Annotated in this window: 59 protein-coding genes, 1 other RNA gene and 2 pseudogenes; 41 read left to right on the forward strand and 21 right to left on the reverse strand. The window is 74.6% G+C overall.

The features are described 5' to 3' along the window. Nucleotides 1-627, forward strand: a 627-nt coding sequence (locus tag HL189_RS07490) for an HNH endonuclease signature motif containing protein (RefSeq protein ID WP_369133068.1), incomplete at its 5' end; no start/stop codon positions are given. Between the two features lie 126 nt (nucleotides 628-753). Beyond that, nucleotides 754-1278 (forward strand): GNAT family N-acetyltransferase, encoded by a 525-nt coding sequence (locus HL189_RS07495; RefSeq protein WP_369133069.1) that lies wholly within the window; start codon nucleotides 754-756, stop codon nucleotides 1276-1278. Between the two features lie 3 nt (nucleotides 1279-1281). Here HL189_RS07495 and HL189_RS07500 read toward each other — a convergent pair. After that, nucleotides 1282-1491: pseudogene (locus tag HL189_RS07500) on the reverse strand (WhiB family transcriptional regulator); the annotation flags it as partial. Between the two features lie 618 nt (nucleotides 1492-2109). On the opposite strand from HL189_RS07500, the gene HL189_RS07505 reads away from it, so the two are divergent. The 3 genes from HL189_RS07505 to HL189_RS07515 are packed head-to-tail and all read left to right on the forward strand — an operon-like array spanning nucleotide 2110 to nucleotide 4901. Then, nucleotides 2110-3021: a Nif3-like dinuclear metal center hexameric protein gene (locus HL189_RS07505; protein WP_369133070.1), complete on the forward strand. Its 912-nt coding sequence runs from the start codon at nucleotides 2110-2112 to the stop codon at nucleotides 3019-3021. Between the two features lie 4 nt (nucleotides 3022-3025). Further along, nucleotides 3026-3766 carry a zinc ribbon domain-containing protein gene (locus HL189_RS07510; RefSeq protein ID WP_369133071.1) on the forward strand — a complete coding sequence of 247 codons (741 nt, stop codon included), beginning with the start codon at nucleotides 3026-3028 and terminating at the stop codon, nucleotides 3764-3766. Between the two features lie 37 nt (nucleotides 3767-3803). After that, nucleotides 3804-4901, forward strand: a complete 1098-nt coding sequence (locus HL189_RS07515; RefSeq protein WP_369133072.1) for a bifunctional RNase H/acid phosphatase — start codon at nucleotides 3804-3806, stop codon at nucleotides 4899-4901. A gap of 9 nt (nucleotides 4902-4910) precedes the next feature. Here HL189_RS07515 and HL189_RS07520 read toward each other — a convergent pair whose 3' ends face one another. The 4 genes from HL189_RS07520 to HL189_RS07535 form a co-directional block, all read right to left on the reverse strand. After that, nucleotides 4911-5657, reverse strand: a complete 747-nt coding sequence (locus HL189_RS07520) for an amino acid ABC transporter ATP-binding protein (RefSeq protein WP_369133073.1) — start codon at nucleotides 5655-5657, stop codon at nucleotides 4911-4913. Next, nucleotides 5654-6559, reverse strand: a complete 906-nt coding sequence (locus HL189_RS07525) for an amino acid ABC transporter permease (protein ID WP_369133074.1) — start codon at nucleotides 6557-6559, stop codon at nucleotides 5654-5656. Before HL189_RS07525 ends, HL189_RS07520 begins: the two co-directional genes overlap by 4 nt. Continuing rightward, nucleotides 6520-7389 carry a transporter substrate-binding domain-containing protein gene (locus tag HL189_RS07530; RefSeq protein WP_369133075.1) on the reverse strand — a complete coding sequence of 290 codons (870 nt, stop codon included), beginning with the start codon at nucleotides 7387-7389 and terminating at the stop codon, nucleotides 6520-6522. Before HL189_RS07530 ends, HL189_RS07525 begins: the two co-directional genes overlap by 40 nt. A 106-nt stretch (nucleotides 7390-7495) precedes the next feature. Next, nucleotides 7496-8251, reverse strand: coding sequence for a sulfite exporter TauE/SafE family protein (locus tag HL189_RS07535; protein ID WP_369133076.1), 756 nt, complete (start codon nucleotides 8249-8251; stop codon nucleotides 7496-7498). An 87-nt stretch (nucleotides 8252-8338) separates the two neighbouring features. Here HL189_RS07535 and HL189_RS07540 point away from each other — a divergent pair, with 87 nt between their 5' ends. The 3 genes from HL189_RS07540 to rnpB all read left to right on the forward strand — a co-directional run bounded on the left by HL189_RS07540 (nucleotide 8339) and on the right by rnpB (nucleotide 11030). Next, entirely contained in the window at nucleotides 8339-9859 is a 1521-nt protein-coding gene (locus HL189_RS07540; protein WP_369133077.1) for an MFS transporter, read from the forward strand. 20 nt (nucleotides 9860-9879) lie between these two features. Then, complete coding sequence (locus tag HL189_RS07545; protein ID WP_369133078.1) at nucleotides 9880-10599, forward strand: PIG-L deacetylase family protein; 720 nt, start codon at nucleotides 9880-9882, stop codon at nucleotides 10597-10599. A gap of 30 nt (nucleotides 10600-10629) precedes the next feature. Beyond that, nucleotides 10630-11030: RNase P RNA component class A (gene rnpB, locus HL189_RS07550), an RNA gene on the forward strand. Nucleotides 11031-11092: 62 nt separating this feature from the next. Here the strand turns inward: rnpB and HL189_RS07555 are convergent. Further along, nucleotides 11093-11488, reverse strand: a complete 396-nt coding sequence (locus tag HL189_RS07555) for a RidA family protein (RefSeq protein WP_369133079.1) — start codon at nucleotides 11486-11488, stop codon at nucleotides 11093-11095. A gap of 134 nt (nucleotides 11489-11622) precedes the next feature. Here HL189_RS07555 and HL189_RS07560 point away from each other — a divergent pair, with 134 nt between their 5' ends. From HL189_RS07560 to HL189_RS07570, 3 genes are all read left to right on the forward strand, one after another. Next, nucleotides 11623-12597, forward strand: coding sequence for a helix-turn-helix transcriptional regulator (locus tag HL189_RS07560; RefSeq protein WP_369133080.1), 975 nt, complete (start codon nucleotides 11623-11625; stop codon nucleotides 12595-12597). Then, complete coding sequence (locus tag HL189_RS07565) at nucleotides 12531-12890, forward strand: response regulator transcription factor (RefSeq protein ID WP_369133081.1); 360 nt, start codon at nucleotides 12531-12533, stop codon at nucleotides 12888-12890. The genes HL189_RS07560 and HL189_RS07565 overlap by 67 nt, the downstream gene beginning before the upstream one ends. Nucleotides 12891-13172: 282 nt before the next feature. Beyond that, nucleotides 13173-14528 (forward strand): dicarboxylate/amino acid:cation symporter, encoded by a 1356-nt coding sequence (locus HL189_RS07570; protein WP_369133082.1) that lies wholly within the window; start codon nucleotides 13173-13175, stop codon nucleotides 14526-14528. Between the two features lie 63 nt (nucleotides 14529-14591). Here HL189_RS07570 and HL189_RS07575 read toward each other — a convergent pair whose 3' ends face one another. Then, nucleotides 14592-16844 carry a putative bifunctional diguanylate cyclase/phosphodiesterase gene (locus HL189_RS07575; RefSeq protein WP_369133083.1) on the reverse strand — a complete coding sequence of 751 codons (2253 nt, stop codon included), beginning with the start codon at nucleotides 16842-16844 and terminating at the stop codon, nucleotides 14592-14594. A gap of 99 nt (nucleotides 16845-16943) precedes the next feature. On the opposite strand from HL189_RS07575, the gene HL189_RS07580 reads away from it, so the two are divergent. The 10 genes from HL189_RS07580 to HL189_RS07625 all read left to right on the forward strand — a co-directional run bounded on the left by HL189_RS07580 (nucleotide 16944) and on the right by HL189_RS07625 (nucleotide 25046). Continuing rightward, on the forward strand, nucleotides 16944-17348 hold the full coding sequence (locus HL189_RS07580) for a YkvA family protein (RefSeq protein WP_369133084.1): 405 nt from the start codon (nucleotides 16944-16946) through the stop codon (nucleotides 17346-17348). 52 nt (nucleotides 17349-17400) lie between these two features. Beyond that, on the forward strand, nucleotides 17401-18066 hold the full coding sequence (locus tag HL189_RS07585) for an A24 family peptidase (RefSeq protein ID WP_369133085.1): 666 nt from the start codon (nucleotides 17401-17403) through the stop codon (nucleotides 18064-18066). 175 nt (nucleotides 18067-18241) lie between these two features. Next, a complete protein-coding gene (locus HL189_RS07590) occupies nucleotides 18242-18460 on the forward strand; it encodes a Flp family type IVb pilin (RefSeq protein WP_369133086.1) in 219 nt (72 codons plus the stop codon). 88 nt (nucleotides 18461-18548) lie between these two features. Next, complete coding sequence (locus tag HL189_RS07595; protein ID WP_369133087.1) at nucleotides 18549-18938, forward strand: TadE/TadG family type IV pilus assembly protein; 390 nt, start codon at nucleotides 18549-18551, stop codon at nucleotides 18936-18938. Continuing rightward, nucleotides 18926-19867: a pilus assembly protein TadG-related protein gene (locus tag HL189_RS07600; RefSeq protein WP_369133088.1), complete on the forward strand. Its 942-nt coding sequence runs from the start codon at nucleotides 18926-18928 to the stop codon at nucleotides 19865-19867. Before HL189_RS07595 ends, HL189_RS07600 begins: the two co-directional genes overlap by 13 nt. 11 nt (nucleotides 19868-19878) lie before the next feature. Continuing rightward, nucleotides 19879-20625, forward strand: a complete 747-nt coding sequence (locus HL189_RS07605) for a Flp pilus assembly protein CpaB (RefSeq protein WP_369133089.1) — start codon at nucleotides 19879-19881, stop codon at nucleotides 20623-20625. Then, nucleotides 20622-21812, forward strand: coding sequence for a CpaE family protein (locus HL189_RS07610; protein WP_369133090.1), 1191 nt, complete (start codon nucleotides 20622-20624; stop codon nucleotides 21810-21812). Before HL189_RS07605 ends, HL189_RS07610 begins: the two co-directional genes overlap by 4 nt. Continuing rightward, entirely contained in the window at nucleotides 21812-23218 is a 1407-nt protein-coding gene (locus HL189_RS07615) for a CpaF family protein (RefSeq protein ID WP_369133091.1), read from the forward strand. The genes HL189_RS07610 and HL189_RS07615 overlap by 1 nt, the downstream gene beginning before the upstream one ends. Next, nucleotides 23218-24159, forward strand: coding sequence for a type II secretion system F family protein (locus HL189_RS07620; RefSeq protein WP_369133092.1), 942 nt, complete (start codon nucleotides 23218-23220; stop codon nucleotides 24157-24159). Before HL189_RS07615 ends, HL189_RS07620 begins: the two co-directional genes overlap by 1 nt. Then, the gene (locus HL189_RS07625) at nucleotides 24159-25046 is read left to right on the forward strand and encodes a type II secretion system F family protein (RefSeq protein WP_369133093.1); all 888 of its coding nucleotides are present in this window, start codon (nucleotides 24159-24161) and stop codon (nucleotides 25044-25046) included. The genes HL189_RS07620 and HL189_RS07625 overlap by 1 nt, the downstream gene beginning before the upstream one ends. A 42-nt stretch (nucleotides 25047-25088) precedes the next feature. On the opposite strand, the gene HL189_RS07630 is transcribed toward HL189_RS07625, so the two are convergent. Then, nucleotides 25089-25433, reverse strand: a complete 345-nt coding sequence (locus HL189_RS07630; RefSeq protein ID WP_369133094.1) for a hypothetical protein — start codon at nucleotides 25431-25433, stop codon at nucleotides 25089-25091. A gap of 169 nt (nucleotides 25434-25602) precedes the next feature. Between HL189_RS07630 and HL189_RS07635 the strand changes: the two genes are divergently transcribed. The 4 genes from HL189_RS07635 to HL189_RS07650 all read left to right on the forward strand — a co-directional run bounded on the left by HL189_RS07635 (nucleotide 25603) and on the right by HL189_RS07650 (nucleotide 27743). Continuing rightward, nucleotides 25603-26730: a Vms1/Ankzf1 family peptidyl-tRNA hydrolase gene (locus HL189_RS07635; protein WP_369133095.1), complete on the forward strand. Its 1128-nt coding sequence runs from the start codon at nucleotides 25603-25605 to the stop codon at nucleotides 26728-26730. 31 nt (nucleotides 26731-26761) lie between these two features. After that, on the forward strand, nucleotides 26762-27019 hold the full coding sequence (locus tag HL189_RS07640; RefSeq protein WP_369133096.1) for a DUF2795 domain-containing protein: 258 nt from the start codon (nucleotides 26762-26764) through the stop codon (nucleotides 27017-27019). Between the two features lie 44 nt (nucleotides 27020-27063). Beyond that, nucleotides 27064-27294, forward strand: a complete 231-nt coding sequence (locus HL189_RS07645) for a hypothetical protein (protein ID WP_369133097.1) — start codon at nucleotides 27064-27066, stop codon at nucleotides 27292-27294. 68 nt (nucleotides 27295-27362) lie between these two features. Further along, on the forward strand, nucleotides 27363-27743 hold the full coding sequence (locus HL189_RS07650; RefSeq protein ID WP_369133442.1) for a ChaB family protein: 381 nt from the start codon (nucleotides 27363-27365) through the stop codon (nucleotides 27741-27743). 5 nt (nucleotides 27744-27748) lie between these two features. Here HL189_RS07650 and HL189_RS07655 read toward each other — a convergent pair whose 3' ends face one another. Next, on the reverse strand, nucleotides 27749-28156 hold the full coding sequence (locus HL189_RS07655; protein WP_369133098.1) for an ester cyclase: 408 nt from the start codon (nucleotides 28154-28156) through the stop codon (nucleotides 27749-27751). Nucleotides 28157-28365: 209 nt separating this feature from the next. Here HL189_RS07655 and HL189_RS07660 point away from each other — a divergent pair, with 209 nt between their 5' ends. Continuing rightward, on the forward strand, nucleotides 28366-28632 hold the full coding sequence (locus tag HL189_RS07660) for a hypothetical protein (RefSeq protein ID WP_369133099.1): 267 nt from the start codon (nucleotides 28366-28368) through the stop codon (nucleotides 28630-28632). On the opposite strand, the gene HL189_RS07665 is transcribed toward HL189_RS07660, so the two are convergent. After that, nucleotides 28616-29953, reverse strand: coding sequence for a M24 family metallopeptidase (locus HL189_RS07665; RefSeq protein WP_369133100.1), 1338 nt, complete (start codon nucleotides 29951-29953; stop codon nucleotides 28616-28618). The two genes, HL189_RS07660 and HL189_RS07665, sit on opposite strands and share 17 nt — an antisense overlap. 49 nt (nucleotides 29954-30002) lie before the next feature. Beyond that, the gene (locus HL189_RS07670; protein ID WP_369133101.1) at nucleotides 30003-31172 is read right to left on the reverse strand and encodes a diguanylate cyclase; all 1170 of its coding nucleotides are present in this window, start codon (nucleotides 31170-31172) and stop codon (nucleotides 30003-30005) included. A 165-nt stretch (nucleotides 31173-31337) separates the two neighbouring features. Here HL189_RS07670 and HL189_RS07675 point away from each other — a divergent pair, with 165 nt between their 5' ends. The 3 genes and pseudogenes from HL189_RS07675 to HL189_RS07685 form a co-directional block, all read left to right on the forward strand. Further along, nucleotides 31338-31526 (forward strand): hypothetical protein, encoded by a 189-nt coding sequence (locus HL189_RS07675; RefSeq protein WP_369133102.1) that lies wholly within the window; start codon nucleotides 31338-31340, stop codon nucleotides 31524-31526. 91 nt (nucleotides 31527-31617) lie between these two features. Continuing rightward, nucleotides 31618-32313: an NADPH-dependent F420 reductase gene (gene npdG / locus HL189_RS07680; RefSeq protein WP_369133103.1), complete on the forward strand. Its 696-nt coding sequence runs from the start codon at nucleotides 31618-31620 to the stop codon at nucleotides 32311-32313. Nucleotides 32314-32537: 224 nt separating this feature from the next. Beyond that, nucleotides 32538-32747 (forward strand): annotated as a pseudogene (locus HL189_RS07685) (DUF2784 domain-containing protein); the annotation flags it as partial. A 132-nt stretch (nucleotides 32748-32879) separates the two neighbouring features. On the opposite strand, the gene panB reads toward HL189_RS07685, so the two are convergent. Both panB and HL189_RS07695 read right to left on the reverse strand, forming a co-directional pair. Beyond that, nucleotides 32880-33710, reverse strand: coding sequence for a 3-methyl-2-oxobutanoate hydroxymethyltransferase (gene panB, locus HL189_RS07690; protein ID WP_369133104.1), 831 nt, complete (start codon nucleotides 33708-33710; stop codon nucleotides 32880-32882). 92 nt (nucleotides 33711-33802) lie between these two features. Next, nucleotides 33803-34633, reverse strand: a complete 831-nt coding sequence (locus tag HL189_RS07695; protein WP_369133105.1) for a slipin family protein — start codon at nucleotides 34631-34633, stop codon at nucleotides 33803-33805. A 220-nt stretch (nucleotides 34634-34853) separates the two neighbouring features. On the opposite strand from HL189_RS07695, the gene glnA reads away from it, so the two are divergent. From glnA to HL189_RS07715, 4 genes are all read left to right on the forward strand, one after another. Beyond that, entirely contained in the window at nucleotides 34854-36194 is a 1341-nt protein-coding gene (gene glnA, locus HL189_RS07700) for a type I glutamate--ammonia ligase (RefSeq protein ID WP_369133106.1), read from the forward strand. Nucleotides 36195-36294: 100 nt separating this feature from the next. Continuing rightward, nucleotides 36295-37041, forward strand: a complete 747-nt coding sequence (locus HL189_RS07705; RefSeq protein ID WP_369133107.1) for a type 1 glutamine amidotransferase — start codon at nucleotides 36295-36297, stop codon at nucleotides 37039-37041. Between the two features lie 2 nt (nucleotides 37042-37043). After that, the gene (locus HL189_RS07710) at nucleotides 37044-40166 is read left to right on the forward strand and encodes a bifunctional [glutamine synthetase] adenylyltransferase/[glutamine synthetase]-adenylyl-L-tyrosine phosphorylase (protein ID WP_369133108.1); all 3123 of its coding nucleotides are present in this window, start codon (nucleotides 37044-37046) and stop codon (nucleotides 40164-40166) included. 5 nt (nucleotides 40167-40171) lie between these two features. Next, entirely contained in the window at nucleotides 40172-40495 is a 324-nt protein-coding gene (locus tag HL189_RS07715) for a CDGSH iron-sulfur domain-containing protein (protein ID WP_369133109.1), read from the forward strand. Here HL189_RS07715 and HL189_RS07720 read toward each other — a convergent pair whose 3' ends face one another. Together HL189_RS07720 and HL189_RS07725 are read right to left on the reverse strand one after the other, a co-directional pair. Then, nucleotides 40496-41509, reverse strand: coding sequence for an iron-containing redox enzyme family protein (locus HL189_RS07720; protein ID WP_369133110.1), 1014 nt, complete (start codon nucleotides 41507-41509; stop codon nucleotides 40496-40498). A 74-nt stretch (nucleotides 41510-41583) separates the two neighbouring features. Further along, nucleotides 41584-43140, reverse strand: a complete 1557-nt coding sequence (locus HL189_RS07725) for a methyl-accepting chemotaxis protein (RefSeq protein WP_369133111.1) — start codon at nucleotides 43138-43140, stop codon at nucleotides 41584-41586. Nucleotides 43141-43398: 258 nt separating this feature from the next. Here HL189_RS07725 and HL189_RS07730 point away from each other — a divergent pair, with 258 nt between their 5' ends. From HL189_RS07730 to HL189_RS07750, 5 genes are read left to right on the forward strand one after another with little or no spacing between them, the layout of a single operon-like run. Next, on the forward strand, nucleotides 43399-43686 hold the full coding sequence (locus HL189_RS07730; RefSeq protein ID WP_369133112.1) for a hypothetical protein: 288 nt from the start codon (nucleotides 43399-43401) through the stop codon (nucleotides 43684-43686). Between the two features lie 59 nt (nucleotides 43687-43745). After that, entirely contained in the window at nucleotides 43746-44825 is a 1080-nt protein-coding gene (locus HL189_RS07735) for a sigma-70 family RNA polymerase sigma factor (RefSeq protein ID WP_369133113.1), read from the forward strand. Further along, nucleotides 44822-45739 carry an STAS domain-containing protein gene (locus HL189_RS07740; protein ID WP_369133114.1) on the forward strand — a complete coding sequence of 306 codons (918 nt, stop codon included), beginning with the start codon at nucleotides 44822-44824 and terminating at the stop codon, nucleotides 45737-45739. The genes HL189_RS07735 and HL189_RS07740 overlap by 4 nt, the downstream gene beginning before the upstream one ends. Then, complete coding sequence (locus HL189_RS07745; RefSeq protein ID WP_369133115.1) at nucleotides 45736-46125, forward strand: STAS domain-containing protein; 390 nt, start codon at nucleotides 45736-45738, stop codon at nucleotides 46123-46125. The genes HL189_RS07740 and HL189_RS07745 overlap by 4 nt, the downstream gene beginning before the upstream one ends. Further along, nucleotides 46122-46409 (forward strand): phosphatase RsbU N-terminal domain-containing protein, encoded by a 288-nt coding sequence (locus tag HL189_RS07750; RefSeq protein ID WP_369133116.1) that lies wholly within the window; start codon nucleotides 46122-46124, stop codon nucleotides 46407-46409. Before HL189_RS07745 ends, HL189_RS07750 begins: the two co-directional genes overlap by 4 nt. A 365-nt stretch (nucleotides 46410-46774) precedes the next feature. On the opposite strand, the gene HL189_RS07755 is transcribed toward HL189_RS07750, so the two are convergent. Then, nucleotides 46775-47113, reverse strand: coding sequence for a PspC domain-containing protein (locus HL189_RS07755; protein WP_369133117.1), 339 nt, complete (start codon nucleotides 47111-47113; stop codon nucleotides 46775-46777). Nucleotides 47114-47225: 112 nt separating this feature from the next. Here HL189_RS07755 and HL189_RS07760 point away from each other — a divergent pair, with 112 nt between their 5' ends. Next, on the forward strand, nucleotides 47226-47750 hold the full coding sequence (locus HL189_RS07760) for a GNAT family N-acetyltransferase (RefSeq protein WP_369133118.1): 525 nt from the start codon (nucleotides 47226-47228) through the stop codon (nucleotides 47748-47750). On the opposite strand, the gene HL189_RS07765 is transcribed toward HL189_RS07760, so the two are convergent. The 5 genes from HL189_RS07765 to HL189_RS07785 all read right to left on the reverse strand — a co-directional run bounded on the left by HL189_RS07765 (nucleotide 47734) and on the right by HL189_RS07785 (nucleotide 52476). Beyond that, nucleotides 47734-48549 (reverse strand): SRPBCC domain-containing protein, encoded by an 816-nt coding sequence (locus HL189_RS07765; protein WP_369133119.1) that lies wholly within the window; start codon nucleotides 48547-48549, stop codon nucleotides 47734-47736. The two genes, HL189_RS07760 and HL189_RS07765, sit on opposite strands and share 17 nt — an antisense overlap. Next, complete coding sequence (locus HL189_RS07770; RefSeq protein WP_369133120.1) at nucleotides 48546-49160, reverse strand: ArsR/SmtB family transcription factor; 615 nt, start codon at nucleotides 49158-49160, stop codon at nucleotides 48546-48548. The genes HL189_RS07765 and HL189_RS07770 overlap by 4 nt, the downstream gene beginning before the upstream one ends. Before the next feature lie 129 nt (nucleotides 49161-49289). Further along, entirely contained in the window at nucleotides 49290-50957 is a 1668-nt protein-coding gene (locus tag HL189_RS07775; protein ID WP_369133121.1) for a tripartite tricarboxylate transporter permease, read from the reverse strand. Continuing rightward, entirely contained in the window at nucleotides 50957-51472 is a 516-nt protein-coding gene (locus HL189_RS07780) for a tripartite tricarboxylate transporter TctB family protein (protein ID WP_369133122.1), read from the reverse strand. The genes HL189_RS07775 and HL189_RS07780 overlap by 1 nt, the downstream gene beginning before the upstream one ends. After that, nucleotides 51469-52476: a Bug family tripartite tricarboxylate transporter substrate binding protein gene (locus HL189_RS07785; protein ID WP_369133123.1), complete on the reverse strand. Its 1008-nt coding sequence runs from the start codon at nucleotides 52474-52476 to the stop codon at nucleotides 51469-51471. Before HL189_RS07785 ends, HL189_RS07780 begins: the two co-directional genes overlap by 4 nt. Before the next feature lie 175 nt (nucleotides 52477-52651). Here HL189_RS07785 and HL189_RS07790 point away from each other — a divergent pair, with 175 nt between their 5' ends. Further along, complete coding sequence (locus HL189_RS07790) at nucleotides 52652-54253, forward strand: ATP-binding protein (RefSeq protein ID WP_369133124.1); 1602 nt, start codon at nucleotides 52652-52654, stop codon at nucleotides 54251-54253. Then, nucleotides 54250-54957, forward strand: a complete 708-nt coding sequence (locus HL189_RS07795) for a response regulator (protein ID WP_369133125.1) — start codon at nucleotides 54250-54252, stop codon at nucleotides 54955-54957. The genes HL189_RS07790 and HL189_RS07795 overlap by 4 nt, the downstream gene beginning before the upstream one ends. Nucleotides 54958-54972: the final 15 nt, after the last annotated feature.

Below are 54972 nucleotides of genomic sequence, written 5' to 3' on the forward strand. Positions count from 1 at the left end.
GAGGGCGGCAGCAGCGCCCCGGGTGAGCTGGGTGGGCTGCCGATCACCGCCGCCCACCTGCGCGACCTGCTGGCCCGGGTCGGCGCGCTGGGCCTGACCGCCCCCGAGGGCGGCACGCTGCGCTACGCGGTCACCGGCCCGGACGGGCAGCTGCTCGCCACCCTCACCCCCGCCGAGCTCACCCGGCTGGCCCGCCGCGGCTGCCGGGCACACCCCGACAGCGAGTGCGGCTGCCGCGTGGCCGGCCCACCTCCGCCGACCGACGCCTACACCCCCACCGACCGGCAGCGGGCGTTCGTGACCAGCCGGGACCGGCGCTGCCGGTTCCCCAACTGCGGGCAGCGGGTCGGCTGGGCCGACCTGGACCACGTGACCGCCCACGCCTGCGGCGGCCCGACGGACTGCACCAACCTGTGCTGCCTGTGCCGCTCCCATCACCGGCTGAAGACATTCGCCCCCGGCTGGCAGTTCCGGATGGACCCCGACGGGACCCTGCACGTCACCACCCCCTCCGGGGTCACCCGCACCACCCGGCCACCAGGTCTGCTGGCCCGACCATCCGAGCCCGCATCGCCGCCGGCCGAACCAGGACCGGCGGAGCCCGCCGACGCCCGGCCGCCCTTCTGACGCAGCTTCGACGGAGCGACAGGGCGACGAGTGGTCTCGTCGGCATGAATCTGAGTCGGCATGGATCTGAGTCGGCATGCCGACGAGTCGACAAGTCCTCATGCAGACACGGGGGAGGAGGTGGCCATGGGGATCGACGAGGTGCCGGCGGTCCGGGTCGCCGACGCGGACGACCTCGCCCAGCTGGCCGCGGTCGAGGCGGTGGCCGATGAGCTGTTCCGGCCGCTCGGCATCGTCGACCTGCCTCCGCCGGCGAGTGCAGCGGAGCGGGCGCGGGCCTGGCGGGTGCTGGTGGCCGGGCGGCCGGTGCAGGGCTTCGCCGTCCTGGAGCTCGTCGACGGCGCCGTTCACCTCGAGCAGTTGTCCGTGCACCCCGCGGCCGGCCGGCGGGGGATCGGGGGAGCGCTGCTGGCCGCCGTCGTCACGGCGGCCCGGGAGTCGGGCGCGGACAGGGTCACCCTGCTGACTTACGCCGACGTCCCGTGGAACGCCCCGTTCTACGCCCGGCACGGCTGGCGCGTGAGCACCCGGCTGACGCCGGGACTGCGCGCGCTGCGGGCCCGCGAGGTGGAGCTGGGGCTGGACCGGCACGGCGAGCGCGTCGCCATGGTGCGTCCGGTCGCACCCGGGGACGGTCCGCCCCCGGGGTAGTCGTCAGGCGGCGCGACGACGCAGCCGGCGACGCTCCCGCTCGGAGAGCCCGCCCCAGATGCCGAAGCGCTCGTCGTTGGCCAGCGCGTACTCCAGGCACTCGGCCCGGACCTCGCACCCGGTGCACACCTTCTTCGCCTCGCGGGTGGATCCGCCCTTCTCCGGGAAGAACGCCTCGGGGTCGGTCTCGGCGCACAGCGCCCGCTCGCGCCAGGTCTGCTCGCCGGCCTCCGGGTCGCCGTAGCCGGCACCGGCGAGGCCGGAGAAGCCGGTGGCGCCGTACCCGGCCTCAGCGAAGCCGGCATCGAACGCGGCCCCGGCGGAGCGCACCCCGAGCACGTCCTGCTCGTACGCCGCAGGCGTGGCCGCCACGGCAGCGGCGCGGTACTCGTCGAGCCACGAGATCTCAGCCATCACGAATCGTCCCCCTGCGTCTTCGATCCGGCCGCCGCTCGAACGGTTGCCGTGCCGTCACCCGCCGTGACGACGAGGGAATTACAAGGGTGGGGTTCCGACCGGGTCAAATGTCCGCGACGTTACGTGGAGTCCCACCGGTCCCAGCCGTCCCGCGTGCTCCTGCCGTACCCGGACACGCCGCCCTGGGTGGCAGCTTCTGCCGTCGATCGGCGAACTGCTTCGTCCAGATCGACTTCGGCTCCGGAGGCCTCTTGGCGGCTCCTGACGACGCCGAGCGGGCCGTCCAGAGATCATCGGCGGCCTCGGGCGCCGGGCGGACGTGACCTGGGTCTCGATCGAGGGGGTCCGGACGGGTGGACGGCCCGTCCACCGGCCGCCACCCGACGGCCCGACTGCTCACCTACAGTCCGGACCGTGGCACCGCCGATGCACCCGGGATCGACGACGGCCCCGCCCCCACCGCTCGCCGAGGTGGTCACCGCCCTGGAGGCGCGCTACGACCCCGCGCTCGCCGAGGGCTGGGACGCCGTCGGCCTCGTGTGCGGCGACCCGGCGGCGACCGTGCGCTCGGTGCTGTTCGCCGTCGACCCCACCGCGGCCGTCGTCGGCGAGGCCATCGCCGCGGAGGTCGACCTCCTCGTCACCCACCACCCCCTGCTGCTCACGCCCGTGCACGGAGTTCCGGCCACCGATCCCAAGGGCCGCCTGGTCCACCGCCTCATCCGCGCGGGCACCGGTCTGTTCGTCGCGCACACGAACGCCGACCGGGCGGCCGGCCACGGGGTCAGCGACGCGCTGGCCGCGGCTCTCGGCCTGGTCGACACCGCGCCGCTGGAGCCCGTCGCCCCGGGCGCCGGCCTGGGGCGGGTCGGGAGGCTGCCGGAGGCCGTCAGCCTGCGCGAGTTCAGCGAGCGCGTGGCCGCCGCGCTCCCCGGCACCCCGGGGGGCGTGCGGGTCGCCGGCGATCCCGGCCGGCTCGTCCGGACCGTCGCGGTCTGCGGCGGCAGCGGCGGATCGCTGCTCCCGACGGCGGCGTCGGCGGGTGCCGACGTCCTCGTGACCAGCGATCTCAAGCACCACCTGGTCTCCGAGGCGCTCGAGGAGCCCGGCCCCGCGCTGTGCGACGTGGCTCACTACGCGAGCGAGTGGCCCTGGCTGCCGGTGGCCGCGGACCTGCTCCGCGACGATCTCGGGAACCGGGTCCGGGTGACCGTCTCCGCCGAGCGCACCGACCCCTGGGCATGGCAGGTCCCTGGCCGCGACGCGAGCGGGCCCGACGTACCGCCCCCGGCCGGCCGAGCCGGGCCGGCGGCCCCGGTAGGTTGAGCCGGTGCAGGCCGACCACTTCGAGCAGCAGAAGCTGCTGGCCCTCGCCGCCGAGGACGTCGCTCTCGCGCAGCTGGCCCACCGCAAGCGCACGCTCCCCGAGCTGGCCGCCGTCCAGGCCGCCCAGGAGGCGCAGCGCACGCTCGCCGACGACGTCGTGCGCGCCGAGACGGAGGTGCGCGACCTCGACCGCGAGCAGAAGCGGCTGGAGGGCGACGTCGACACGGTCACCCAGCGCGCCGCCCGGGACCAGTCGCGGATCGACTCCGGGTCCGCGACGCCCAAGGAGATCACCGGGCTGCAGCACGAGCTCGAGTCGCTCAAGCGGCGCCAGTCGGACCTGGAGGACCAGGTGCTCGAGCTGATGGAGCGCCGGGAGGCCGCCGACGCCGCGCTCGCCGCCGCGCAGGAGGGGCTCGCCGCGGCCACGGCCGAGGAGGAGCGGGCCACCCAGCTCCGCGACGACGCGCTGGCCCAGATCGCCGACCAGACGAAGGTCCACCAGGCCAAGCGCGACGAGATCGCCGCCTCGGTGACGCCTCCGCTGCTGGTGCTGTACGACCGGATCGCCAAGCAGACCGGCGGCACCGGCGCTGCGCACCTGCACGCCCGGCGCTGCGAGGGCTGCCGGATCGAGCTGTACGGCACCGAGCTGTCCGCCGCGCGCAACACCGACCCGCACACCGTGATCCGCTGCGAGAACTGCGGCCGGATCCTGGTGCGCACGGCGGACTCCGGCCTGTGAGGGCACTAGTGGCCACTCCTGCCCTCGGGGGCGAGGCGTGAGCCGCAGGCTCATCGTCGAGGCGGACGGCGGGTCGCGGGGCAATCCCGGCCCCGCGGGCTACGGCGCCCTCGTCCGCGACGCGGAGACCGGGCGGCTGCTCGCCGAGCGGGCCGAGTCCGTGGGGCGGGCGACCAACAACGTCGCCGAGTACGGCGGCCTGGTCGCCGGGCTGCAGGCAGCTCTCGACCTCGACCCCACCGCCGCCGTCGAGGTGCGGATGGACTCCAAGCTCGTCGTCGAGCAGATGTCGGGTCGCTGGAAGATCAAGCACCCGGACATGCAGAAGCTCGCCGTCCAGGCCCGGGACCTCGCCCGGCAGCTCGGCTCCGTGCGCTACACCTGGGTGCCCCGCGCGCAGAACGGCGCCGCCGACGCGCTGGCCAACAGCGCGATGGATGGCAAGCCGGTGCGCCGGGACGTCGCCGCCGAGCCGGTGGTGGTCGAGGACGACGTCCAGCCCACCGCCGCGCCGGCCCCCGTGGTCGCGACGGTCACCCACCTGCTGCGGCACGGGCGCACCGAGCACACGCCCGAGCGTCGTTACAGCGGCAGCAGCGACCTGCCGTTGTCGCAGCTCGGGCGGGCGGACGCCGAGGCGGCGGCCCGGCACCTGGCCAGCCGGGGCATCGACGTCATCGTCAGCTCCCCGCTGCAACGCACCCGGCAGACCGCCGAGGCCGCCGCGGCGGTGCTCGGTGTGCCGGTCGAGGTCGACGCCGACCTGCGCGAGCTCGACTTCGGTGCCTGGGAGGGGCTGACCGCCGACGAGGCGCGGCAGAAGAGCCCGCTGGCGTTCCGCCGGTGGTCCGGCGCGACCGACGTCCGCCCGCCCGGCGGTGAGTCGGTCGCCGACGTGTCCGCCCGGGTCGCCCGGGCCCGCGACCGGGTCCTCCAGCGGCACGCGGGGAAGACCGTCCTGGTGGTCAGCCACGTCACCCCGATCAAGCTGCTGCTCGCGGCCGGGCTCGGGGTGGGCGACGAGATCGTGCACCGCATCTTCCTGGAGGCGGCGTCGCTGTCGACGGTCACCTGGTCCTCGGACGGGCGTGCCTCGGTCCGGCTGGTCAACGACACCAGCCACCTGGGGGCGTAGCGACCCCGGTCACAGCCGGCCGGCGTCGATGACCCGGGACAGGAACTTCCGGGTGCGGGGGTGCCGGGGTTCACCGAGCAGCTGCGCGGGCGGGCCGGACTCCAGCAGGACGCCGCCGTCCAGGAAGGCGACCGTGTCGGCCACCTGGCGGGCGAACCCCATCTCGTGGGTCGCCATCAGGATCGTCATCCCCCCGGCGGCGACCTCGCGGACCACGGCCAGCACCTCGCCGACCAGCTCGGGGTCCAGCGCGCTGGTGATCTCGTCGAGCAGCAGCACCCGGGGGTGGACGGCGAGCGCCCGGACGATCGCCACCCGCTGCTGCTGGCCGCCGGAGAGCCGGTCGGGGTACTCGCCGGCCTTGTCGGCCAGCCCCACCCGGGACAGCAGCGCGTGCGCCTCGTCCCGGGCCTCGGCCGGCGGGCGGCCGTGCACCACCGTGGGCGCGAGGACGACGTTGTCCAGCACCGACAGGTGCGGGAACAGGTTGTAGGCCTGGAAGACCACGCCCATCCGGCGGCGGACCCGATCGGCGTCCACCCGGGGGTCGGTGACGTCCTCCCCGTCGAGCAGGACCTGCCCGTCGTCGACCGTCTCCAGCAGGCTCGCGCAGCGCAGCAGGGTCGACTTGCCCGAGCCCGAGGCGCCGATCAGCGCCACCACCCGGTGCTCCTCCACCGCGAGGTCGATCCCGCGGAGCACCACGTGGCTGCCGAAGGCCTTCACGATCCCGCGGAGCTCCAGCACCGCCTTCACAGCAACGAACCGGCCTGCTGGCGGCTTCGGGCGCGGGCGGTCACCGCGTCGGCCAGCCGGGCGGAGGGGACGGCGAGCGCCACGAACAGCAGGCCGGCGACCACGTAGGGGGTGAAGTTGAACGTCTGCCCGACCACGATCTGCGCCGAGCGGACCGCGTCGATCGCGCCCAGCACCGAGATCAGCCCGACGTCCTTCTGCAGCGCGACGAAGTCGTTCAGCAGCGCTGGGGTGACCGTGCGCAGCGCCTGGGGCAGCACGACGATCCGCATGGTCTGCCGGTGGGTGAGCCCTAGGGACCGCGCCGCGGCCCGCTGGCTGGGGTGCACCGACTCGATGCCGGCCCGGAAGACCTCGGCGACGTAGGCGGAGTAGACCAGCACGATCGCCGTCGTCCCCAGCACGAACGGCGACGTCGGGACCCCCTGCAGGCCCAGCGCCGGGAAGCCGAACCCGACCAGGTACAGCACGATGATCAGCGGCATGCCGCGGAACAGGTCGACGTAGACCGTCGCCACGATCCGCAGCGGCGCGAGCGCCGGCCCGCGCAGCGTGCGCACCGAGGCGACCAGCAGGCCGGTGACCAGGACGAGCGCGCCACCGACGACCAGCACCTGCAGGTTCAGCCACAGGCCACGCAGGATCTCGGGCAAGGCGTCGACCGCCACCGACCAGGAGAAGAAGGTCGCCCGCACCCGCGGCCACCCCGGCGCGCGGGTCACCGCCAGGTACGCGGCGACCGCGAACAGCAGGGTGGACAGCAGGGCGACCAGGGTCGACCGCCGGGCCCGGCTCCGGCGCCAGGCGCGGCGGGACAGCTCCAGCTCGCTGGGCGCCCACCCGGCGCCCGCGGTCCCGGCGGTCAGCTGAGCACGGGCGCGTCGGCGACGTCGGACAGCCACTGCTGCTCGAGCTCGCCGAGCGTGCCGTCCTCGCGCAGCGCGTCGACGGCCTCGCTGACGCAGTCGGTCAGCGGGCTGTCCTTCTCCAGCAGCAGCCCGAACTCGTCGCCGGAGTCGCCCGAGGGCTCGAGCTGGCCGACGATCACGCCGTCGTCCAGCTCGGCGGCGGTGATGTAGAAGGCCGTGGGCAGGTCGACGACGATGGCGTCCACCTGGCCGTTCTGCAGGGCGAGCTTGGCGTCGTCGTTGGTGTTGAACACGACCGGGTCGCTGTCCGGGGCGATGATGCCGGTCAGCACGTCGAGGCTGGTGGTCGCCACCTGGGCCCCCAGTCGCAGGCCGCGCAGGTCGGCGAGGCCGGTCGCGCCGTCGGCAGGTGAGCCCGCGGTGGTGATCACCGCCTGGGCGACCCGGTAGTACGGCGAGGAGAAGTCGACCGCCTGCTCCCGCTCCGGGGTGATCGAGAACTGGTTGATGTCGAAGTCGAAGGGCCGCTCGCCGGGCTGGATGGCGGCGTTGAACGGCACCCGGGTCCAGGTCACGTCGTCCTTGCCGTAGCCCAGCTGGTCGGCGACGGCGTAGGCGACCGCCGACTCGAAGCCCTGCCCGTTCTCCGGGGTGTCGTCGACCATCCACGGCTCGTAGACGGGCTGGTCGGTGGCGATGGTGAGCGTGCCCGGTTCCAGGGTCGGCAGGGCCTCCGGTGTGCACGCCCCGGACGCCGCCGGTCCGGAGGCGGCGCTCGCGCCCGTCGAGTCGTCCGCCGGGGCGCAGGCGCTCGCGGCCAGCGCGGCGGCGGCGAGCACGATCAGTGGGGCCAGTCGGCGCATCGGGGGAGCCCCTTCGCGGCGTGGACGATGGGCGACGGCCGGATCCTAGGGCCAGTCGACGGGCCGACCGCGGGTCAGCCGCACGCCTTTGACGAGCTTGCTCACCTCAGCGGCGGAGGAACAGGTAGACGGCGACCGCGATCCCGAAGACCACGATGAGCACCCGCAGCGGCGTGGTCGGGATGCGGGTGGCCACCTTCGCGCCCAGGAAGCCGCCGACCAGGCTGGCCGGCGCGCAGACCGCGACGTACTCCCACGCCACCGGACCGAAGATGCTGAAGATCACCACCGAGATCGTGGCGGTGGTCACGGAGACGGCGCTCTTCATGGCGTTGGCCAGCTTCAGCCGGTGCAGCCCCACGCCCAGCACCCCGACCAGGATCACCCCGAGCGCCCCGCCGAAGTAGCCGCCGTAGACGGTGGCGAGGAACAGCGCGGCGTACAGCCAGACCGGGTCGCCGTCGACGGCGTCGTCCTCGTGGCCCTTGAGCCGCCGGGTGATCATCGGCTGGAAGGCCAGCAGGATGCTGGCTAGGAACACCAGCACCGGGACGACGGTGTCGAAGGCCGCGCTCGGCGTGGTGAGCAGCAGCACCGACCCGGTCGTCCCGCCCAGCACCGCGACGACCGAGAACCTGATCAGCCGCGACCGCTGGCCGGCGTACTCGCGGCGGAAGCCGAGCACCCCGCCGATGTAACCGGGCCACTGCGCGATCGAGTTGGTGACGTTGGCCGGCACCGTCCCGAGACCCAGGCCGATCAGGGTGGGGAAGAGGATGAGCGACCCCCCGCCGGCGATGGAGTTGATCCCGCCGGCGAGGAGGGCGACCCCGGCGGCGATGAGGAGGTCGACGGCGGACACGAACGGCGAGCCTACGGTGACGCTCCTCGCACCGCCGATCCGAGGCCGAACTGGTTGCGCACTGCACATCGGGGGCATGGGAGGCCGGTGCGCACGTGGCTCCCGCTGGTGGCGATCTGCACCGGCACCTTCATGCTCCTGGTCGACGTCACGATCGTGAACGTCGCGCTGCCCGACATCGCGGCGGACCTCGCGACGACCTCCAGCCAGCTGCAGTGGGTGGTCGACGTGTACGCGCTGGCGCTGGCCGCCCTCGTGCTGGGCGCCGGGTCGCTCGCCGACCTCTACGGCCGCCGGCGGCTGTACCTGGCCGGCCTGGTGCTCTTCGCCGTCGCGTCCCTGGCCTGCGGGCTGGCGCCGAACGCGCCGCTGCTCATCGTCGCCCGCGCGGTGCAGGGGATCGGCGGAGCGGCGATGTTCGCGACCACGACCGCGCTGATCAACAGCACGTACGAGGGGCGGGACCGGGGGACGGCGTTCGGCGTGTGGGGGGCCGTCGTCGGCGCCGCCGCCGCGATCGGGCCGATCCTGGGCGGGGCGCTGACGGAGCTGGACTGGCGGTGGATCTTCTTCGTCAACCTGCCGGTCTGCGTCCTCGCCGTCTGGCTGACCCTCGCCGTGGTGCGGGAGACCCGCCAGCCGGGCGCCCCGCACCCCGACGTCCCCGGCATCGCGCTGTTCACCCTCGGCGCGGGCGGGGTCGTGTTCGGACTGGTCCGCGCCGCGGCCGACGGCTGGGGCCGGCCGGCCGCCTGGGCGCCGATCGCCGGCGGGCTGGTGGTCCTCGCGGCGTGGGTGCTCGTCGAGCGGCGCCGCGCGGCCCCGATGCTCGACGTCGGGCTGTTCCGCTCCCGCTCGTTCAGCGGGATCATGCTCGGCGGTCTGCTGCTCAACGCCGCCGCCTTCTCCTCCAACCTCTACGTCTCGCTGTGGCTGCAGTCGGTGCTGGGGTTGTCCCCGCTGCAGGGCGGGCTGGTGTTCATCCCGCTGTCGCTGCTCAGCTTCGTGGTGGCGGCGCTCGCCGGGCGCGCGCTGCAGACCCGGCCGCCGCGTCTCGTGCTCGGCGCGGGCCTGGTGCTCATCGGCGTCGGCAGCCTGCTCATGGCCCGCCTGGACGGCGGGTCGAGCTGGCCGGTGCTGGTGCCGGGGCTCGCCGTCCTCGGCCTCGGGGTGGGCGCCGCCAACCCCACGCTGGCCTCCGCGGCGCTGGCCGCCGTCCCCCGCGAGCGCAGCGGGATGGCCTCCGGCGCGGTCAACACCGCCCGGCAGCTGGGGTTCGCGCTCGGCGTCGCGGTCCTCGGCAGCGTCTTCACCGCCCGCGCCGGCGCGGTGCTGAGCGGGGCAGCCGTCCCGGACCCGTCGGGCACGGCCTCCGCGCTGAGCGCGGGCCAGGCCGGCGCGGTGATCGGCAGCGCGCCGCCGGAGCAGCGGGCCGCCCTCGCCGACCTGGTGGCCACCGCGTACGCCGACGGGCTGCGCGACGTCTTCCTGGTGTGCGGCGTGGCGGGGATCGTCGGCGGGCTGCTGGTGGTCTGGCTGGTCCGGGCCGCCGCCCCGGCGCAGGAGCACCGCCCGGCCGAGCAGCGGGAGCCTGCCGCCGCGCGGTGAACCGGGGCAGACTGCCCGCCATGCCCTCAGCGCCCTTCCCCGACGACTGGCAGCGCGCGCTCGTCGTCGCCGCCCACCCCGACGACATCGAGTACGGGATCGCCGCGGCCGTCGCGGCCTGGACGGCGGCCGGGAAGGAGGTCCGCTACGTGCTGGCCACCCGCGGCGAGGCCGGCATGGAGGGAGTGGCCCCGGAGACCGCCGGGCCGCTGCGGGAGGACGAGGAACGGCGGTCGGCCGCCGTCGTCGGGGTCACCGAGGTGGAGTTCCTCGACCACCGGGACGGCGTCCTGGTCGCCGGGCCCGACCTGCGCCGCGACCTGGCCGCCGCGATCCGGCGGCACCGCCCGGAGCTGGTCGTCACCGGGTACTTCGGGGCCACGTGGACCCCGCCCGGGGTGTCACCGGCGTACGTGAACTCCGCCGACCACCGGGCGCTCGGCCAGAGCGTGATCGATGCCGTCGCCGACGCGGCGAACGAGTGGATCTTCCCCGACCTGGCCGAGCCGCGGTGGAAGGGCGTGCAGTACATCGCGGTGCAGGACATGTCCGACCCGCCGCACGAGGTGGAGGTCGCCGCGCACGTCGAGGCCGCCGTCCGTTCGCTGAGCGAGCACCGCCGGTACCTCGAGCTGCTGTCGGACGTGCCCGTCGAGGAGCAGGCGCGGCAGGTCATCGACATGTCGACCCTCACCGAGGACGACCGGCGGCGGGTCGGGTTCCGGCTCTACTGGGGGTGAGCCGACGGGTAGGCTCGCCCACGCGACGGACGAGTCGGCTGGGCGGTCGCGTCGGCGGGGGAGACCCCGCCGCCGAGGAACGTCCGGGCTCCACAGGGCAGGGTGGTCGTTAACAGCGACCCGGGGCGACCCGCGGGACAGTGCCACAGAGAACAGACCGCCAGCGGTTCGCCGCTGGTAAGGGTGAAACGGCGGTGTAAGAGACCACCGCGCACCGGGTGACCGGTGCGGCTCGGTAAACCCCACCCGGAGCAAGGTCGAGAGGGACGGCGGGCGACCGCCGTCTGCGCAGGCGTTCGAGGGCTGCCCGCCCGAGCCTGCGGGTGGACCGCTCGAGCCTGCCGGCAACGGCAGGCCTAGATGGATGACCGCCCAACGGGGTGCCGCGAGGTCCCCGGGGACAGAACCCGGCGTACAGGCCGACTCGTCCGTCGCCCACCGCTGACCAGCGCGGCTGCCCCCGGGCGGGCCCGGGGCAGCCGCGCAGGTCGCGTCACGCGACGGCGGTCCCCTCGAGCTCGACCATCAGGTCGGGGATCGCCAGCCGTGCCACCCCGAGCATCGTCGTGGTCGGTGCCACCCCGGCGGCGCCGAGCCGCGCCGCCAGCACGCCGTAGTGCTGGAAGAGCAGGTCGACGTCGGTGGTGTAGACGTTGAGCCGGACGAGGTCCGCGAGGGACATGCCGGCGTCGGCGAGGACGGCCTCCAGGTTGTCGAGGCTCAGCGCCACCTGCGCCGCCATGTCACCGGCGTGCTGGGGCTTGCCGTCCTCGCTCATCGCGGTCTGCCCGGCGCAGTACAGGGTCCGGGTGTGCCCGGAGACGACCTCGCCCTGGTTGTACCCCAGCTCCGTCGACCACGGCCACGGGTTGACTGCCGTCCGCTGCATCGCCACATCTGCTCCGTTCGATCCATCGGGAGTACGTACGTCCATCGGCCCGGTGCCGTGATCATGACGTCGTGGTGATCATCTTCCGGACAAATCACGACATCCTCTGTCGTGTATCCCCGTAGGGTCCGCGGATGCGCGCCGACCGGTTGGTCTCGCTGGTGCTGCTGCTGCGCCAGCGCGGTCGGCTCTCCGCGGACACGCTGGCCCGCGAGCTGGAGGTGTCCACCCGGACCGTGCTGCGGGACATCGAGGCGCTGTCGACGGCCGGCGTCCCGGTCTACGCCGAACGCGGCCGGCACGGCGGGTTCGCGTTGCTGCCCGGCTTCCAGACCGAGCTCACCGGTCTGAGCCACGACGAGGCGCTCGCCCTGCTGATCGCCGGATCGCGGCGGGGCGCCCAGGCGTTCGGCCTCGGATCGGCCCTCGCCTCGGCCATGCTCAAGGTGGCGGACGCGCTGCCCGAGAGCCATCGGGACACCGCGGCCGACGCGATCCAGCGGTTGCTGATCGACCCGGAGACCGACCTCCTCTCGCGCAGGCTGGTCACCGAGGAGGTGCCCGACACCGCGGTGGCCGAGGTCCGGCGCGCGGTGCTCGCCGGGCACAAGCTGCGCATCCAGTACGCGGCCGCGGGCCAGGCCCCGGAGTGGCGAACGGTGGACCCGATCGGCCTGGTCACCGCACGCGGCCAGGGGTACCTGCTGGCCACGAGATCGGGCGCGGACCGCACCTACCGGCTGTCCCGGGTCCTGGCCGCCGAGGAGCTCGCCGAGCCGGCGGAGCGACCCGACCGGGTCGACCTGGGCCGGGCCTGGCAGGAACGCAGCGCGCAGTTCCGGACCGGCGGTGACCAGGTCACCGTGCTGGTACGGGTCGACCCGACGCGGCGGGAGGACGTGGTGGGCACCGCGCTGGCCGTCCGCGCCGAAGAGGTGGATGCCGACGGCCGGCTGCGGTTGGAGGTGACCTTCCAGGATCCGCGCCACGCCGAGTGGGCGCTGTGGCGGCTCGCCGCGAGCGCGGAGGCCCTGGCCCCGCAGTGGTTGCGCGACTCGCTGCGCACCCGTGCCACCGCGATCGCCACCCGCTACGGAGCACCGCCCTGAGTCGAGGGGCGAGCCACCAGCCGTGCGAGGCGGCAGAGCCGGGTGACCGGCACGCGGGCGTTGGCGTAGGGAGAACGCCGGATGTCCCGGTCCTGCTGACCCGCCGGGAGACGCAGGTCCTGGTGCTCATCGCCACAGGGGCGGCGACCAAGCAGGTGGCGTCCATGCTCGGCATCGCACCGAAGACCGCGGCCACGCACATCGAGCGCATCTACGCCAAGATCGCCGTCACCAAACGTGCTGCGGCGACCCGCTTCGCCATCCAGCACGGTCTGGTGGACCCCGTCCGCTGAGGCTCTGTCGGCTCGGGCTCGGCGGCGGCAACGAGCGGAGAGACGCGCCGGCCGCAGAGGCGACGTCGACCTGACGGCCACTGCGTCGTCGGCCGTACCGCCGCGTGAGGTCGGGCACAGGCGGGATGCAACGACCCGGGAGTGGCATTGACCCCTGCGTGCGCGACCTCTGGAACCTCACGCGGCGGCGCGAGGTCGACTTCGGCCGGGTGACGACCGCCGGCTGTTGACGCCGTGCGCGCCGCCGTCCCCTCACCGAAGCCCCTCCCGAAAGGCACCTCCGTGCTCGCACGTCTCCGCCGCGTCCCCTTCGCGGCGCAGGTCCTCGTCGCCCTCGTGCTCGGCCTCCTCCTGGGCCTCGTGGCCCGGGAGATCGGCCCCGTCGGCGACGGCTCACCGAACTGGCTCACCAGCACGCTGCAGACCATCGGCAACACCTTCGTCACGCTGCTGAAGGTCCTCGTCGCGCCGCTGATCGTCACCGCGGTGATCGTCAGCATCGCCAACCTCAAGCAGGTGTCCAACGCCGCCCGGCTCGCCGGGCAGACCCTGCTCTGGTTCGGCATCACCGCGCTGATCGCCGTGTCCATCGGCATCGGCCTCGGCCTGCTCACCGAGCCCGGCCGCAACAGCTCCGTCGACGCCGCGGCCCAGGCCCCGCCGTCGTCCACCGGCTCCTGGTTCGACTTCCTGACCGGCCTGGTGCCGGGCAACATCCTGGGCCTGCAGGCCGCCGCGCACGACGACGGGTCGGTCGGGCTGTCGTTCAACGTGCTGCAGCTCATCGTGCTCGCCGTCGCGATCGGCGTGGCCGCGCTGAAGGTCGGCGAGCCGGCGGAGCCCTTCCTCGCCGTCGTGCGCGCCGCGCTGGCCATCGTGCAGAAGGTCCTCTGGTGGGTCATCCTGCTGGCCCCGATCGGCACGCTCGGCCTGATCGGCAACGCGGTGGCCACCTACGGCTGGGAGTCCCTCGGCTCCCTGGGCGTCTTCGCCGGCGCCGTCTACGCCGGCCTCGCCCTGGTGCTCTTCGTCGTCTACCCGGTCCTGCTGCGGGCGCACGGCCTGTCGCCGCTGCGCTGGTTCGCCGGTGCCTGGCCGGCCATCCAGCTGGCCTTCGTGTCCCGCTCCTCGATCGGCACCCTGCCCGTCACCGAGCGGGTCACCGAGCAGGAGCTCGGCGTGCCGCGCAGCTACGCCTCGTTCGCCGTCCCGCTGGGCGCGACCACGAAGATGGACGGCTGCGCGGCGATCTACCCCGCGCTCGCCGCGATTTTCGTCGCGCAGTTCTTCAACGTGGACCTGTCGATCACCGACTACCTGCTGATCGCCCTGGTGTCCGTCGTCGGCTCCGCCGCGACCGCGGGCGTCACCGGCGCGGTGGTCATGCTGACCCTCACCCTGTCCACGCTGGGCCTGCCGCTGGCCGGGGTCGGTCTGCTGCTGGCGATCGACCCGATCCTCGACATGGGCCGCACCGCGGTCAACGTGGCCGGCCAGGCGCTGGTCCCGACGATCGTGGCCAAGCGCGAGGGCATCCTCGACCTGGAGCGGTTCAACTCCGGTCGTCCGGCCGAGCCGCTGGCCCCGGTCGCGGAGACCGGTGGCGTGGACGCCGACCTGCGGCCGGCGAACGCCTGATCCACCGCACGTCCGGCGGGCCCGGTCCTCCCTGCGGGGGGCCGGGCCCGCCGGCGTCCCGGGTCAGGCCCGCAGCAGCTGCTCCCGCACCGCCAGCCAGCTGACCAGGTCGGCGGCCGGCAGCGGCGGGGAGTGCAGGAAGCCCTGGCTCTCGTCGCAGGACAGCGCCTTCAGGTGCGCCAGCGTCGCCGGGTCCTCGACGCCCTCGGCGACCACCCGCAGCCCGAGCTGGTGGGCCAGGTCGATGGTGCTGCTGACGATCGCCGCCGTCCGCGGGTCGGTGCGCAGGTCCGCGGTGAACGACCGGTCGAGCTTCAGCTCCGCGACCGGCAGCTCCCGCAGGTAGGTCAGCGACGCGTAGCCGGTGCCGAAGTCGTCGATGCTCACGGTCGCGCCCAGCTCGGCCAGCGCGCTGACCACTGCGAGGCTGCGCTCCGGGTCGCTCATCAGCACCGTCTCGGTCACCTCGAGCACCAGCGCCGACGGCGGGACCCCGTGCGCCCGCAGCAGCCCGTCGACCCGCTCCGGGAGGGCGGTGTCCAGCAGGTTGCTGGCCGACAGGTTGACCGAGAGCCGCAGGTCCAGCCCCTGCTGTCGCCACCGCGCCGCCTGGGCGACCGCCTGGGACAGCACCACGTCGGTGACCGCGCCCATCAGCCCGTGCACCTCGGCGAGCGGCACGAACTCCGCCGGGCTCAGCAGCCCGCGGGTGGGGTGCTGCCACCGGACCAGGGCCTCCGCGCCGACGGTGCGGCCGGTCCCGACGTCCACCTGCGGCTGGTGGTGCAGCACCAGCTGACCGTCGGCGATCGCCGTGCGCAGCTCCTCGACCAGCGCGAGGTGCCCGCTGTTGTCCGCATGCCGGGTGGCGTCGTGGACGACGGCGCCGCTGCCGGAGCGCTTCGCGTCGTACAGCGCGGTGTCCGCGTGGCGGAGCAGCTCCGTCGAGCACGACTCGGCGGCGTGCCCGCGACCGTCGTGCCGGGCGACGCCGACGCTGATCCGGACGTGCAGGGTCAACCCGCCGACGTCGAACGGCTCGGACATCCACTGGCACAGGTCCGCGCCCAGCCGGTCCGTGAGGAGGTCGCGCTGACCGGGGGTCGCGGCCGGGACGACGATGGCGAACTCGTCGCCGCCCAGCCGGCCCACCACGGCGTCGGGCCCGAGCACCGACTCCAGCCGGCGTCCGACCAGGCGCAGCAGGTCGTCGCCGGCCGCGTGGCCGAGGCCGTCGTTGACCTCCTTGAACTTGTCCAGGTCGAGCAGCGCGAACACGAACGGCTGGCCCTGGCCGCACAGCCGCCGGACCCGGCGCAGCACCGCCCGGCGGTTGGCCAGTCCGGTCAGGTCGTCGGTGAGCGCCTCCCGTCGGCTGACCGCGAGCTCGCTCAGGTCCTGGACGTTGAACAGCAGCCGCAGGCTCGCCGCGGCGGCCGCGATCCCGGCGCACCACGTGCCCGCGACCGCGCCGGGCCCGCCGAGCGCGCCGAGGGTCAGCACGGCGGTGCTCGCCATGACGACGACGAACGCGCCGACCGTGGTCGCCGAGGGATCGGTCGGGTGGGGGGTCACCGGGGCCGGGCGGAGGACGGCGGCCAGGCACGTGCACAGCACCATGAGCGCCGAGGCGGTCCAGCCGACGTGCGCGCCCCCGGTGCCCGCGGTCAGCGCCGCCGCGACCAGGTCGGCGGCGAAGCAGCCCAGCAGCAGCCAGCTGCGGGGATCGCGGCGCAGCCCGGCGATCGTGGTCACCGTCGCCACCGTGCCCAGGACGACGAACGCGGTGCCCAGCTGGAGCAGCCGCGGCAGGTCCAGCCACAGCGGGCCGGTCCCGGCGGCGCCGCCGGCGTACGCCAGCACGGTGTCGGTCACCGCGACGACCCCGAGCACGGCGGCCAGGCCGTTGACCGAGTCGTTCGGGTCGGCGATCTGCGTCCTGGTCCGGTTCCACAGGACCAGGGGTCCGTAGACGGCGGGGAAGGCCGCGATCGAGGCCCACACCAGCGGGGACAGGACGAGGTCGCGGGCCGCTCCGGTGCCGTGCAGCACCAGACCGGTGGCGGCGGCCCCGGCGTGCAGGGCGGCGGCCAGCTCCAGCCCGCGCCACAGCCGGCGCTCGGCGTCGACCCGCTGCGCCCGCCAGTGCACGACCCGCCAGAGCGCGGCGAACACCCCGACGGTGAGCAGCAGGTGCGCGGTGTCCGACCCGGACGAGACGCCGACGGCGGGCGTGGCGACGACGAGCACGACGACGGCCGCCAGCGTGCGGCGCGGCGCACCGGGCAGCACCCGGGTGCCCGGACCAGTCGTCATGTCCGGGACATCGGCAGGTGGCGGACGGCGGTGGAGCGGTCCCGGCACGGTTCACCCGATGGGCGGACGGTTCCCTCCGAGGGCGGGCACGATGGGCGGATGCGCACGTGGCTGACGGCGGTGGCGGTCGGTGCCGCCGTCGTCGTCCTGGGCTGGGCGTTGCTCGTCCTGCTGGCCCGGCGGCTGCCCCCGGGGACGCCGCGGGAGCTGGCGCGCTTCCTGCCCGCCTGCCTCACCACGGTGCGCCGGCTGCGACGGCACCCCGCCGTCCCGCGCCGGGCCAAGGTGGCGCTGGCCGTCGCCGGGCTCTGGGTGCTCTCCCCGGTCGACCTGATCCCGGAGTTCCTGCCGGTGATCGGGCCCCTGGACGACGTCGTGGTGGTGGCGCTGGCGCTGCGCTACGCCGCCCGCCGGGTGCCCCGGGACGTCCTCCTGGGGGCGTGGCCGGGGGACCGCCGCATCATCGAGCGCCTGCTCGGCCCCGCGCCCGCCTCGGCGGGGTGAGACGGCGGCTCGACGAGCCGGCCCGCGGCCGCGATCGTGTCAGGGTGCCGGGGTGCCCCTGCTCCTCGTGCCGGCCGCGGCCGCCCTCGGACTGGCCGTCGGCGTGCTGGTGAACCGGGTGGCGGGACGCTTCCCCTGGCCGGCGCCGGTCCGGCTGGGCGACCTCCTCCGGCCGGGCGTCGTCGTGCTGCCGCGGCCCGCCCTGGAGCTGACGACGGCCGCCGTCTTCGTCCTGGTGGTCCTGCGCTTCGGTGCGTCCGCGGAGCTGCCGGCGTTCCTGGTGCTGGCGACGGCAGCGGTCCTGCTCGCCGTCGTCGACGCCCGCCACCGGCTGCTGCCCGACCGGGTGGTGCTGCCGGCACTGGCGGCCGGGGCGGTCCTCCTCACCCTCGCCGCTGCGGCGACAGGGGAGTGGACGGCGCTGCTCCGCGCCCTGCTGGGCGCCGCCGCGATGTTCGCGGGCTTCCTGGTGCTCGCGGTGCTCTCGCCGAGCGGGCTCGGCATGGGCGACGTCAAGCTGGCCGCGGTCCTGGGCCTGCACCTCGGGTGGCTGGGCTGGGACGCGGTCCTGGTCGGAGCGGTGGCCGGCTTCGTCGTGCAGGCCGGAGGGGCCTTGGTGCTGCTCGCGCTGCGGCGCGTCCGCCGGGACAGCGACCTGCCCTTCGGCCCGGCGATGCTGGTGGGTGCAGCCGTCGCCGTGGCGCTGACGGGGAGCTGATCGCAACACTGTGTGATCGAGTCATCACTCATGGCACTCCGATGGTGGAACGCGGTGCCACGGTCGGGTGGTGTCGCTCAGGTCCGGCCGACGACCACCCGATGGTTCCGGTGCAGCCGCACGGCCGGGTCGACCGACCCGGGTCCAGCCGGCGAACACCACTCGGGAGCCCATCGTGACTCAGCTCTACACCAGCCTGTACACCCTGGTCGCCGTCACCTCCGACCGCCTCAAGCGTGAGCAGAGGGGTGCCACCGCGGTCGAGTACGGCCTGATGGTCGGCCTGATCGCCGTCGCCATCATCGTCACGGTCGGCCTGCTCGGCGGCCGCCTCAACGGCCTGTTCACGCAGATCCTCAACGCCCTGCCGGGCGGCGCCCCGGCCGGCGGCTGACCTGCACGACAGACGCCAGTCGCGGCTGCCCGGCGCGGCGGTCCCCCCGCGGGACCGCCGCGCCGCTGCACGACGGGAGGGGGAGCAGATGGCACGACCGCTGAGCGGCGAGCGCGGAGCGAGCGCCGTCGAGTTCGCATTGATCGTGCCGCTGCTGATCGTGCTCGTGCTCGGCATCGCCGAGTTCGGCCACGCCTTCCAGGTGCAGGGCACCCTGTCGGCCGCCGCCCGGGAGGGCGTGCGCGTCATGGCGCTGCAGAACGACCCGGCCGCGGCTCGCGTCGCGGTGCAGAACGCCGCGTCGTCGCTCCGGCCGGCCGTCACGAACGCCCAGGTCCTCATCCCGGTGACCTGCCCGGCCAGCGGTGGTCCGACCAACGTCCGGGTGACCATCGACTACCGGATGCCCTACCTGACCGGCTTCTTCGGTGCAGGTGTCCAACTCAGCGGAACGGGGGTCATGCGATGCAACGGCTGACCCGTCGGGTCCGCGGCGAACGCGGCGCGGCCGCGGTGGTGCTGTCCCTGTTGATGGTGCCGATGCTGGGCTTCGCCGCCATCGCCGTCGACGTCGGCGCGCTCTACGCCGAGCGGGCGCGGCTGCAGGTCGCCGCCGATGCCGCTGCCCTGGCCGTCGCGCAGGACTGCGCACGCGGGGCGTGCGGTGACATGGTGGCCACCGCCTCGGCGATGGTCGCGGCCAACGACGCAGGTGCCAGCGCCGCCCCGCCCGTGCTCCAGACCGATCCGCTGAGGGTCACGGTGGACGGCAGCACACCGGTGCAGCACTTCTTCGCCCCTGTCATCGGGTACGACTCCAGCGCGGTGTCGGCCTCGGCGACCGTGGCCTGGGGCGCTCCCGGCGCCGGCACGGCAGTCCTCCCGCTGACCTTCTCCTGGTGCGCGTTCTCGCAGCAGGTCGGCGGGCTGTCCAGGACGACGCCGGCCACGGTGCTGTTCACCAAGACGGACGGGACCGGCTGCACCGGACCCTCCGGCAACGCCGTCCCCGGCGGTTTCGCCTACCTCGACACCGACCCGGGCAGGTGCCAGGCGACCAGCGCGCGCAACCAGCTCGTGCCGTCCTCGACGGGCAACTCCGTCCCCTCGCCCTGCTCCGGTGCCGACTTCTCGGCCTGGCTGGGGAAGGTCGTCCTGCTGCCGCTGTTCGACGACGCCGGCGGGACGGGGGACAACGCCTGGTACCACGTCTCCGGGTACGCGGCCTTCAAGCTCACCGGCTACCACCTCGGCAGCAGCCACTTCCGCACCAGCCCCGAGCCGTGCACGGGCAACGCCCGCTGCGTCGCCGGCTACTTCGTGCGCTACGTCGACCTCTCCGAGCGGTTCACCTACACCGCCGACGCCCCCGACACCGGGGCCTCGATCCTCCGACTGATCCGATAGGGGCTGCGACCGTGAGACGTCGACTCCTCGCCGCCGCGGCGGCGCTGGTCCTGGCCCTGGTGGGCGGGGTGGTCCTGCTGGCCTACGCCCACGGGGCCGACGCGCGGGCCATGGCCGGCATGGACACCGTGCAGGTGCTGGTGGTGGACCAGCCCGTGGCCGCCGGCACCCGCGCGGAAGACCTGTCCTCCCTCGTGCGCACCGAGCAGTTGCCCGCGAAGGCCGCGGTGGCCGGCCGGGTCACCGACCTGGCCGCGCTCGCCGGGGAGGTGACGACGGTCGACCTGCAGCCCGGTGAGCAACTGCTGGGCAGCCGCTTCGCCGCCCCGGAGAGCCTGCAGGCGCCCGGCACGGTCGCCGTCCCCGCGGGGGCCGAGGAGGTCAGCGTGCTGCTCGAACCGCAGCGGGCGGTCGGCGGTCGGCTCGTCGCCGGCGACCGGGTGGGCGTGTTCGTCTCCCTCGAGGAGGGCGCGACCACGCACGCCGTGCTGCACGGGGTGCTCGTCACCCAGGTGCAGGGGGCGCCGGTGCCGGCCGGCAGCGCGTCGGACGGCGGTACCGACACCGCCTCCGCAGGCACCGCGGCGCCCAGCGCCAGCCTGATGGTCACCCTCGCGCTCACCGCCGAGCAGGCCGAGGGCGTCGTGTTCGGCGCCGAGCACGGCAGCGTCTGGCTCTCGCTGGAGCCGGCGACGGCCGACCTGGACGAGACCGAGGTCATCACCCCGGACAACGTGTACGGAAAGGACTTCTCATGACCAGCGTGGTCCTGGCCGCCGCGGGCGACGACCTCCGCCAGCGGGTGCACACCGCCGCCGACGGTGACCTGCACGTGCTGCCCGCCGGCCGGCTGCCGGGCGACCCGGCACGGCTGTTCGAGCAGCTCCTGGACGGCGAGCTCCCCGAGGTCCTGGTCATCGGGCCCGACGCCCCGACCGAGCAGGTGCTGACCCTGGCCGCCCGGCTGGACGTCCAGTGCCCCGGCATCAGCGTCCTGCTGGTCGCCCGGCCCGATCCCCAGCTCCTGCAGGCGGCCATGCGCGCCGGCATCCGGGACCTGCTGGACCCCGCCTCGGACGCCGCCGAGATCCGGGCCGCCCTCGAGCGGGCCACCCGGGCGGCCGCGGGTCGCCGGCGGGTCCTGCGCCCGGTGGAGGACACCGCCCGCTACACCGGGCGGGTCATCACCGTGGCCTCACCCAAGGGCGGGGTCGGCAAGACCACCATCGCCACCAACCTGGCCATCGGGCTGACCTCCTCGGCGCCGCAGTCGACCGTGCTCGTCGACCTCGACGTGCAGTTCGGCGACGTCGCGTCCGCGCTCGGGCTGGTGCCGGAGTACACGCTGCCCGACGCCGTCCGCGGGCCGGCCAGCCAGGACACCATGGTGCTCAAGACGTTCCTGACCCAGCACCCCAGCGGCCTCTACGCCGTGTGCGGCTCGGAGTCGCCGGCCGCCGGGGACTCGGTGACGGGGGAGGACGTCGGCCGGCTGCTCGCCCTGCTGGCGCGGGAGTTCCGCTACGTCGTCGTGGACACCGCGCCGGGGCTCTCCGAGCAGACCCTCGCCGCCCTGGACCGGGCCAGCGACGTCGTGATGCTCAGCAGCATGGACGTCCCCGGCGTCCGCGGGCTGCGCAAGGAGCTGGACGTGCTGCGCGAGCTGTGCATGATCCCCGCGGGCCGGCACGTGGTCATGAACTTCGCCGACCCCAAGGGCGGCCTGTCGGTGCGCGACGTCGAGACGACGATCGGCATCGGTGTCGACGTCGTCCTGCCGCGCTCGGCGGCGGTCCCGGCATCGACCAACCAGGGTGTCCCGCTGCTCGAGAGCGGCCGCCGGGACCCGATGACCAAGGAGCTGCGCCGGCTGGTCGCGCGCTTCGCCGCGACGCCGCTGGTCAGCCCCAAGCGCCCGCGCGCCCGGCACCGGGCGGCCTCCTGATGAACCTCGCGCACCGACTCGAGGTGGCCCGCGGGCTGCCGCCGGTGCCCCCGGTGGGCGTTCCGGCGCCGGTGGCACCCGGGCCTGCCGGACCCGTCGGCCCGCCGCCGACCGATGCGCTGGCCAAGCTCAAGGACCGCGTCGGCAAGGCGCTGTTCGAGCGCATGGGCAGCCGGATGAACGACCCCAGCCTGACCCAGGACGCGCTCCGGGCGATCGTCCTGGGGGAGCTCGACGAGGTCGTCGAGGCGGAGAAGGTGCCGCTGAGCGCCGAGGAGCGGCAGCGGCTGACCGCCGAGCTGGCCGACGACGTGCTCGGGTTCGGGCCGCTGCAGCGGCTCCTCGACGACCCGACGGTCACCGAGATCATGGCCAACGGGCCGGAGGCCATCTACGTGGAGCAGCACGGCAAGCTGACCCGCACCGCCTCCAGGTTCACCTCGGAGGAGCACCTGCGCCGGGTCATCGACCGGATCGTCTCCCGGGTCGGCCGCCGCATCGACGAGTCCTCCCCGCTGGTCGACGCACGGCTGGCCGACGGTTCCCGGGTCAACGCGATCATCCCGCCACTGGCCTTCAGCGGCTCCACGCTCACGATCCGCAAGTTCGCCAAGGACCCCTTCGGCGTCGAGGACCTGATCGGCTTCGGCACGCTGTCGCCGGAGATGGCCGAGCTGCTGCACGCCTGCGTCGAGGCGCGGCTCAACGTCATCGTGTCCGGCGGCACCGGCACCGGGAAGACCACGCTGCTGAACGTGCTCTCGTCCTTCATCCCCGAGGGCGAGCGCATCGTCACCATCGAGGACGCCGTCGAGCTCCAGCTCCAGCAGGAGCACGTGGTCCGGCTCGAGTCCCGGCCGCCCAACATCGAGGGCAAGGGCGCGGTCACCATCCGCGACCTGGTGCGGAACTCGCTGCGCATGCGGCCGGACCGGATCGTGGTCGGCGAGTGCCGCGGCGGCGAGAGCCTCGACATGCTGCAGGCGATGAACACCGGTCACGACGGGTCGCTGTCCACGGTGCACGCCAACTCCCCGCGGGACGCGATCGCCCGGCTGGAGACGCTGGTCCTCATGGCCGGCATGGACCTGCCGCTGCGCGCCATCCGCGAGCAGATCGCCTCCGCCGTGGACGTGATCGTCCAGCTGACCCGGCTGCGCGACGGCACCCGCCGGGTCACCCACGTCACCGAGGTGCAGGGCATGGAGGGGGAGACGGTGACCCTGCAGGACGCCTTCCTCTTCGACTACTCCGCCGGCGTGGACGCCGCCGGCCGGTTCCTGGGCAAGCCGGTGCCCACCGGCGTCCGGCCCAGGTTCACCGACCGGTTCGCCGAGCTGGGGGTCACCCTCTCGCCGCGGGTGTTCGGCGCCGCGGAGCCGCCCCGGGCGCGGAGCTGGTCCTGATGTCCCCGGTCCTGCTGGTCGGGGGCCTGGCCGCCGCGACGGCCGCGCTGCTGCTCCTCGCGCTCGCGGTGCTGCCGGCCGGTCCGTCCCGGGTGCCGCTGAGCCGGCTGGACCCCTCGGTCGCGCCGCCGGCGTCCGCGCTGGCCGGGGCGGGCGCGACCGCCGGGGCGGCGGTCGAGCGGCTGCTGGTCAAGCGGGGCAGGGTCGCGGCGGGTACCGCGGCGCTGGAACGGGCCGGCATCTCCACGAGCCTCTCGGACTTCGTGCTGCTCACCGGTCTGGCCGCCCTGGGCATGGCCGCGCTCGGCGTGCTGCTGGGCGGTGTCCTCCTCGCCCTGCTGCTCGGTCTTCTCACGCCGATCGGCGCCCGGCTGCTGATCCGGGTCCGCAGCGCGCGGCGCCGAGCCGCCTTCGCCGACCAGCTCGACGACTCCCTGCAGCTCATGGCCAGCAGCCTGCGGGCCGGCCACAGCCTGCTGCGCGCCCTGGACTCGGTGGCGCAGGAGGCGGCGTCCCCCACGGCCGAGGAGTTCACCCGGATCGTCAACGAGACCCGGGTCGGCCGCGACCTCGCCGACGCGCTGGACGAGGTGGCCGCGCGGATGGGCAGCGACGACTTCACCTGGATCGCCCAGGCCATCGCCATCCACCGCGAGGTGGGCGGCAACCTCGCCGAGGTGCTAGACACGGTCGGCCACACGATCCGGGAGCGCAACGCCATCCGCCGCCAGGTCAAGGCCCTGTCAGCGGAGGGGAAGCTGTCGGCGGTCGTGCTGATGGCGCTGCCGTTCGGGGTGCTCGGCTTCCTCTCGGTGGCCAACCCCGCCTACCTGGGGAAGTTCACCCAGAGCCCGGCCGGCTGGGGGATGCTCGTGGCCGTCGTGGTGATGCTGACCGTCGGCGGGCTGTGGCTCAAGAAGACCGTGGCGATCCGGTTCTGATGAGCCTGCCGCCCCTCGTGCTCGCTGCCGCCGGCGCCGTCGCCCTCGCGGTCCCCCTGCTGGGCTGGGCGGTGCTCGCCCGCCCCGACCCGGTCGCCCGGCAGAGCCGGGACAACCTCGTCCGCGGGATCCACCTCCCCGGCGCCGGGGGGACGCGGGCCCGGCCCGGCGCACCGGCCCGCCTGGTCCGGTCGCTCACCCCGCGCGGCACCGTCGCGCGGCTGGACCGGCTGGCCGGTACGGCCGGCCGACCGGCCGCCTGGCCGGTGCCGCGGCTGGTCGCCGCGAAGCTGGTGCTGGCCGCGGTCGCCGGCGGGCTCAGCCTGCTGGTGTTCCTGGCCGACCCCCGACCGGTCATGGGGCTGCTGGGCACCGTGGTCACCGCCGTCGCCTACGTCGTGCCCGAGCTGCTGCTGTACAGCCGCGGCCAGGAGCGCCGGCAGGCCATCGGCCTCGAGCTCGCCGACACGCTGGACCAAATGACCATCGCCGTCGAGGCCGGCCTCGGCTTCGAGTCGGCCATGGCCCGGGCCGCGGCCAACGGCAGGGGGCCACTGGCCGAGGAGCTCACCCGGACCCTGCAGGACATCGCGGTCGGTCAGCCCCGCCGGGACGCCTACCTGTCGTTGGCCGAGCGGACGGCGGTCCCGGACCTGGCCCGGTTCATCCGGGCGGTGGTCCAGGCCGACGCCTACGGGGTGTCGATCGCCGACGTGCTGCGCACGCAGGCCCAGGAGATGCGGCTCAAGCGCCGTCAGCGGGCGGAGGAGAAGGCGATGCAGATCCCGGTGAAGGTGATCTTCCCGCTGATCCTGTGCATCCTCCCCACCCTGTTCATCGTGCTGCTCGGGCCCGCCGCCCTGGACATGGCGAAGGCCTTCGGCTGACCCCTGGGGCAGAAGTGGCCACTCCTGCCCCAGGGGTGCGCGTCAGCCGGTGGAGCGCGGCTGGGCCGGGTTCGTCGGGTCGCCGTGCGACGGCGGGTTCACCGGCGGCCCGGAGGTCGCCTCCGAGACCGGGGAACCGCCGGACGCGGCCGCGGCGTGCTCGGGCTGCGCGGCAGCCGGGTCGCCGCCGGACGGCTGGGCACCCGACTGCAGCGCGCCCAGCCGGTGGTTCATCGCCTGGACCACCTGCACCCGGTTGGCGTGCGACTGCTCGTAGCCGAGGACCTGCTGCAGCTGATCGGCGTCGAGCGTGCGGATGCGGGTGAGCAGGCTGCCGACGGGCAGGTGGTCGTAGTCGGGCAACGGGAGGTCGGTGCGTTCGGTCATCCCGGCTCCTTCGTGCGTCGCGCGAACGTGTCGGCAGACCGGCTACCCGGCCTCGGTGACCTGACACACCGCGTGTGAGGCGAGGGGCGGTGGGTAGGCGCTGGCGCAGAGCGAGCGGGCCCTGACGCAGGGGCCGGCCGACCACACACACAGAGGAGCTGCCCGTCCCATGGACGTGACCTTCCTGGCGTCGGTGACCGACCACGCAGGCCCGTTCGCCACCGTGTGTGCCGACGTCACGCACATCACCGAGAACGCCGACGCCGAGCTGGACCTGCGGGTCCGCGCCCTCGCCGACCAGCTCACCGAGCAGGGGGCTCCCGAGGCCGTGGTCGAGGCGGTCCGCGGGCGGCTGCTGGAGGGGAACGAGGGCGGCGAGGCGGGCACCTACCGCGGTCGCGCCGTCGTCGCCGGGCCGGACGGCACCGTGCTCTTCGACGCTCCGCTGGCCGCCGCGCCGCGGACCGAGACCGCTGAGTGGTCGCCGCTGCCCGACCTGGTCACCGTGCTGCGCGCGCTGCCCGGCCGGATCCCGCACATCGTGGTCGTCGCCGACCGGGTCGGCGCGGACATCACCGTGGCCACCGCCCCCGGGCTGCCCACGCTGGAGAAGACCATCGAGGGCGAGACCCACCTGATGCGCAAGGTCCAGGTCGGCGGCTGGGCCCACCACCGGTACCAGCACACCGCGGAGAACGTCTGGATCTCCAACGTCCAGCAGGTCGTCGACGAGATCGACACCCTGGTCGAGGAGTCCGGTGCTCGCTTCGTCCTCGTCGCCGGCGACATCCGCGCCCGGCAGATCTTCACCGACCGGGCCACCCCGAAGATCCAGGACGTGCTGGTCGACATGGACGAGGGCGGCCGCGCCGAGGGCGCCGACCGCTCGGTCATCGACCAGCGGGTGGAGGAGCTCGTCGCCGAGAACGACGCGGCCGAGCAGGCCCGGGTGCTCGAGCAGGTCGAGGCCGCCACCGCCCACGGCCTGGCGCTCACCGGGACGGCGCCGGTGGTCGAGGCGCTGCGCAAGGCCCAGGTGGAGACGCTGGTGCTCGCCGATGAGCCCGGCGACGAGCAGCTGTACATCGGCACCGGCCCGCTGGAGATCGGCCTGAGCCAGGAGGACATGGCCGCGCTCGGGGTCACCGACGCCGCGCAGGTGCCGGCCGACCGGGCGCTGCTGCGTGCCGCCGTCGGCAGCAACGCAGGGGTCGTCGTCGTCCCGCGGTCGGCGCTGCCGGACGGGGCCCCGGTGGCCGCCGTCCTGCGCTACACCGACGACTCCACCCCCAGCTGACGCGATCGCCCGACGAGAGGACCACATCCCGATGACCGACCCGCACCAGCCCGCCACCTCACCCGGCACCGACCCGGCCGACGTCGAGCGGCGCTCCGCGATCGCCGAGGCGCTGGGCAAGGAGGTCTGGCCGGCCGACCGGGACACCCTGGTCGGCAAGGCGCAGGAGTCGAACGCGCCGGACGGCGTCCTGTCGGCGCTGCGCCGGCTCCCCGCCGACCGGCAGTTCACCAACGTCCAGGAGGTCGCCGAGGCACTGGGCCTCGGCACGGAGCAACAGCGCTTCTGATCACCGAACGCGTCGCCTCGGGGGAGGAGGGGTAGGGATCCGGCATGCCGAGCATGAAGGAGCCGTCCCCCGAGGCGCACGCGAACGTGACCGAGCGCAACGTCGAGACGCGGGCGCAGCTGCTGCCCGAGGAGCGTTCGGTCGGGGAGAGCGCCGACCCGGAGAAGCAGGCGGAGCTGATCCTCGCCGAGTCCGAGGAACGCACCATCCACGCCGACCCCGACGACGCCCAGGGAGCGCACCGGCAGTCCGCGGAGACCGCGGACCTGCCCTGACCGAGGAGGTCCCGATTCCGAAGACGACCAAGAGCGGGGACGCGAGGAAGGACGAGCTCCCCAGCACCCTGGAGCGGTCCGACGAGAAGGCGCAGCGCACCTTCGCCAAGGCGCACGACTCCGCCGCCGAGCAGTACGGCGACGAGCAGCGGGCCAACCAGGTCGCCTGGTCGGCGGTCAAGCACACCCACGAGAAGGTGGGCGACCACTGGCAGCCGAAGGAGGATGGCAAGAAGGGCCCCAGCGACCCGCAGGCCGAGGGCGGCCGGGACACGAACCGGGAGACCAAGGGCGGCGTCGACGCCAACGCCACCAAGGAGCACCTGATGGACGTCGCCCGGGAGCTCGACGTCAGCGGCCGGTCGTCGATGACGAAGGACCAGCTGGTCGACGCCATCCAGAAGGCGAACGACAAGGCGACGGCGAGGGCGCGCGGCGACCGGTCCTGAGCCGGTCAGCTGAGCTGTTGCTGTACCTGCAGGTCGTTCCCGTACCCCCATCGCTCGACCACGCGGCCACCTTCGACCCGGACGATGTCGATGCCGGCGAACCGGATCTGCCGGTGGGTGGCCGGGACGCCGAGCTGGTCGCCCTCGTGTGTGCCCGTCGCGTGCCAGCGCAGTACGCCCCGGTCGGCACAGACGAGCACGTCGTCGTCCGTCAGGCGCAGGTCGGGGAAGACGGCGTGGTAGAGCTGGAGCAGCTGCCGGAGGCCCTCCCGTCCCTGCCGCTGGCCGGGCTGCGGGTCGTGGTCGACGACCTCGGGAGCGAACACCCGGTCGACCAGGTCCGGGGGAGCGTCGGCGTCCCACAGGCGGCCGTAGTCGCGCACGAGGTGGGTCACGTCGTCGAGGGTGGTCACGATGCCTCCCATGTCGAGTCGCGGCGGTCGTGAGAGCCGATTCTCCTCCGGGCGCGCCCGGCGACGACCCCCTCGTGCGCCCTCGCCAGGACGGACCCGGCCAGACTGACCGGGTGGACCGGGAAGCCCTGCGCCGGCGGTACGAGGAGCTGAGCCAGTGGCCGCTCGTCGGCCTGGCCGTCCTCTTCGTCGTCGCCTACGCCTGAGGCGTGCTCCGCCCCGACCTGCCCGGCTGGCTGCTGGCCGCGCTCCGCGGGGTCACGCTGGTGGCCTGGCCGGTGCCCCTCGTCGACTACGTCGTGCGCCTGGTGCTCGCCGAGCAGCGCTGGCGGTTCGTCCGGGAGAACTGGATCGACGGCCTCGCGGTGCTGCTGCCGCTGCTGCTGCGGGACGAGGTGCGCGTGCTGGCCGCGGAGGTCCGCGCGCTGCGAGCGGAGCTCGGCGCCGCCCGCGGCGGGATCACCCCGGCGGGATGAGGATGAGCTCGGTCTGCCGCCCGTCGAGGTACTCCACACCGGCGGCGGTCAGCGCGATGCCCTGCTCCAGCGCCATCCGCACCAGCTGCCCGCCCCACTCGGGCACCGGCACCCGCACGCACAGCTCCAGCGCCCACACGGTGTCCGGGTGCACCTCGGCCGCGCCGGCGCCGGGGACACCGTCCTGCTGGTCCCACAGCCCGATCGCCGGCCCGGCGCCGTGGCCGTGCACTCCCACCGGGTGGGAGTACACGTCGCCGTCGATGCCCTCGGCGGCGGCAGCGGCCCGCGCGGCGGCGAGCACCTCGTCGCCGGTGCGCCCGGGCCGGAGAGCCGCCGTGGTGAGGTCCTGCATCCGGTTCCCGACCGTGACGGCGGCCGCCAGCCCCGGCGGCGGCCCGGTCTCGCCAGGGCGCAGCACGTACCCGTTGCGCTGGGTGTCGGTGGTCAGACCGAGGGTGGACAGCCCGACGTCGCAGTGCACCAGGTCGCCGGGCTCGATCACCGCGTCGTAGGGCACGCCGGGCAGCACGGTGCCGCGCTCGTCGTTCAGCGGCACCCCGGCCCGCTGCAGGCCCACGGTGGGCTGGAACCAGCCGTCGACCCCGAGGTCGGCGAAGCGCTGCCGGATCCACCAGGCGACGTCGAGGGCCGTGGTCCGCCCGACGGTGAGGACGGCGGGGGAGTACGCCTCGTCGATCACCTGGTGCGCGAGCCGGTTCATCGCGTGCAGGACGGCGATCTCCTCCGGCAGGCGGGTCTCCAGCCAGCCGACCACGAGGTCCTGGGCCGGCACCACCTTCTCCGCGTGCGGCCCCAGCGCCGCCAGCAGCAGCCGGTGCTCGGTGGCCGAGAGCCCGTCGGCGTGCGCGAACACCGCGGACACGTCGATGCCGATCGTCCGGGGGGCCGCCTGGTCGGCGAACCGGCGGACGGCGGCCCACTGCGACTGCGCGGGGCTCAGCCCGGGCTGCTCGTCGGCCTCCCACGCCGGCAGGAACTGACCGACGGGGTAGCGGGAGACCGCCGCCGCGGTGACCCCGTCGTCGCTGCGGTGGAACAGCAGGATCGTGCGCCGGCGGGCCGACAGCCAGGTCGCCGGCAGCAGCGTCGGGAGGACCGGGTCCTCGTTGTACTCCCGCGCCACGACCACCCAGAGGTCGATGCCCGCCCGGTCCATCAGCCCCGGCAGCAGGTCCAGCAGGCGCTGGGAGAGCCAGCGGTCCCGGACGTCGGCCTGCTCGCGCAGCGGCAGCGGCACCGTCCGGCACGGGTCCGGGTCGTCGCGGAGGCCGGGGCGGGGGAGTGCGGACGAGGTCATGAGGGCAGGAAAGCAGACCCGCCCGGCCGCTGCCCGGAGGACGGGGAGGTCAGGCCGCGCCGCCGGCCGGCCCGGCGCTGCGGGTGGGGCGGGCGGCCTGCCGCGGTGCCGGCACGACGACGCCCGGCGCGGCGAGGCGGACCCGGTCCCGGCCGTCCTGCTTGGCCGCGTACATGGCCACGTCGGCCCGGTCGACCAGCCGCCACAGCTCGTCGGCCGGCTGGTCGCCGTCGGCGGGGCGGGTGAGGGCCGCGCCGATGGAGACGGTCACCCGGTGCTCGCGGCCGGCGCTGCTGCCGGACACCGCCAGCCGGAGGCGCTCGGCCAGGTGCCGGGCCTCGGCCGGGTCGGCGACCAGCCCGAGGACGACGAGCTCCTCGCCGCCGGTGCGGGCCAGCACGTCGGCGGGGCGGACCGTGGCGGACAGGGCGTCGGCCACCGCGCGCAGCACGGCGTCGCCCACCGCGTGGCCGTGCGCGTCGTTGAGCTGCTTGAAGTGGTCGAGGTCGAGGACCAGCGCAGCGACCCGCTGCCCGTCACGGCGGGCCTGCTTCCAGATGCGCGGCGCCTGCTCGACGAGGGAGCGGCGGTTGGCCAGGCCGGTCAGCGGGTCGGTGGAGGAGAGGGTCAGGGTCGCGGCGAGCAGCGCCTCCACCCGCCGGCGCAGCAGGAAGATGCCGAGCATGGCGCCGCTCAGCGTGCCGGCGTTGACCGCGACCTGGACGACCAGCTGGCCGACGGCGTCGTAGTTGTCGGCCAGCACCAGCCAGCAGGCGCCGACCACCGCGGCCATCTGCACGGCCAGGACCCGCGGCCCCAGGAACCACGCGGCGACGAAGCAGGTGAACAGGAGGCCGATCGGGGCGGCGTAGCGGAGCGGGTCGGTGGTCGACCAGCCGATCACGACGTAGAGCCCGTCGCCGAGGGCGACCAGGCCCGCGGTCGCGGCCGGGCTGACCCGCTGCCGCCAGACCAGCAGACCGGCGGTCAGCACGGCCGCGCCGAGGGCGGCCACGTAGGCCGGGCGGCTGGCCCCCTCGCGCAGCACGCCCTCGACGAACAGGTTGGTGAGGCCGACGGCGGCCCCGGCCGCCAGCAGCCCGGCCAGGCACCAGGCCACCAGCCGGCTGTCGCTCCGGCTGGGCTGGTCGTGCCCCGGGACGACCCCGACCGGGACCCGCGACTGGTGCCTGTTGCCCGGTGCGTGAGCCCCCGCCATGGCGTGAGGATGCCGTAGCGCGGCCTCCGGCAGAAGCCCCTCCCGGTGCGTCGCCTCGGGGAACGGACACCGGACCAGGGAAGCGTCCACGCGTGACGGGGGTCCGGGCGGGGCATGCGATCACGAGGCGGGCGCGGACCCGCCTTCCGACGGAGGGAGACGACGGTGGAGCAGGGATGGTGGTTCTACTGCCTGAAGCACCACGCGGTCGAGACCAAGGACGGGTGCGCGGAGCGGCACCGCCTGGGCCCGTACGCCACGCGCCACGAGGCCGAGCTGGCCCTGCAGAAGGTCGCCGAGCGCAACGAGCAGGCCGACGCCGCGGACGAGGCCTGGGAGCAGGGCCGGAGCTGACCCGGGCCGGCCGGTCCCCGGCCGGGGCGCCGTGGATGATCGTCGCGAGCGGCACGCCCGGCCGGGCGGCCCAGCGCGGGCAGGAGGGGTCGTGACGGACGGACGTGGGGTGGAGGACCTCGTGGTCGGGGTGCTCGGGGGCACCGGGCCGCAGGGCCGGGGGCTCGGCGTGCGGCTGGCCGCCGCGGGGCAGCGGATCCTGCTCGGCTCCCGGGACGCCGAGCGCGCCGCGCAGGTCGCCGCCGAGGTCGCCGTCCGGGCCGGCGCCGCGGCCGGTGGGGTCGAGGTGTCGGTGCGCGGCGGGTCGAACGTCGACGTCGCCGGGGCCGCGGACCTCGTCGTCGTCGCCGTCCCCTACGCCGGGCACGCCGCGACCCTGACCGAGCTGGCCACGCCCCTCGCCGGCAAGGTCGTCGTCGACTGCGTCGTGCCGATGGGCTGGGACGAGCTCGGCGCCTACGCGCTTGACGTGCCCGAGGGCAGCGTCTGCCAGCAGGCGGCCGCGCTGCTGCCGGACAGCGCCGTCGTCGGCGGCTTCCACCACCTCTCCGCCGTGCTGCTCGAGGACGTCTCCGTCCCGACCCTGGATGGCGACGTGATGGTGGTGGGCGACAGCCGGGAGGCGACCGACCTGGTGCAGGCGCTCGCCGGGCGGCTGCCGGGCATGCGCGGGATCTACGCCGGCCGGCTGCGCAACGCCCGCCAGGTCGAGGCGCTCACGATCAACCTGGTCTCGGTGAACCGGCGGTACAAGGCGCACGCCGGGATCCGCGTCACCGACGTCTGACGAAGGCCGAAGGACCCCTCCGCCCCCCGCCACTCGCAGGCTCGCGGCGGGCCCCTGCGGAGGACCGTCACCCCACGCCTCGCAGGCTCGGCGCGGGCCCCTGCAGAGAGGCCTCACCGGGGCCGGCGGCGGGGCCCCTGCAGCGGGGCCGGAGTGCCAGACTCGGCCCCGTGCTGCTGCTCGCGGCGGCCGTGGCCGTGCTGCACGGCGTCGTCGTGCTGGTGATGCTGACCGGCGCGCTGGTCGCGCTGCGCCGGCCGCGGTTCGTGCTGGTGCACGCGCCGGTCGCGCTGGCGGTGCTGGCCGTCAACCTCGCCGGCGCGGACTGCCCGCTCACCGACCTCGAGCTGGCGCTGCGGGCGCAGGCCGGGCAGCCCGGCTACGACGGCGGGTTCCTCGGCCACCACGTTTTCACCCCGCTGGGGCTGGACGTGGCGGCGACGGGGACCCAGGTCGGCATCTACGCCGCGGCGGTCGGGCTGAACGCCGTCGGCTACGGGCTCCTCATCAGGCGGCTCCACGCAGCGTGGGCACGCTCCTGGTGGCGGTGGGGCCCGGCAGGGCGACTAGTCGAACGAGTGCTCGGCGGTCGGGAAGACGCCGGTCCGCACCTCGGTGGCGTACTCCTGTGCTGCCCGCAGGAGCTCACCCCGCAGGTTCGCGTACCTCTTCACGAACTTCGGCACCCGCCCGCCGTTGAGACCGGCCATGTCCGGCCAGACGAGCACCTGCGCGTCGCAGTCCGGCCCGGCACCGATCCCGATGGTCGGGATGGCCAGCTCCTTGGTCACCTGGCCGGCGATCGCGGCCGGCACCATCTCCAGCACGACGGCGAACGCCCCGGCCTCCTGCACCGCGTGCGCGTCGGCGAGCAGCTGCTCCGCGCCCGTTCCGCGGCCCTGCACGCGGTAGCCGCCGAGGACGTGCTCGCTCTGCGGCGTGAAGCCCACGTGCGCCATCACCGGGATGCCCGAGCGGGTGAGCAGCTCGATCTGCGGGGCCATCCGGACGCCGCCCTCCAGCTTCACCGCCTGCGCACCGCCCTCCTTCATCAGCCGGACGGCGGTGTCGAAGGCCTGCTGCGGCCCGGACTCGTAGCTGCCGAACGGCAGGTCGGCGACGACCAGCGCCCGCCGGGTGGACCGGGTCACCGCCTTGGTCAGCAGCAGCATGTCCTCGACGGTGACCGGGACCGTCGTGCTGTGCCCGAGCACCACGTTGCCCGCGGAGTCGCCCACCAGCAGCACCGGGATGCCGGCGTCCTCGAACACCTGCGCGGCGTAGGTGTCGTAGGCGGTGAGCATCGCCCACCGCTCACCGCGCTCCTTGGCCTGCTGCAGGTGGTGCACCCGCACCCGGGCGGTCGACTGGCCGCCGTAGAGAACCGACTCGGTCATGCCTGCTCCTCCTGAGGTGACCGCGCTCGGCCGGGCGACCGGTGCCGTCGGCCAGATCCAAGTACACCGGGCGCCGCAGGTCGGGGGTGGGGTCACCCGCCGTCGGTCAGCGAGGCCGGCCGGGGCGCCGGCACGCGGCCGTTCGCGGCCGGCGGCGCGGGCTCGGGAGGGGTGGCCCGCTCCAGGAAGCGGAGCAGCTCGACCGGGAAGGGGAGGACGACGGTCGAGTTCTTCTCCGCCGCCACCTCCACCATCGTCTGCAGCAGGCGCAGCTGCAGCGCCGCGGGCTGCTCGCCCATGACCCCGGCGGCCTCGGCGAGCTTGCGGGAGGCCTGCAGCTCGCCCTCGGCGGTGATCACCCGGGAGCGGCGTTCGCGCTCGGCCTCCGCCTGCCGCGACATCGACCGCTTCATCGACTCCGGCAGGGCGACGTCCTTGATGTCCACCCGGTCGATGTGCACGCCCCAGTCGACCGCGGGGCTGTCCAGCATCAGCTCCAGGCCCTGGTTGAGCCGCTCGCGGTTGGACAGCAGGTCGTCCAGGTCGCTCTTGCCGATGATCGACCGCAGCGAGGCCTGGGCCACCTGGGCGATCGCGGCCTGGTAGTTCTGCACGTCGACGACGACGCGCACCGGGTCGTACACCCGGTAGTACACGACCGCGTCGACCTTCACGGTGACGTTGTCCCGGGTGATGCCCTCCTGGGCGGGCACCGGCATGGTGACCACCTGCATGGTGACCTTGTGCAGCCGGTCGGCGACCGGGGCGATGAAGGTGAGCCCGGGACCGCGGGGCTCACCGTGCAGCCGGCCGAACCGCAGGACGACTCCACGTTCGAACTGGTCCACCACCCGGACGCTCCCGCCCAGGAGCGTCAGCAGACCCAGCACCGCCAGCACGAGCACCGCGAGCACGACGTCCATCTCGGCCTCCGCCGCCCGCGCCGGGCCGGTCGCGCCGCTCGTGCCCGGGACCGCAGCGCCCTGACGACGTCCCCATCGTAGGACGGCGGTGGCCGTCCGGAGCCGTCCACGGCGTCCCCGGGCGGCATCGAGCGGGGGTGCTGCTGTGCCCGGTCACCCCACCAGGCAGGCTGGTGGCGTCGTAACAACCCCGTCACGTCCGGAGGCCACCATGGCGAGCATGGACCGCCAGCAGGAGTTCGTCCTGCGGACCCTGGAGGAACGCGACATCCGCTTCGTGCGGCTGTGGTTCACCGACGTGTCGGGGTACCTGAAGGCGGTGGCCGTCGCGCCCGCCGAGATCGAGGCGGCCTTCGCCGAGGGGATCGGCTTCGACGGCTCGGCGATCGAGGGGTTCGCCCGCGTCTACGAGTCCGACATGCTCGCCAAGCCGGATCCGGGCACCTTCCAGGTGATGCCGGCCGCGCGCGGGGAGGCCAGCGACACCGCGCGGATGTTCTGCGACATCCTCCTGCCCGACGGCTCGCCGGCCTGGGCCGACCCGCGGCACGTGCTGCGCCGGACCCTGGCCAAGGCCGCGGACATGGGGTTCACCTTCTACACGCACCCCGAGGTCGAGTTCTTCCTGCTCAAGAACCTCCCCAGCGACGGCAGCCCGCCCGAGCCGGCCGACACCGGCGGCTACTTCGACCTGTCCACGCACAACGTGGCGCACGACTTCCGCCGCGAGGCGGTCTTCGCGCTGGAGGCGATGGGCATCTCGGTGGAGTTCAGCCACCACGAGGTCGCCCCCGGGCAGCAGGAGATCGACCTGCGCTACGCCGACGCCCTGTCGACGGCGGACAACATCATGACGCTGCGGCACGTCGTCCGTGAGGTGGCGCTGGCCCAGGGCGTGTACGCGACGTTCATGCCCAAGCCGTTCACCGAGCTGGCCGGCTCGGCGATGCACACCCACCTGTCGCTGTTCGAGGGCGACCGCAACGCCTTCCACGACCCGGCCGACCCGATGCGGCTGTCGGCGACGGCCAAGCAGTTCATCGCCGGGCTGCTCGCCCACGCCGGCGAGTACACCGCGGTCACCAACCAGACGGTCAACTCCTACCGCCGGCTGCTCGCCGGCACGGAGGCGCCGACCGCGGCCACCTGGGGCCGGGCCAACCGGTCGGCGCTGGTCCGGCTGCCGTCCTACAAGCCGAACAAGGGGCAGTCCGCCCGGGTCGAGGTGCGGTCGCCGGACTCGGCGTGCAACCCGTACCTGACCTTCGCGGTGCTGCTGGCCGCCGGGCTGCGGGGCATCGAGAAGGGCTACGAGCTGCCGCCGGAGGCCGAGGACGACGTCTGGTCGCTCACCGACACCGAGCGCCGCGCCGCCGGCTACCGGGACCTCCCGGTGTCGCTGGGCGAGGCGCTGACCACGATGGAGCGCAGCGAGCTGGTCGCGGAGACACTCGGCGAGCACGTGTTCGACCACTTCCTGCGCAACAAGCGGGAGGAGTTCGGCACCTACCGCCGCGAGGTCACCCCGTTCGAGCTGCGGCGCTACCTGCCGGGCCTCTGAGGAAGGACCTCCTCGCCCCCGGGCCTCGCAGGCTCGGCCCGGGACCCTGCGAGGAGGCCGTTCCAGTCCAGCCCTGGGTGCCCTCATTACGCTGCGACGCGTGGCCCGTCTGCTCGTCGTCGTCCCGCACCACACCGACCCGCCGGCCCGCCTCGGGCAGTGGCTCCGCGAGGCGGGGCTCGAGCTCGACGAGCGGCACCTCAGCGCGGGCGACCCGCTGCCGGCCGACCTGACCGGGCACGACGGGCTGCTGGTGCTGGGCGGGCCGCAGTCCTCCCTCGACCCGGCCGAGGTGTCCCCGGAGCTGGTCGGGGTGCGCGCGCTGCTGGCGACGGCGGTCGCCGAGGACCTCCCGACCCTGGCCGTCTGCCTCGGCGCCCAGCTGCTGGCCCAGGTCGGCGGCGGCAGCACCCGGGTCGGCGTCGAGGGCCCCGAGGTCGGCGCGACCCTGGTCGCCAAGCGGGACGCCGCCTACGCCGACCCGCTGTTCGGACCGCTGCCGCTCTCACCGGACGTGCTGCAGTTCCACCACGACGAGATCGACCGGCTGCCGGCCGGTGCCACCCTCCTGGCCAGCGGCGTCATGTACCCGAACCAGGGCTACCGGGTCGGGGAGCACGTGTACGGCATCCAGTTCCACATCGAGACCGACGACGCGATCATCCGGCAGTGGGCCGAGAGCGACACGGTCGGCGTCGCGGCCAGCGGGCTGGACATCGAGACCATCTGCGCCCGCGCGGCCGCCGTCCACCCCGACGTCGCCGAGGTGTGGGCGCCGTTCGCCGGACGGTTCGCCGCCCTGGTGCAGGAGCACGCCCGCCGCCGACCGGCGCCGGTGGGGAACTGACGGTGACCACCGTGCCCCGGCCGACCCCCGAGGAGGAGGTGCCGCGGCGCGCCGTCGTCCGGCTGGTCCGCTTCGGGTTCGAGGACGGCGCCCGCGCCGCGCGGCTGCTGTCCGACCCGTCGCTGGGGCTGTGGGACCTCGACCGCAACGAGCCCGCCGACCCGGAGGCCGGCCCGGTGGTCGCGGCGCTGGCCCGCGCCGGCGACCCCGACCTCGCCCTCAGGTCGCTGTCCCGGCTGGTCGAGGCCCTGGACGCCGACGACCCCGACGGCGGCCCCGCCGCCGCGCTGCTCGCCCGGCTCCGCGGCTCGGGCCAGCTGCGCTCGCGGCTGCTCGCCGTGCTGGGCGCCTCCGCCGGGCTCGCCGACCACCTGGTCGCCCGTCCGGGCGACTGGGTCGTGCTCGACACCGAGGACCGCTGGTCCGCCCGGCCGAGCGCCCACGAGCTGCAGCAGCAGATGCTGTTCGCGGTCGGCGCCGACCCGGACGACCCGCCGTGGGGAGTCGGCCTGGGCGCCGCGGCCCCGGACAGCGCGCCCGCCCGCGTCCGCGACCTCAGGCACGCCTACCTGCGGGCGGTCCTGTCGGTGGCCGGGCGCGACCTCGGTGACGGGCTGCCCGCCGACGAGGTCGCCGCGGAGCTGGCCGACATCGCCGGGGCCGTGCTCACCGCTGGGCTGGCGCTGGCCGTCGCCGAGCAGCCCGAGGGGGCCGCGCCGTGCCGGCTGGCGGTCATCGCGCTGGGCAAGACCGGCGGCCGGGAGCTCAACTACGTCAGCGACGTCGACGTCGTGTTCGTCGCCGAGGCGCTGGCCGACGCGCCCGGCGGCGGGAACGAGCCGGCGGCGCTGGCCACCGCCACCCGGGTCGCCGGGGCGCTCATGCGGATCTGCGGTCAGGCCGCCTGGGAGGTCGACGCCGCGCTGCGGCCGGAGGGCAAGGCCGGCGTCCTGGTGCGCACCCTCGCCGGGCACCGCTCCTACTACGAGCAGTGGGCCAGCACCTGGGAGTTCCAGGCGCTGCTGAAGATGCGGCCGGTCGCCGGTGACCCGGCGCTCGGCCAGGAGTACGTGGACGCCCTGTGGCCGATGGTCTGGAAGGCCGGTGACCGGCCGGGTTTCGTCGGGGAGATCCAGGCGATGCGCCGCCGGGTGGAGAAGCACATCCCGGCCGCGCAGGCCGACCGGGAGCTGAAGCTGGGCCGCGGGGGCTTGCGGGACGTCGAGTTCAGCGTGCAGCTGCTGCAGCTGGTGCACGGCCGCGCCGACGTCTCGCTGCGGGTCGGCGGCACGATCCCCGCGCTCACCGTGCTCGGCGCCGGCGGCTACATCGGCCGGGACGACGTCGCCACGCTGATCGCCGCCTACCGCTTCCTGCGCACCGTCGAGCACCGCATCCAGCTGCTCCGGCTCCGGCGCACCCACCTGATCCCGGTGGCCGACGACCAGCTGCGCTGGCTGGCCCGGTCGCTGGGCTACAAGCCCGACGCCCGCGGCGACTCCGTGGAGGTGCTCCGCGCGGAGCTCGCCCTGCACACCCGGGTGGTGCGCCGGCTGCACGAGAAGCTGTTCTACCGGCCGATGCTCAACGCGGTGGCCAAGGTCCCCGGCGAGCAGCTGGCGCTCGGGCCGAAGGCGGCGGGGGAGTGGCTGAAGGCGCTGGGGTTCGCCGACCCGGAGGGCGCGCTGCGGCACATGGGGGCGCTGACGGGCGGGCTGAGCCGCTCGGCGTCCATGCAGCGGTACCTGCTGCCGGTGCTGATCCAGACGTTCGCCGCCTGCGCCGACCCCGACGCCGGCCTGCTGGCCTACCGCCGGGTCAGCGAGGCCCTGGGCCGGGACCAGTGGTTCCTGCGGCTGCTGCGGGACGAGGGGCAGACCGCCGAGCGGCTCGCGCTGCTGCTCGGCTCCAGCCAGTACGTCGCGGGCCTGCTCACCCGCACCCCCGAGGCGATGCGGCTGCTCAGCGACGACGCGCAGCTGGAGCCGCGCTCGGCCGGCACGCTCGCCTCCGCCTGGCGGCAGGCCGTCGCCCGGGCCGGCGACGCGACGGCCGGGGTGCGGGTGCTGCGCTCGCTGCGCCGCCAGGAGCTGCTGCGGATCGCCTGCGCGGACCTGCTCGGCCGGCTGGACGTCGTCCGGGTCGGCCGGGCGCTGCACGACGTCGCCGTCGCCACCCTGCAGGCCGGCCTGGACGCCGCCGTGCGGCACTGGGCGGCCGAGGCGGGCGTGGCGCCCGAGGACGTGCCGGCCGACCTCGCGGTCATCGGCATGGGCCGGCTGGGCGGGGCGGAGATGGGCTACGGGTCGGACGCCGACGTCCTGTTCGTGCACCGGGCGCGCGGCGGCGCCGAGGAGTCCCGCGCGGCGCAGGCGGCCAACTCCATCGCCCACACGCTGCGCCGCCTGCTGGCCGAGCCTGCGCCGGACCCGGCGTTCGAGGTCGACGCCAACCTGCGGCCCGAGGGCCGGCAGGGGGCGCTGTCCCGCAGCCTGTCGGCGTTCGCCGAGTACTACCAGCGCTGGGTGTCGATCTGGGAGGTGCAGGCGCTGCTGCGGGCCGCGCCGGTCGCCGGGGACGAGGAGCTGGGCCGGGCGTTCGTCGCGCTCGTCGACCCGCTGCGCTACCCCGATCGCGGGTTGACCGGCGAGCAGGTGGCCGAGATCCGCCGGATCAAGGCGCGGGTCGACAGCGAGCGGCTGCCCCGCGGCGCGGACCCGGCCACGCACACCAAGCTGGGCCGCGGCGGGCTGGCCGACGTCGAGTGGACCGTGCAGCTGCTGCAGCTCCAGCACGCCGCCGCGGTGCCGGCGCTGCGGGTGACCCCGACCGTCGACGCGCTGGCAGCGCTGCGGTCCGCCGGCCTGCTGGACGCCGATCAGGCCGATGCGCTGCGGGCTGCCTGGGAGCTGGCCAGCCGCGCACGCAACGCCGTCTTCCTGGTCCGCGGCCGCCCCGGGGACCAGCTGCCGCGGCAGGGGCTGGAGCTCAGCGGCGTCGCCCGCGCCTGCGGCTACGGACCCGACGTCGACGCCGGCCAGTTCCTCGACGACTACCGGCGCGTCACCCGGCGGGCGCGGGCCGTGGCCGAGCGGGTGTTCTACGACCGCCCCGAGGGGAGCTGACCGGGTTGAGCACGGACCCCCAGGAGTCCGCCGATGTCTCCGACGAGCTGGTGCGGGACCTCCCGCCGCCCGACGAGCCGACCGCGACCATCACGCCCTACCGGGACGGGCCGCTGATCGTCCGCGGCGACTTCCGGCTCGTCGACACCGACGGCAACGAGATCGACCCCGGCCGCAAGACCGTCGCGCTGTGCCGGTGCGGCAAGTCGGGGATCAAGCCGTTCTGCGACGGCACGCACAAGCGGGCCGGCTTCCACTCCGGCAGCGCCCCGGCCCGCCCCCGCCCGGCCGCCCGCATCTTCCGCGACGCGGACAGCGCCGACACCTGATCACGCTGCCTGAGCTGCCTCGTCCCGGAGGCCGGAGCGGCCCTGCTCCCAGGCGCCGAGCAGGTGGGTGGCGGCCAGGCCGTCCAGGACGAGGGAGCAGCGGGCCCCGAAGAGGACGTCGGCGGCCAGCGCCGGGGTCTCGGCCACCAGCGAGCCGCACATGTCGACCGAGGCGATCTGCTCGTGCACCGCGTCCGCCTCGACGTGCTCGTCGTAGAAGACGGTGGTGCGGTCCCCGAAGCCCAGCCGGCGCAGCCCGGAGGAGTACCGGCGGCTGGGCTCCGAGGAGGTCATCTCGACCGCGGCCAGGTGCCCCAGGCAGGCCCCGCGCCAGCGCCGGTGCAGGCCGAACAGGGACATCGTGTTGACCGCGGTGAACGCCACGGCGGGAGCGTCGTCCCACAGCACGCCGTACCCGGCGTCGAGGCCGAGGTCGCCCATCATCCCGGCGAACAGCTGGCTGTGCATGCGCCCGGGCACGCCCCCGCCGTACTCGTCGGCCTGGATCTCCACGAGCGCGGCCTTGCTCCGCCCGCCCAGGCGGGGGATCGCCCAGGTGTGCGGGTCGCCCTCCTTGAGGTGGTACACCGACCGCAGGGTCAGGTACTCCCGCCACTGCTCGAGGGTGCCGTGCCGGGCCAGGTACCGGGAGAGCGACGGGCCGTCGTCGGCCGCGATGAGGGCGGTGAGCTGCTGGTCGACCGGGTCCTCGGTGACCTCGACGTCCCCGGCCAGTTCCCGCAGGGCGGCGAGGTGCCGCTCCTCGAGGCGGCCGCGCAGCCGCAGCAGGTCGGGGTCCCACTCCCACGCGTCGTCGACGCCGTCGAACCCGCGGTAGTGGAGCTCGTAGCAGATCGCCAGGCCCAGCTGCAGGTCGTCGTCGGTGAGGACGTCGCGAGCCGAGGCGAGCGCGGCCTCCGCGGCGGTGGTCGTGCGGGCGCCGAGCGCGGAACCGGCGGCGAGGTCGGTCACCAGTGCGGCGCTCAGCGGGCCCCGGGGCTTGGGAAGGCGCATGGCCGTGATCATGCCCAGCCGGACGGGCGCGGAACCCCCTCGCGGGAGTGAGGTGCACCCGTCCGGCCGGGCGGTCAGCCGGTCGTGGTCAGGGCCGAGGCCATCCGGGCCTGCTCCTCCAGCACCTCACCGATGCGCGCCTGGACGACGTCGAGCCGGCCGATGACCTCACTGGTGGTGTGGATGCCGTCGGCGACCGCGCGGCTGCTGGCCTGGATGCCGGCGATCTGGGCGGAGACCTTCTGGGTGGCGTTGGCGGTCTCCCGGGCCAGGTCCTTGACCTCGCTGGCCACCACGGCGAAGCCCTTGCCCAGCTCGCCGGCGCGGGCGGCCTCGATGGTGGCGTTGAGCGCGAGCAGGTTCGTCTGGTCGGCGATGCCGGAGATGATCCGGATGACCTCCCCGACCGCGGCGGACGCCTCGTCCAGGGAGAGCACCTCCTGGGTCATCGTCTGGGCCTGGCTGACCGCGCTCTCCGCGACCCGCCCGGCGTCGTCGGCGGCCTCGCGCAGCCGGGCGACGGTGTCCAGCAGCTCCCGGGCGTTCGCGGCGGACTCCTCGCTGCGGCGCAGCACGTCCAGCCGCTGGGAGACCAGTTGCTGCACGTTCCGCAGCGCGGAGGCCCGTGAGTCGGACAGCTCGATGGTGTGGGCGACGAAGAAGTCCATCGTGCCGACCACCCGTCCGCCGACCATCAGCGGGAAGCACACGCCGGACTTGACCCCGGCGCGCTGCGCGGCCGGGGCCCGGCAGCAGTCGGTCATCTCGCCGATGTCGCGGACGAAGTACAGGTCCCGGGAGCGCCAGGTGCGCCCGGACAGGCCGACCCCCTCGGCGAAGGAAGCGGCCAGGGTGACCTTGCGGAACTCCTCACCGGCCGAGCCGGACTCCTGCTGGAACCGCAGGACGTTGGCCGCCGGGTCCAGCGCCCAGTACGAGCCGTAGGCCCAGCCGAAGGCCTCCCGGACGGTGTCCAGCGCGATCCGCAGCGCCTGCTGCTGGTCCCGGGCGGCGCCGATCTCGGTGACCACGGTGGTCACCGCCTCGCGGTCGTCCAGCGTCTCCTGCAGCGACGCCTTGGCCAGCGCGGCCTTGCGGGCGTGGGTGACCAGGCGGCCCAGCGAGTCCCACTTCTCCTCGCGGCCGCCGAAGAACGGCAGCTCACTGCGGCCGTAGTACTCGTAGAGGGCGGTGACCTGGCCGTTCTCGATCGTGGGGAGGACGCAGCCGCGGGCCGCGCCGGCGGCCAGGGCGGCGCCCCAGCGCAGGCACGTGGCGGTGTCGGTGTCGGCGTCCATGACCACGGCCTGCTTGGTCCCGATCGCCTGCCCGCCGTAGCCGTCCGCCCCGGAGATCCGGGTGATCCGCGGGGTCGCGGAGGACATGGCGCGCGCCAGCTCCCCGGACTCGCCGCTCAGGTGGAAGGCGCCGTCTGGACCCGGCAGCCACGAGGCTCCGTAGGCCAGCCCCAGGGCGTCGACGAGGGTCTCGGTGATCGTCTGGTGCGCGTGCACCGGACCGGCGACGCCGCGGTCGAGGACGGCGATGACCCGCTCCACCGCCTCGACGTCGCGGGGCATCTCCGCGGGGGGCAGCACCGCCCGGTCCGGGCTGCTGTTGCGGCGCCTCATGTGTCGTCCTCCATCGCCCCTGGATCGCCGCCGGAACCGCTGCGGCGCTTCCGTCCCACGTGCCGGCCCGGCCGGGCGGGCACGTCGAAGTCGTTCTCGGCACCCGACGGCCCGGCTGCAGCCGAACGACGGATGGCGCGCGATCTTCTGGCGTCGCATCCGCCGCGTCGCCGCCGGCGGCTGCCGCGTCATGGAGCGGCCGGCCGGGCGTCCTCATCGGTGCAGGCCAGCCCGTCCCGGCGACCGAGAGGTGCGAACGTGATCCCCGACGGCGTGTCCCGTGCGGACGACGAGCCACCGGACCCGCGCACCGACGGGGCGCCGCGGGTGCCGTCCCTCGCCCGTCGCCGCGACGTGCTGGACCAGTTGCGCCGGATCGCCCTGCACCTGGAGACGGCGGCCGTCCTGGACCGCAGGGCCGCCCGTTCGGGCAACGCCGCCCTCGCAGAGGTGCTCCGGGAGCGGGCCGAGCAGCGCCGCCGCACGGCGGAGCGGCTCCGCGCCGGTCTCCTGGCCGCAGACCGCGCGGGCCGCGCCGCGGGGTGACGGCCTGTTCGGCAGCGCGCGACCCGCGGCGGGCAGGCGCCGGCGGTACCGTTCCCCGCATGCCGGCCCCGGAGCCTGCTGGCGGTGCGCCCGACGGTGTCGGGTCGCTGGACATCGCGGCGCTCATCCCGATCGTCCGGCGGATCGTCGCCGCCCGGGCGCCGGACCAGGCGACCGCGGACGACCTGGTCCAGGAGACGCTGGCCCGGGTCCTCGGTGCCGCCGGCCGGATCGAACCCGGGATGCTCGAGCCCTATGCCATCGTCACCGCCCGGAACGTCGTCGCGTCCATGTGGCGGGACCAGGACCGGCAGCGGCGGCACCAGCACCGGGTCGTCGACCTCCGGCCGTCGCAGTCGCCGGACGAGGGCGTCCTGGCCCGGGAGGACCGCGTGGCGATGGCCGAGGCGCTCACCCGGCTGTCCGAGCGGGAACGCCGGACGCTCCTCGCCCACGAGGTGTCCGGGCAGGACACCCGCTCCCTCGCCGCCGAGCTGGGGTCCACCGCGGGGGCGGTGGCCGCCCAGCTCAACCGCACCCGCGCCCGGCTGCGCGTGGAGTACCTGCTCGCCGTCGAGCGGGTCGAGCCGCCGACGGGGCGCTGCCGCCCCGTGCTGCTGGCCGTCTCCAGCGGGGACCGGCGCCGGCAGCGGGAGGTCGACGCGGCGCACCACCTGCTGGAGTGCGAGTTGTGCGCCCGGCTCAGCGGGCCGCTGATGGGCCGGGGACGCGATCGTGACGACGAGGTCCGGGTCGCCGTCCGGACCGACTCCGACGTGGTCGCGGCCCGCCAGGCCGCGCGCGAGGCGGCTGCCGGGATCGGGTTCTCGCCGACCGAGCTGACCGAGATCGCCACCGCGGTCTCCGAGGTGGTCCGCAACATCGTGCGCTTCGCCGACGCCGGGGAGGTCCTGGTGGAGCTGCTGGACCAGCCGCGGCAGGGCATCCGGATCACCGCGCGGGACTCGGGACCCGGCATCGCGGACGTGGCCGAGGCGCTGCGCGACGGCTACAGCACCTACTCCGGGCTGGGCCTCGGCCTGCCCGGTGCTCGGCGGCTGATGGACGAGTTCGCGATCGCGTCCGAGCGCGGCCGCGGCACCACCGTGATCATGACCAAGTGGCGGGAGGTCGGATGACCACCAGGGAGGACGGCGCCGTGACCGGCTCGGCGACCACCGAGAGCGCGGCCGCGCGGACGACGGAGGAGGACGACGGACTCCTCCCGCAGCTCGTCGCCCACCTGCGGGAGCACCGCACCCGGCTGCGCGAGGAGTGGGTCGGCCGCATCCACGGCGCCCACCTGCTCCAGGCGATGACGGCCTCGGAGATGGTGGCCGAGACGACGTCGGTCTACGACAACTACGTCGAGGTGCTCGAGACCGGCAGCGTCGAGGAGCTGCAGCACTACGCGCGGGACCTCTCCGAGCGGATCATCCCGCGCGGGGTCGAGACCCACGAGGTCGTCGGCATCGTCCTGCTGCTCCGCGACGTCCTGGCCCGGTCGCTGTTCGAGAAGTACCAGGGCGACATGCTCGTGCTCAACCGGGTGCTCGACGCCTACGAGCCCGCGGCCAACCGCATCGCCAACACCGTGGCCGTCAGCTTCGTCGACGAGCGGGAGCGGGTGATCCGCCAGCAGCAGGACTCCATCCGGGAGCTGTCCACCCCGGTGCTGCCGGTCCGGGAACGACTGCTGATCCTGCCGATCATCGGCGTGCTCGACCGGGAGCGGGCCCGGCAGCTGACCGAGCAGCTGCTGACCGGCATCCGGACGCACCGCGCGAAGGTCGTCGTCGTCGACATCACCGGTGTGCCCGACGTGGACGAGGCGGTGGCCAACCACCTGGTGCAGACGGTGGACGCGTCGCGGCTCATGGGGGCCAGCGTCATCATCACCGGGCTGTCGCCGGAGATCGCCCAGACCCTCGTCACCATCGGTGTCGACCTCAGCAAGATGGACACCATCGGTGACCTGCAGGGCGGTCTGGAGGAGGCCGAGCGGCTGCTCGGGTTCACCGTGACCCGGCGCGGCGGGGCGGGCGGGCCGTGACGTCGTCCCCGCGGCTGTTCTCCATCCTGCGGCAGGGCTCGTGCCTGATCGCCTCGATCCACACGGCCCTGGACGACTCCCAGCTGGTCGTATTCCAGCGTGACCTGGTCGAGCGGATCGGCCGGGAGCGTGCCCGCGGGGTGGTCATCGACGTCGCCGCCCTCGACGTGCTCGACTCCTTCGCCACCCGGACGCTGCGGGACATCGGGGAGATGGCGCGGTTGCGGGGCGCGGCCACCGTCATCGTCGGCATCCAGCCCGAGGTGGCGTTCGCGATGGTCCGGCTCGGGTTGCACACGGGCGCGGTGTCGACCGCGCTCGACCTCGAGGAGGGGCTGGCGCTGCTGGACTGGCGGCTGGCCGGCCCTGCGGTCCGTGGCCCGTGAGCCGCGACGGGGTGCTCCGCGACTACCGGGCCGCGTTCCTGCGGTACCTGGCCCGGCGCGAGGAGTCCGCCCTCAACGCCGGGTACGAGATCGGCCGGGCCGCCCTCCAGGCCGGGCTCGGGCTCCTCGACCTCGTCCGGGTGCACCACGACGTGCTGATCGAGGTGCTGGCGGACACGGCCGCCGAGGAGGGGCCGGCGGTGGCGGGAGCGGCGTCGGACTTCCTCCTGGAGGTCCTGTCCAGCTACGAGATGGTGCAACGCGGGCTGCGCGGCGACGGCTGACCGCCCGCCAGGGAGGGGGCCACGTGCCCCCGCGGGGGATGCGGGGACACGTGGCGGTGGGCCGGCCGGGGTCAGGGGCCGCCTCGTCACCACGCCGCGGTCCCGGGGAGCGGTGACGGTCCCTCGTCGATCAGGCCTCGGCTCGGCCTGCTGGGACCACGCTCTGAAGAGGGCCTGGAGGCGCCGGGATGACGCGGGGGTGTGGCGGCCCCGGGCGGGCGCCCGCCGGTCGGCGGCCCGGCGGGTGCGGACGCGCCGCGTCATGGCGGGGGTGCCAGGGCGTCATCCGTCCCGCCCGGACGTACCGCGGCCCCCGACCCGGGGGAGGTCGGGGGCCGGGTCCCGGGGTCCCCGCATCCTCCCGGTCAGACGGCGGGGGGAGCGGAGCGGGGGCCCGTGAGCTTCTCGTGGAGGCTGTCGACGGCCTGGTCCAGACGGGTGTCGGGGCGGGCCGGGTCGGCGGGCGCGGGCGGCATCAGCACCCACAGCAGCAGGTACACGACCACGCCGGCGCCGCCGGCGACGGTCAGCGCGACCATGCCGACCCGCCAGAGGGCCGGGTCGATGCCGCTGTACTCACCGAGCCCGCCGCAGACGCCGCCGAGCATCTTCTCGCTGCGGCTGCGGCGCAGCTGCCGGTACGGGAGCGGGGGCTGCTGCCCGGCGGGCACGGAGGAGGGGCCGGGGTGCGGTGTCGATGTCATGCCACGAGCGTGCCGACCGCGGGCCTGCCGGACCATGAGGGAACACCCGGAACCGGCCCTGATCCGTCCCGGGTGGCCGACCCTGAGCGGAACCTGGGTGCACCATGGCGGGATGCCTCCCGTGGTGGTCCGCCGGGCCCGGGTCGGGGACGCCGACGCCCTCCACCGGTTGAGCCTCGACGCGATCGCGAGCTCGGCGGTCGGCCACTACGACGACCGCCAGCGGGCGGCGTGGGCCGCCCGGCGGACCCGGGAGGGCCACCGGTGGCTGGTCACGGCGACCACGACCTTCGTGGCGGTCGACGGCGAGGACGTCGCCGGCTTCGCCAGCGTCGCGCTGCACCGGGTCGGCGTCCTGCAGGAGGGCGAGGTCGACCAGCTGTTCGTCGATCCCCGGCACGGTGGGCGCGGCGTCGCCCGCCTCCTGCTCGACGCCGTCGCGCGGGCGGCGGTCGCCGCCGGGCTGCGGGAGCTGGTCACCCACGCCTCCTGGCGCGCCGTCCCGGTGTTCGAGCGGGCCGGCTTCCGGCAGGTCGCCGAGGAGACGGTGGACCTGGACGGCGTGGTCCTGACCCGGGCCCTGATGCGGCGGGCCCTCGGGGAGGCGAGGACGGACCCCCTCACGTCATCGGGGTGAACCCGGGCACGTGGCCGGTCAGCCAGGCCGTCCAGCGCGGTGCCTCCCGGGCCGCCGTCTCGGCGCCGCCCTCACCGAAGAGGTACCCGCGCACGGCAGCCGTCGCGCCGCCGTAGTCGAAGGTGGCGAGCTCGAGGAAGCCCGGGGAGGGCCGGTCGACGAGCAGGGTGACCGCCCGGGACTCGACGTCCACGACCGTGCCCCGGGTGGCGGGCGCTCCGGCGTCCAGCTCGACCTGGTCACCGATCCGGGCGGTGGCCAGGCCGAGCGCGGCGAGCAGCTCCCGGCCGACGTCGTCGGGGGAGCGGTCGGGGACGGAGCCGAGGACGAGCAGCGACGCCGCCGGTCGTCCGGGGAAGTGGGTGAGGGCGAGGCGCAGGTTGCGCAGCGCGCCGCGCCATCCCTCGTCGGTGCCCTCGAGCTGGTCCTCCCAGCCCTCGCCGTCGGTGAAGAAGCCGCTGACCAGCCGGATGACGCACGTGCCGCCGTCCCGCGCCTCGACGAGCAGCTCGGTCGCCCACGGCGGCGCGTCGGGAGCCTCCGGGTCCCAGTCCCGTTCCTCGTAGGCGAAGCGGTGCGGCGGCTCCCAGGCGGTGACGACCCCCTCCGAGCTGCCGTACGGCCCGTGGTGGGTCACGATCCGGCCGCCCTCGCGCTCGTCCACCTCGGCGGGCACGAACCAGGTGGCGATGCCCGGTCCCGTGGCGATGGCCCGCCACACGTCCATCGGGTCGCCGGGCACCTCGATCTCGTGCGCGGAGACGCGGGCGGTCGGCTCGTCGGGGTCGTAGCGGGTCACCAGAGCTCCTCGGGAGGGTGGCCGACGGGGACGTCGGCGGGGACGGGGTGCACGCTGAGCAGGACGCGCTGCCACCGGCCGTCCGGCGCGTCCTGGTCGTGGTACCGGGCGGCGAGCCGGGTGACCGTCGCCGCGAGCTCCTCGGCGAACGCGGCGCGGTCGGCCGGGGAGGCGAAGCGGACGTCGGCGTCCAGCGCGAACACCGGCACGGCCGTGTCGGCGCGACGCGCACGCGCGGCCATCCCGCCGACCTCGCGGACGACGCGTCCGGCCAGGGCGACGAGGTAGGCCGCCGACAGCCGGTCCCGGGTGCGCGTGTGGTCGGCGGCCGCGTCGCCGAGCGCACCGGGTGACACCAGGTACCCGGCGGCGGAGGCGACCAGCAGCCGTTCGGTCAGTCCACCCCAGCGCCGGGTGTCGGCCACCTCGACGAGCCCGTGGTCCTCCAGCCGGCGCAGGTGGTAGTTGACCTTCTGCCGGCTCAGGCCGACGCGGTCGGCCAGTGCCGCGGCGGACGCCGGCGTGCGGAGCTCGGCGAGGAGCCGGGCGCGTACCGGGTCCAGCGCCACGGCCGCGGCACCCGGATCGCTGATGACGTCGACGGCTCGCACGGGGTGAGCCTGCTCCTGACAAGAAATGTCGTCAAGGGTGGGTCGCCGCGTGCCCGCCCGTGCCCGCACTGCACGCAGCCCCCGCCAGGGGTCCCCGGCGGGGGCTGCGTGGTGGTGCGGCGGCTCGGCTCAGCGGTCGGGCCGCTCCGGGTCCACGGACCGGCCGTCGTCGGCTCCCCGCGGAGCGGGGAGGTCCGCCCCCTGCTCGGGCGCGCCTCCGGTCGCCACGTGCCGCTCGACCGAGATCGCGCTGGTCAGCCCGTGGTGGTGGTGCGCCTCCTCGATGTCGTGCACGACCTCGGTGAGCACCGCCGGCGCCGCCTTCTTCGGCAGCAGGCGCTTGACCAGCGGGAAGAGCAGGATCAGCGCGACGATGACGTAGACGACGACCGCGATCGGCTCGAACAGCCCACTGACCCGGCCGTTGCTGAGCTGCAGTGCCTGGCGCATCTCCTCCTCGGCGAACGGGCCGAGGATCACGCCGATGATCGCCGGCAGGAGCGGGAGCCCGAAGCGCCGCATCATGAAGCCCAGCGCACCGATGACCAGCAGCAGGAACAGGTCGAAGGTGTTCGCGTTGGCCGCGTACGCCCCGAGGCTGGCGAAGAACAGGATGCCCGCGTACAGGTACGTGCGCGGGATCCGCAGCAGCCGCGCCCACAACGGCGCGAGCGGCAGGTTCAGCACCAGCAGCGCGGTGTTGCCGATGAACAGGCTGGCGATCAGGCCCCAGACCAGCTCCGGCTCGGTGTCGAACAGCCGGGGGCCGGGCTGGATGCCGTAGCTGGAGATCGCGGCCAGCATGACCGCCGCGGTCGCCGTGGTCGGGATGCCGAGGGTCAGCAGCGGTACCAGGCCACCGGCGGCCGAGGCGTTGTTCGTCGCCTCCGGGCCGGCGACGCCCTCGATGGCGCCCTTGCCGAACTCCTCCGGGTGCTTGGACAGCTTCTTCTCCGTGACGTAGGAGAGGAAGGTCGGGATCTCCGCCCCACCGGCCGGGACCGCGCCGAACGGGAAACCGATCGCGGTGCCGCGCAGCCACGGCTTCCAGGACCGTCGCCAGTCCGAGCGGCTCATCCGCGGGTTGCCGACCGGGATGACCTCGATCGGCCGCCGGCGCAGGTGCGCCGCCGTCCACAGCGCCTCACCGACGGCGAAGAGGCCGACCGCCACGACGACGACGTCGATGCCGTCGGCGAGCTCCGCGACGCCGAACGTCAGCCGCTGCTGGCCCGACGTGGCGTCGATGCCGATGAGCCCGATCGCCAGGCCGAGCCCCAAGGAGGCCAGGCCGCGGACCCGCGAGCTGCCGAGCACCGAGGTCACCGCGATGAACGCGAGCACCATCACGGCGAACCGGTCGGCCGGGGAGATCTCGACGGCGAGGTCGGCGACCGTCGGGGCCACGAGCGCCAGGGCGAGGGTGGCGAGGGTGCCGGCCACGAAGGAGCCGATCGCCGCCGTGGCGAGTGCCTGGGCGGCCCGACCGGCCCGGGCCATCTTGTTGCCCTCGATCGCGGTCACGACCGAGGCGCTCTCCCCGGGGGTGTTCAGCAGGATCGACGTCGTCGAGCCGCCGTACATGCCCCCGTAGTAGATGCCGGCGAACATGATCAAGGCGGTGGTGACGTCGAGCCCGCGGGTGAGGGGGAGCAGCAGCGCCACGGTCATCGCCGGGCCGATGCCGGGCAGGACGCCGATGGCGGTGCCCAGCAGGACGCCGAGCAGCGCGAACATGAGGTTGTTCGGCGTCAGGGCCGTGGCGAAGCCGTCGGCCAGGCTGGAGAAGGCGTCCATCAGAGGATCCCCTCCAGCACGCCCACCGGCAGGCTGATGTTGAGTCCGAGGACGAACAGGTACCAGGAACCCACGCCGAGGACGAGGGCGATGGCGGCGTCACGCACGTAGTGCCGGCTGCCCAGCGCGAACGCGCATCCCCAGAAGAGGATGGCGCCCGAGAGCGGCCAGCCCAGGGGCTCGATCAGCAGCGCGTTCGAGAGGAAGGCGACTGCGAGGAGGGCGACGGTGCGCCAGTCGGTGCCGCCGCCGAGCTCGATGTCCTCGCCGCCCTCGGGCTCACCGCGGCCGCCGCGCCGCACGTCCAGGGCCAGGAAGACGCTCACGATGACCAGCAGGGCGCCGACGACGACGGGCACCGCGCCGGGGCCGACCGGCCCGCGGGCGATCCGGCTCTCGGGGAGCAGCAGCGCGGAGACGATGACGAGCAGACCGATCGCCCCGAGGAACAGGGCCACCCCGTACTCGGAGCGGCCCTGCTCCTCGGTGCTGCTGCCCGTGGGGGCAGTGCTCACGCCAGCCCCAGCCCGCTCAGCACGGACTCGACCCGCGCGCTCTCCTCGTTCAGGAAGCTGCTGAACTCCTCGCCGGTCTGGAAGGAGTCCGCCCAGCCCTGGTCGGTGAGGATCTGCTGCCACGCCTCGCTGCCGTGCATCTCGGTGATCGCGTCGACGAGTCGCTGCGTCTCCTCCTCGGTGATGTCCGGGGCGGCCACGATGCCCCGCCAGTTGGTGAAGACGAGGTCGATGCCCTCCTCGGTGAGGGTCGGTGCGTCGATTCCCTCGACGGGCTCCTCGGTGGAGACCGCGAGGATCCGCACGTCACCGGATGCGGCCGACTCGGTCACCTCGCCGATCCCGGTGGCGGCGAAGGCGATGTCCCCGCCGAGGATGCCGGCGAGCAGCTCGCCGCCGCCGTCGTAGGCGACGTAGTTGACGTCGGACGGCGTGACGCCGACCTCCTCGGCCAGGAGCATCGGCGTCAGGTGGTCGGGACCGCCGGGGTTGGACGCGCCACCCACGGGTGTGTTGCCGGGGTCGGCCTTCCACGCGGTGACCAGGTCGTCGACGGTCTGGAACGGGGAGGACGCCGGCACGACGATCGCCTCCGCCTCCTCGATCAGCTTGGCGATCGGGGTGGTCTGGTCCAGCGTCGCCTCGGACTGGTTGCTGTACTGCGCGCCGACGACGCCGAGGCCCATCTGCATGAGCAGCTCGGCATTGCCCTTCTCGTTGACCAGGCGCTGCAGACCGACGGTGCCGCCGGCGCCCTCGAGGTTGAACACCTCCATCGAGTCGGCGAGCCCCTCGTCCTCGAGCACCTGGGCCCACGCCCGCGCGGTGGTGTCGTAGCCGCTGCCCGGGGAGTTGGGGACCATGACCCGGAGACCGCTGATCGGACCGTCCGCGGTCCCGCCGCCGGCGGCCGAGCCGCCCTCCGCCGTGGTGCCGCAGCCGGTGAGCACGAGGCCGGCGGCGACGGCGCCGACGGTCAGCCTCCGCATGGAAGCAGTGCGCATCTGGGTTCCTCCTGTGAGTCCGGCGGGTTCCCGCTGGTTGAAGGAAAGATGGCGGCGGCTGTGGCCCGTGTCACCCTTGCGTGCGCAATGGGCTTTGTGGTCGTTGTGTCCACGCTTCCGTCGCGGCGGCCACCGTGCTGGACTCTGCACCCCGTCCCGATGTCAGGAGATGCACGTGACCCGGCGGCTCTCGCTGGCCGGCCAACTGCTGGCACTGCAGGTGGTCATCATCTGCGTGGTCCTCGTCGGCGTCACCGCGGTCACCGTGGCGCAGTCGACCCGACGGGCCCAGGAGGTCGAGGGACGCCGTGCGCTGGTCGTGGCGGAGACCCTCGCCAACGCGCAGGCCACCCGCGAGGCGATGGCGGCCGGCGCGGTCCGCTACCTGCGGGTGGCCGCCGAGGTCGCCCGCAGCAACTCCGACTCGGCGTCGGTCGTGGTGGCCGGCGCCGACCGGACCGTGCTGGCGACCGCGGACCCGGAGGAGCTCGGCGCCCGCTTCGACGTCGGGGACAGCACCGTGCTGACCGGCCGGTCGTGGACGGGGGAGCGCCCGCTGGACGGGGACCCGGCGGCCGGGGCGATGGCGCCGGTCTACGCGGACGACGGGCGGATCCTGGGGTTCGTGTCGGTGCAGCGGCCGTACCCGTCGATCATGGACGGGCTGGCGTCCGCGGCCCCGAACCTGCTGACCTACCTCGGGGTGGCCAGCGTCATCGGGATCGGCGGGTCGCTGCTGGTCGCCCGGCGGGTGAAGCGGCAGACGCTGGGCCTGGAGCCGCCGGAGATCGCCGGTCTGGTGGAGCACCGGGACGCCATGCTGCACGGCATCCGCGAGGGGGTGGTGGGGCTGGACCTGCAGGGTCGGGTCACGTTGATCAACGACGAGGCCATCCGGTTGCTGGGCACGCCGGGGAACGCCCTCGGCCGCACCCTGACCGACCTCGGGGTGGGGGAGGAGCTGCGCGACGCGCTGCTGTCCTCGGACGTGGCGCGCGACCGCGCGGTCGCCAGCGGAGGGCGGGTGCTGGTGCTGAACCGGCTGCCCATCGCCAGCCGCGGCGAGCCGATCGGCTCGGTCACCACGCTGCGCGACCGCACCGAGCTGCTGGAGCTGCGGCGCGAGCTCGATCTCACCCGGCACGTCACCGACACCCTGCGCGCCCAGGCGCACGAGTTCGACAACCGGCTGCACACCATCGCCGGGCTGATCGAGCTGGGGGAGGCCGACGAGGCCGTGCGCTTCGTCCACCGGGTCAGCTCCAGCCGTTCGGAGTTCAGCCAGGTCGTCGCGGAAGCGGTCCGGGACCCCTCGATCGCCGCGCTGCTCATCGCGAAGGCCAGCCAGGCCGCGGAACTGGGCGTCGACCTGCGGATCGCCCCCGACTCCGCCCTGCCGGCGCTCGGCGACGGGCTGAGCACCGACGTGGCGACCGTCGTCGGGAACCTGATCGACAACGCGATGGACGCGGCCTCCAGCGCGCCGCAGCGCTGGGTCGAGGTCGGACTCGGCGTCGTCGACGGTGAGGTCGACGTGGTCGTGCGGGACTCCGGCCCGGGCGTGCCCGCCGGGATGGAAAGGGAGATCTTCCGCCGGGGCGTCTCGACCAAGGGCGGGACGGCGTCGGGGGAGCGGGGGATCGGCCTGTCACTCGTGCACCTGGTCTGCACCCGCCGGGGCGGGGACGTGACGGCCACCTCGGTCGGCGGCTCGGTCTTCACCGCCCGCCTCCCGGCCGACGACGAGACCCTCGACGGCGCGCTGGTGGACGCATGATCGGCGTCCTCATCGTCGACGACGACTTCATGGTCGCCAAGGTGCACTCCGGGTTCGTGACCGCCCTCGACGGCTTCGAGGTGGTCGGAACGGCGTCGACCGGTGCCCAGGCGCTCGCCGAGGTCGGCCGGCTGCAGCCGGACCTCGTGCTGCTCGACGTCTACCTGCCCGACATGACCGGGCTGGAGATGCTGCGCCGGCTGCGTACCGCCGGGTCGCCGGTCGACGTCATCGTCATCAGCGCCGCACGGGACGTCGAGAGCATCCGCAGCGCCTTCCACGGCGGGGTGCTGCACTACCTGGTCAAGCCGTTCGACCGGGCGACCTTCGAGGCGCGGCTGCGCGACTACGCGGCGCTGCGGGACGACCTCAGCGAGCTCGGGGAGGCGGGCCAGGTCGACGTCGACCGGGTTTTCGGCCTCGCGCGCAGCAGGGCCGAGCGGCCGGCGCCGCCACCCAAGGGGATCGCAGCCGAGACGCTGCACCTGGTGCGCGAGACGCTCGCCGCCGCCGGGCCCGACGGCCTGTCCGCGACCGAGTGCAGCGAGCGGACCGGGCTGGCCCGGGTGAGCGCCCGGCGGTACCTGGAGCAGCTGGTCGCGCAGCAGGAGGCCGACGTCCGGCAGAAGTACGGGACGGCCGGCCGGCCGGAGCGCCGCTTCACCCCCCGCGGACGTGCACGCAACGACCGAAACGTCCGATAGGGCCGCAAGGCTGAC

It is taken from the genome of Modestobacter sp. I12A-02662 (assembly GCF_041028325.1).
Classification (GTDB): domain Bacteria; phylum Actinomycetota; class Actinomycetes; order Mycobacteriales; family Geodermatophilaceae; genus Modestobacter.

Bases quoted from the DNA above. Each gene is read 5' to 3' on its own strand.
- HL189_RS07495 (WP_369133069.1), top strand. From the start codon at position 754: ATGGGGATCGACGAGGTGCCGGCGGTCCGGGTCGCCGACGCGGACGAC.
- HL189_RS07530 (WP_369133075.1), bottom strand. From the start codon at position 7,389: ATGCGCCGACTGGCCCCACTGATCGTGCTCGCCGCCGCCGCGCTGGCC.
- HL189_RS07545 (WP_369133078.1), top strand. From the start codon at position 9,880: ATGCCCTCAGCGCCCTTCCCCGACGACTGGCAGCGCGCGCTCGTCGTC.
- HL189_RS07555 (WP_369133079.1), bottom strand. From the start codon at position 11,488: ATGCAGCGGACGGCAGTCAACCCGTGGCCGTGGTCGACGGAGCTGGGG.
- HL189_RS07560 (WP_369133080.1), top strand. From the start codon at position 11,623: ATGCGCGCCGACCGGTTGGTCTCGCTGGTGCTGCTGCTGCGCCAGCGC.
- HL189_RS07575 (WP_369133083.1), bottom strand. From the start codon at position 16,844: ATGACGACTGGTCCGGGCACCCGGGTGCTGCCCGGTGCGCCGCGCCGC.
- HL189_RS07580 (WP_369133084.1), top strand. From the start codon at position 16,944: ATGCGCACGTGGCTGACGGCGGTGGCGGTCGGTGCCGCCGTCGTCGTC.
- HL189_RS07595 (WP_369133087.1), top strand. From the start codon at position 18,549: ATGGCACGACCGCTGAGCGGCGAGCGCGGAGCGAGCGCCGTCGAGTTC.
- HL189_RS07600 (WP_369133088.1), top strand. From the start codon at position 18,926: ATGCAACGGCTGACCCGTCGGGTCCGCGGCGAACGCGGCGCGGCCGCG.
- HL189_RS07610 (WP_369133090.1), top strand. From the start codon at position 20,622: ATGACCAGCGTGGTCCTGGCCGCCGCGGGCGACGACCTCCGCCAGCGG.
- HL189_RS07615 (WP_369133091.1), top strand. From the start codon at position 21,812: ATGAACCTCGCGCACCGACTCGAGGTGGCCCGCGGGCTGCCGCCGGTG.
- HL189_RS07620 (WP_369133092.1), top strand. From the start codon at position 23,218: ATGTCCCCGGTCCTGCTGGTCGGGGGCCTGGCCGCCGCGACGGCCGCG.
- HL189_RS07625 (WP_369133093.1), top strand. From the start codon at position 24,159: ATGAGCCTGCCGCCCCTCGTGCTCGCTGCCGCCGGCGCCGTCGCCCTC.
- HL189_RS07630 (WP_369133094.1), bottom strand. From the start codon at position 25,433: ATGACCGAACGCACCGACCTCCCGTTGCCCGACTACGACCACCTGCCC.
- HL189_RS07635 (WP_369133095.1), top strand. From the start codon at position 25,603: ATGGACGTGACCTTCCTGGCGTCGGTGACCGACCACGCAGGCCCGTTC.
- HL189_RS07640 (WP_369133096.1), top strand. From the start codon at position 26,762: ATGACCGACCCGCACCAGCCCGCCACCTCACCCGGCACCGACCCGGCC.
- HL189_RS07645 (WP_369133097.1), top strand. From the start codon at position 27,064: ATGCCGAGCATGAAGGAGCCGTCCCCCGAGGCGCACGCGAACGTGACC.
- HL189_RS07665 (WP_369133100.1), bottom strand. From the start codon at position 29,953: ATGACCTCGTCCGCACTCCCCCGCCCCGGCCTCCGCGACGACCCGGAC.
- HL189_RS07670 (WP_369133101.1), bottom strand. From the start codon at position 31,172: ATGGCGGGGGCTCACGCACCGGGCAACAGGCACCAGTCGCGGGTCCCG.
- panB (WP_369133104.1), bottom strand. From the start codon at position 33,710: ATGACCGAGTCGGTTCTCTACGGCGGCCAGTCGACCGCCCGGGTGCGG.
- HL189_RS07695 (WP_369133105.1), bottom strand. From the start codon at position 34,633: ATGGACGTCGTGCTCGCGGTGCTCGTGCTGGCGGTGCTGGGTCTGCTG.
- glnA (WP_369133106.1), top strand. From the start codon at position 34,854: ATGGACCGCCAGCAGGAGTTCGTCCTGCGGACCCTGGAGGAACGCGAC.
- HL189_RS07720 (WP_369133110.1), bottom strand. From the start codon at position 41,509: ATGCGCCTTCCCAAGCCCCGGGGCCCGCTGAGCGCCGCACTGGTGACC.
- HL189_RS07725 (WP_369133111.1), bottom strand. From the start codon at position 43,140: ATGAGGCGCCGCAACAGCAGCCCGGACCGGGCGGTGCTGCCCCCCGCG.
- HL189_RS07735 (WP_369133113.1), top strand. From the start codon at position 43,746: ATGCCGGCCCCGGAGCCTGCTGGCGGTGCGCCCGACGGTGTCGGGTCG.
- HL189_RS07740 (WP_369133114.1), top strand. From the start codon at position 44,822: ATGACCACCAGGGAGGACGGCGCCGTGACCGGCTCGGCGACCACCGAG.
- HL189_RS07755 (WP_369133117.1), bottom strand. From the start codon at position 47,113: ATGACATCGACACCGCACCCCGGCCCCTCCTCCGTGCCCGCCGGGCAG.
- HL189_RS07760 (WP_369133118.1), top strand. From the start codon at position 47,226: ATGCCTCCCGTGGTGGTCCGCCGGGCCCGGGTCGGGGACGCCGACGCC.
- HL189_RS07775 (WP_369133121.1), bottom strand. From the start codon at position 50,957: ATGGACGCCTTCTCCAGCCTGGCCGACGGCTTCGCCACGGCCCTGACG.
- HL189_RS07785 (WP_369133123.1), bottom strand. From the start codon at position 52,476: ATGCGCACTGCTTCCATGCGGAGGCTGACCGTCGGCGCCGTCGCCGCC.
- HL189_RS07795 (WP_369133125.1), top strand. From the start codon at position 54,250: ATGATCGGCGTCCTCATCGTCGACGACGACTTCATGGTCGCCAAGGTG.